This is a genomic window from Burkholderia sp. KCJ3K979 (assembly GCF_016759955.1).
GTDB lineage: Bacteria > Pseudomonadota > Gammaproteobacteria > Burkholderiales > Burkholderiaceae > Burkholderia > Burkholderia orbicola.
In genome coordinates, this window is record NZ_JACFYV010000003.1 from 1 (window position 1) to 57671 (window position 57671).

The 57671-nt window shown below is 61.9% G+C and carries 45 protein-coding genes and 4 pseudogenes (1 of these 49 running past the window's edge); 24 read left to right on the top strand and 25 right to left on the bottom strand.

Annotation, left to right across the window (positions count from 1 at the left end; genetic code table 11):
- Together H3O04_RS01375 and H3O04_RS01380 are read left to right on the top strand one after the other, a co-directional pair.
- On the top strand, positions 1-800 hold an 800-nt coding region (locus H3O04_RS01375; protein WP_202586957.1), incomplete at its 5' end, for an alpha/beta hydrolase.
- 88 nt (positions 801-888) lie between these two features.
- A pseudogene (locus tag H3O04_RS01380) lies at positions 889-1420 on the top strand (LysR family transcriptional regulator); the annotation flags it as partial.
- Between the two features lie 30 nt (positions 1421-1450).
- Here H3O04_RS01380 and H3O04_RS01385 read toward each other — a convergent pair.
- From H3O04_RS01385 to H3O04_RS01390, 3 genes are all read right to left on the bottom strand, one after another.
- Positions 1451-2047 (bottom strand): hypothetical protein, encoded by a 597-nt coding sequence (locus H3O04_RS01385; protein WP_237666145.1) that lies wholly within the window; start codon positions 2045-2047, stop codon positions 1451-1453.
- A gap of 42 nt (positions 2048-2089) precedes the next feature.
- Positions 2090-2287 carry a hypothetical protein gene (locus tag H3O04_RS35955; protein ID WP_237666133.1) on the bottom strand — a complete coding sequence of 66 codons (198 nt, stop codon included), beginning with the start codon at positions 2285-2287 and terminating at the stop codon, positions 2090-2092.
- Positions 2288-2782: 495 nt separating this feature from the next.
- Positions 2783-3541, bottom strand: coding sequence for a hypothetical protein (locus H3O04_RS01390; RefSeq protein ID WP_202586958.1), 759 nt, complete (start codon positions 3539-3541; stop codon positions 2783-2785).
- 138 nt (positions 3542-3679) lie between these two features.
- On the opposite strand from H3O04_RS01390, the pseudogene H3O04_RS01395 reads away from it, so the two are divergent.
- Positions 3680-6535, top strand: a pseudogene (locus H3O04_RS01395) (Tn3 family transposase); the annotation flags it as partial.
- 30 nt (positions 6536-6565) lie between these two features.
- Here H3O04_RS01395 and H3O04_RS01400 read toward each other — a convergent pair.
- Complete coding sequence (locus tag H3O04_RS01400; protein ID WP_202586959.1) at positions 6566-8104, bottom strand: IS3 family transposase; 1539 nt, start codon at positions 8102-8104, stop codon at positions 6566-6568.
- Positions 8105-8107: 3 nt separating this feature from the next.
- The gene (locus H3O04_RS01405; protein ID WP_202586960.1) at positions 8108-8599 is read right to left on the bottom strand and encodes a hypothetical protein; all 492 of its coding nucleotides are present in this window, start codon (positions 8597-8599) and stop codon (positions 8108-8110) included.
- 288 nt (positions 8600-8887) lie between these two features.
- On the opposite strand from H3O04_RS01405, the gene H3O04_RS01410 reads away from it, so the two are divergent.
- From H3O04_RS01410 to H3O04_RS01430, 5 genes are all read left to right on the top strand, one after another.
- Positions 8888-9076 carry a hypothetical protein gene (locus tag H3O04_RS01410; protein WP_202586961.1) on the top strand — a complete coding sequence of 63 codons (189 nt, stop codon included), beginning with the start codon at positions 8888-8890 and terminating at the stop codon, positions 9074-9076.
- A 666-nt stretch (positions 9077-9742) separates the two neighbouring features.
- A complete protein-coding gene (locus tag H3O04_RS01415; RefSeq protein WP_202586962.1) occupies positions 9743-10978 on the top strand; it encodes an acyl-CoA dehydrogenase family protein in 1236 nt (411 codons plus the stop codon).
- Positions 10979-10995: 17 nt separating this feature from the next.
- Positions 10996-11802, top strand: coding sequence for a hypothetical protein (locus H3O04_RS01420; RefSeq protein ID WP_202586963.1), 807 nt, complete (start codon positions 10996-10998; stop codon positions 11800-11802).
- Positions 11803-11901: 99 nt separating this feature from the next.
- Positions 11902-13371 (top strand): carotenoid oxygenase family protein, encoded by a 1470-nt coding sequence (locus tag H3O04_RS01425; protein WP_202586964.1) that lies wholly within the window; start codon positions 11902-11904, stop codon positions 13369-13371.
- 1 nt (position 13372) lies between these two features.
- Complete coding sequence (locus H3O04_RS01430) at positions 13373-14146, top strand: SDR family oxidoreductase (protein ID WP_202586965.1); 774 nt, start codon at positions 13373-13375, stop codon at positions 14144-14146.
- A 400-nt stretch (positions 14147-14546) separates the two neighbouring features.
- On the opposite strand, the gene H3O04_RS35960 is transcribed toward H3O04_RS01430, so the two are convergent.
- From H3O04_RS35960 to H3O04_RS01465, 7 genes are all read right to left on the bottom strand, one after another.
- Positions 14547-14831, bottom strand: coding sequence for a hypothetical protein (locus H3O04_RS35960; protein WP_237666134.1), 285 nt, complete (start codon positions 14829-14831; stop codon positions 14547-14549).
- Positions 14832-14857: 26 nt separating this feature from the next.
- Positions 14858-15244 carry a hypothetical protein gene (locus tag H3O04_RS01440; RefSeq protein WP_202586966.1) on the bottom strand — a complete coding sequence of 129 codons (387 nt, stop codon included), beginning with the start codon at positions 15242-15244 and terminating at the stop codon, positions 14858-14860.
- A 187-nt stretch (positions 15245-15431) separates the two neighbouring features.
- Positions 15432-16040, bottom strand: a complete 609-nt coding sequence (locus H3O04_RS01445) for a hypothetical protein (protein ID WP_202586967.1) — start codon at positions 16038-16040, stop codon at positions 15432-15434.
- The gene (locus H3O04_RS01450; RefSeq protein WP_202586968.1) at positions 16034-16423 is read right to left on the bottom strand and encodes a hypothetical protein; all 390 of its coding nucleotides are present in this window, start codon (positions 16421-16423) and stop codon (positions 16034-16036) included. The genes H3O04_RS01445 and H3O04_RS01450 overlap by 7 nt, the downstream gene beginning before the upstream one ends.
- Before the next feature lie 501 nt (positions 16424-16924).
- Positions 16925-18184: a GntR family transcriptional regulator gene (locus tag H3O04_RS01455; protein ID WP_202586969.1), complete on the bottom strand. Its 1260-nt coding sequence runs from the start codon at positions 18182-18184 to the stop codon at positions 16925-16927.
- A 74-nt stretch (positions 18185-18258) separates the two neighbouring features.
- Positions 18259-19530, bottom strand: coding sequence for an MFS transporter (locus tag H3O04_RS01460; RefSeq protein WP_202586970.1), 1272 nt, complete (start codon positions 19528-19530; stop codon positions 18259-18261).
- A 600-nt stretch (positions 19531-20130) separates the two neighbouring features.
- Positions 20131-21672: a carbohydrate porin gene (locus tag H3O04_RS01465; protein WP_202586971.1), complete on the bottom strand. Its 1542-nt coding sequence runs from the start codon at positions 21670-21672 to the stop codon at positions 20131-20133.
- A 1306-nt stretch (positions 21673-22978) separates the two neighbouring features.
- Between H3O04_RS01465 and H3O04_RS01470 the strand changes: the two genes are divergently transcribed.
- Positions 22979-24532 (top strand): aldehyde dehydrogenase family protein, encoded by a 1554-nt coding sequence (locus H3O04_RS01470; protein WP_202586972.1) that lies wholly within the window; start codon positions 22979-22981, stop codon positions 24530-24532.
- 628 nt (positions 24533-25160) lie between these two features.
- Here H3O04_RS01470 and H3O04_RS01475 read toward each other — a convergent pair.
- Both H3O04_RS01475 and H3O04_RS01480 read right to left on the bottom strand, forming a co-directional pair.
- On the bottom strand, positions 25161-26468 hold the full coding sequence (locus H3O04_RS01475; RefSeq protein WP_202586973.1) for an ATP-binding protein: 1308 nt from the start codon (positions 26466-26468) through the stop codon (positions 25161-25163).
- Entirely contained in the window at positions 26468-27187 is a 720-nt protein-coding gene (locus H3O04_RS01480) for a response regulator (RefSeq protein WP_202586974.1), read from the bottom strand. The genes H3O04_RS01475 and H3O04_RS01480 overlap by 1 nt, the downstream gene beginning before the upstream one ends.
- Before the next feature lie 270 nt (positions 27188-27457).
- Between H3O04_RS01480 and H3O04_RS01485 the strand changes: the two are divergent.
- From H3O04_RS01485 to H3O04_RS01495, 3 genes and pseudogenes are all read left to right on the top strand, one after another.
- Positions 27458-28596, top strand: a pseudogene (locus H3O04_RS01485) (efflux RND transporter periplasmic adaptor subunit).
- 9 nt (positions 28597-28605) lie between these two features.
- A complete protein-coding gene (locus tag H3O04_RS01490) occupies positions 28606-31767 on the top strand; it encodes an efflux RND transporter permease subunit (protein ID WP_202586975.1) in 3162 nt (1053 codons plus the stop codon).
- Positions 31764-33230, top strand: coding sequence for an efflux transporter outer membrane subunit (locus H3O04_RS01495; protein ID WP_202586976.1), 1467 nt, complete (start codon positions 31764-31766; stop codon positions 33228-33230). The genes H3O04_RS01490 and H3O04_RS01495 overlap by 4 nt, the downstream gene beginning before the upstream one ends.
- A 22-nt stretch (positions 33231-33252) precedes the next feature.
- Here H3O04_RS01495 and H3O04_RS01500 read toward each other — a convergent pair whose 3' ends face one another.
- The 7 genes from H3O04_RS01500 to H3O04_RS01530 all read right to left on the bottom strand — a co-directional run bounded on the left by H3O04_RS01500 (position 33253) and on the right by H3O04_RS01530 (position 41628).
- Positions 33253-33399, bottom strand: coding sequence for a hypothetical protein (locus H3O04_RS01500; RefSeq protein ID WP_237666135.1), 147 nt, complete (start codon positions 33397-33399; stop codon positions 33253-33255).
- A 47-nt stretch (positions 33400-33446) separates the two neighbouring features.
- Positions 33447-34997: a carbohydrate porin gene (locus H3O04_RS01505; RefSeq protein WP_202586977.1), complete on the bottom strand. Its 1551-nt coding sequence runs from the start codon at positions 34995-34997 to the stop codon at positions 33447-33449.
- A 423-nt stretch (positions 34998-35420) separates the two neighbouring features.
- The gene (locus H3O04_RS01510; RefSeq protein WP_202586978.1) at positions 35421-36920 is read right to left on the bottom strand and encodes an aldehyde dehydrogenase family protein; all 1500 of its coding nucleotides are present in this window, start codon (positions 36918-36920) and stop codon (positions 35421-35423) included.
- A 1-nt stretch (position 36921) separates the two neighbouring features.
- Positions 36922-38409 (bottom strand): GntR family transcriptional regulator, encoded by a 1488-nt coding sequence (locus H3O04_RS01515; protein WP_202586979.1) that lies wholly within the window; start codon positions 38407-38409, stop codon positions 36922-36924.
- Complete coding sequence (locus tag H3O04_RS01520; protein WP_237666136.1) at positions 38406-39593, bottom strand: MFS transporter; 1188 nt, start codon at positions 39591-39593, stop codon at positions 38406-38408. The genes H3O04_RS01515 and H3O04_RS01520 overlap by 4 nt, the downstream gene beginning before the upstream one ends.
- 127 nt (positions 39594-39720) lie before the next feature.
- Positions 39721-40128: a nuclear transport factor 2 family protein gene (locus H3O04_RS01525; RefSeq protein WP_202586981.1), complete on the bottom strand. Its 408-nt coding sequence runs from the start codon at positions 40126-40128 to the stop codon at positions 39721-39723.
- A gap of 18 nt (positions 40129-40146) precedes the next feature.
- On the bottom strand, positions 40147-41628 hold the full coding sequence (locus H3O04_RS01530; protein ID WP_202586982.1) for a carotenoid oxygenase family protein: 1482 nt from the start codon (positions 41626-41628) through the stop codon (positions 40147-40149).
- A gap of 186 nt (positions 41629-41814) precedes the next feature.
- Here H3O04_RS01530 and H3O04_RS01535 point away from each other — a divergent pair, with 186 nt between their 5' ends.
- The 7 genes from H3O04_RS01535 (at position 41815) to H3O04_RS01565 (ending at position 49403) form a co-directional block, all read left to right on the top strand.
- Positions 41815-42636 carry a hypothetical protein gene (locus H3O04_RS01535; RefSeq protein ID WP_202586983.1) on the top strand — a complete coding sequence of 274 codons (822 nt, stop codon included), beginning with the start codon at positions 41815-41817 and terminating at the stop codon, positions 42634-42636.
- 91 nt (positions 42637-42727) lie between these two features.
- Positions 42728-44011: an acyl-CoA dehydrogenase family protein gene (locus tag H3O04_RS01540; protein ID WP_202586984.1), complete on the top strand. Its 1284-nt coding sequence runs from the start codon at positions 42728-42730 to the stop codon at positions 44009-44011.
- Positions 44012-44073: 62 nt separating this feature from the next.
- Positions 44074-44871, top strand: a complete 798-nt coding sequence (locus tag H3O04_RS01545; RefSeq protein ID WP_202586985.1) for an SDR family NAD(P)-dependent oxidoreductase — start codon at positions 44074-44076, stop codon at positions 44869-44871.
- A 57-nt stretch (positions 44872-44928) separates the two neighbouring features.
- Entirely contained in the window at positions 44929-45897 is a 969-nt protein-coding gene (locus H3O04_RS01550; RefSeq protein WP_202586986.1) for an SDR family NAD(P)-dependent oxidoreductase, read from the top strand.
- 451 nt (positions 45898-46348) lie between these two features.
- The gene (locus H3O04_RS01555) at positions 46349-46852 is read left to right on the top strand and encodes a flavin reductase family protein (protein WP_202586987.1); all 504 of its coding nucleotides are present in this window, start codon (positions 46349-46351) and stop codon (positions 46850-46852) included.
- Between the two features lie 340 nt (positions 46853-47192).
- On the top strand, positions 47193-48047 hold the full coding sequence (locus H3O04_RS01560; protein WP_202586988.1) for a fumarylacetoacetate hydrolase family protein: 855 nt from the start codon (positions 47193-47195) through the stop codon (positions 48045-48047).
- A gap of 516 nt (positions 48048-48563) precedes the next feature.
- Positions 48564-49403 (top strand): VOC family protein, encoded by an 840-nt coding sequence (locus H3O04_RS01565; RefSeq protein WP_202586989.1) that lies wholly within the window; start codon positions 48564-48566, stop codon positions 49401-49403.
- 204 nt (positions 49404-49607) lie between these two features.
- Here H3O04_RS01565 and H3O04_RS01570 read toward each other — a convergent pair whose 3' ends face one another.
- From H3O04_RS01570 to H3O04_RS01585, 4 genes are all read right to left on the bottom strand, one after another.
- Entirely contained in the window at positions 49608-50003 is a 396-nt protein-coding gene (locus tag H3O04_RS01570; RefSeq protein WP_202587022.1) for a nuclear transport factor 2 family protein, read from the bottom strand.
- A gap of 5 nt (positions 50004-50008) precedes the next feature.
- A complete protein-coding gene (mhpA, locus tag H3O04_RS01575) occupies positions 50009-51610 on the bottom strand; it encodes a bifunctional 3-(3-hydroxy-phenyl)propionate/3-hydroxycinnamic acid hydroxylase MhpA (protein ID WP_202586990.1) in 1602 nt (533 codons plus the stop codon).
- A 62-nt stretch (positions 51611-51672) separates the two neighbouring features.
- The gene (locus H3O04_RS01580; RefSeq protein WP_202586991.1) at positions 51673-52917 is read right to left on the bottom strand and encodes an MFS transporter; all 1245 of its coding nucleotides are present in this window, start codon (positions 52915-52917) and stop codon (positions 51673-51675) included.
- A gap of 144 nt (positions 52918-53061) precedes the next feature.
- Complete coding sequence (locus H3O04_RS01585) at positions 53062-53805, bottom strand: GntR family transcriptional regulator (RefSeq protein WP_202586992.1); 744 nt, start codon at positions 53803-53805, stop codon at positions 53062-53064.
- Between the two features lie 209 nt (positions 53806-54014).
- Here H3O04_RS01585 and H3O04_RS01590 point away from each other — a divergent pair, with 209 nt between their 5' ends.
- From H3O04_RS01590 to H3O04_RS01610, 5 genes and pseudogenes are all read left to right on the top strand, one after another.
- Positions 54015-54944: a VOC family protein gene (locus tag H3O04_RS01590; RefSeq protein ID WP_202586993.1), complete on the top strand. Its 930-nt coding sequence runs from the start codon at positions 54015-54017 to the stop codon at positions 54942-54944.
- A 36-nt stretch (positions 54945-54980) separates the two neighbouring features.
- Positions 54981-55844 (top strand): fumarylacetoacetate hydrolase family protein, encoded by an 864-nt coding sequence (locus tag H3O04_RS01595; RefSeq protein WP_202586994.1) that lies wholly within the window; start codon positions 54981-54983, stop codon positions 55842-55844.
- A 193-nt stretch (positions 55845-56037) separates the two neighbouring features.
- A pseudogene (locus H3O04_RS01600) lies at positions 56038-56211 on the top strand (aldehyde dehydrogenase family protein); the annotation flags it as partial.
- Positions 56212-56241: 30 nt separating this feature from the next.
- The gene (locus H3O04_RS01605; protein ID WP_202586995.1) at positions 56242-57135 is read left to right on the top strand and encodes an acetoacetate decarboxylase family protein; all 894 of its coding nucleotides are present in this window, start codon (positions 56242-56244) and stop codon (positions 57133-57135) included.
- Positions 57136-57258: 123 nt separating this feature from the next.
- Positions 57259-57671, top strand: partial view of a SphA family protein gene (locus H3O04_RS01610; protein WP_202586996.1) — the 5' portion only. Its footprint extends 601 nt past the window's final position; the window shows 413 of its 1014 coding nt (coding positions 1-413); it begins with the start codon at positions 57259-57261; its stop codon lies off the right edge, out of view.

The window sequence follows — 57671 nt, forward strand, 5'->3', positions numbered from 1 at the left end:
CGGCGACCGTCGTGCTGCCCGACGCCTACGTGCGCGGCGAGCGCGGCGGCGGCCGCAGCGGGACCCGCGCCGAACGCTTCCCCGCCGTCTACGTGCTGCACGGCTCGGGCGGCGACCGTACCGACTGGACCGCCAACACGCACCTCGGCGAGCTGGCCGACCGCTACCGCGTGATCCTCGTGATGCCTGACGGCGGCCACGAAAGCTGGTACATCGTCAGCCGGTTCGAATCGGGCAGCCGCTACGAGACCTTCGTCGGCAAGGAAGTCGTGTCCTACGTCGACTCGCATTTCCGCACCATCGCCACGAAACGCGCGCGCGCGATCACCGGGCTCAGCATGGGCGGCTTCGGCGCGCTGCGCATTGCGCTCGACCGGCCGGACGCGTTCGGCGCGGCCGGCAGCATCAGCGGCGCGGTCGATCCGCGCGCATGCGACGACGAGCCGCGCATCGACCACGTGTTCGGCGATCGTACGCGCCATCCGTCGTTCTGGAACCGCAACGCAATGGTCGAGAACGCGCGTGCGTTCGCGCATGCGCACATGGACCTGACGATCGATTGCGGGACCGACGATACGCTGGTCGGCTCGAACCGCACGCTGCACGAACGGCTCGTCGCGGTCGGCGTGCCGCACGACTACGCGGAGCGGCCCGGCGGCCACACGTGGGACTACTGGGTGAACGCGATCCGCTATCAGGTGCTGTTCTTCGCGTCGTCGTTCCAGCGCAGCGGCTACGCGCTGCGCAAACGCACCGACGACGTCGCGGGCCGCACGGGCGCCGCGCCGCACGCGGGCTGACGCCCGTCGTCGCGCCACGCGGCCGCCGGCCGCCGTATCGTGCAACCCCGTGATAGGATGCCCGTGCACTTATCCACCGGATCGACCCATGCCGCGCGACGACTTTGCCGACCTGCTCGCCTTCATCGCGGTCGCGCGCGAGCGCAGCTTCACGCGCGCGGCCGCGCAGCTCGGCGTGTCGCAATCCGCGGTGAGCTACACGATCGGAGCGCTCGAAACGCGGCTCGGCGTGCGTCTGCTGACCCGCACGACCCACAGCGTCGCGCCGACCGAAGCCGGCGAGCGCCTGCTGCAGAATCTCGCGCCGCGCTTCGGCGAGATCGAGGCCGAGCTGTCGGCCGTCGCCGAGCTACGCGACAAGCCGGCCGGCACCGTGCGCATCAACGCGACCGACTACGTGATCAGGACGCTGCCGTGACCGCGGGGCGCGCCGATGCTGCACGACCATCCGGACCGACGCAGCAGGACCTGACCGGCCACGACTGCATCAACCTGCGCCTGCCGACGCACGGCGCGCTGTACGCATGGGAGCTCGTGCGCGGCGACCAGGCGCTGCAGGTGCGGGCCGACGGGCAGGTGACGTCAACGGCACCTACGGGATGGTGGACGCGGCGCGCGCGTTCAAGGCAACGCCGGCGTTGAAGGCGGGATCAGTTGCGCCGGCGCACCGACAGCGGTTCGCGCGGAATCTCGAGCGGCTGCGAATGCACCCAGGCCCGCAGCCTGGCGTCGTTGTAGGACACCGAATAGCGCAGCGGCGTCGTGCTCTTGCCGTCGCGGCCGACCAGCACGAGCCCGATGCGCTTCTCGAATTCGGCCGGATCGACCGGGTAGTTGAACTGCAGCGCGAGGATCGCCTGCTTCTGCGCGGGGTTGTCCGGGTCCTGGCAGAACTCGTTTTCGCCGAACTGCGCGGTGAACGGCACGACGTCGAACGCGAAGCGGTCGTCGGCCATTGTCACCTGCGGCGCGAACGCCTGGTGCACCGCGAACCGCCCTTCGACGTGCGCGCCGACCGGCCAGTCGGTCAGCGGCGTGAAGCGCAGCGTCTTGTCGTCGACCCATAGCCAGCCGCACTTCAGCGCGGGCGCGAGCTCGATGCCGTGCTCTACCGCCTTGCCGACGCGGTCGAGCGGCGCGGCCGAACGCGAGAACACGATGTCGAGCGGATGGATCGTGACTTTCGGGCGGCCGTTCTCGTCGGTGTCGTAGGTCGTCACGGCCGGCGGCTTCACGGTGAAGCTCACCGTCTCGGGCTCGGGCGGGTTCGGGCGGTGCTGGTACCCGTGCTAGGCGCCGGCGAGCGCGGCGCCGAGCACGACCGCGCCGGCCGCATGCCACGGGCGGCGGCGCACCGTCGCGACCGCGAAGCCGGCCCATGCCGGAGCGGTACACGACACGTTGCCGACGAGCGGCCGCAGCACGCGGCCGAGCAGGCGCCCGACGAAGCGGATCCGCAGGAGCAGCAGGAAGCGCAGCAAATCCATCTTTGTTATTTCCTTATCAAGGACGTGCTGCCGGCTGCGGCGACGTTCCCCGGAAGTGTTGTCTGACGGCGCGGCCCGGTTGCGCCGTGGATGCTTTTCGTAGGTCCGACATGCTGTTCGCCTCGGAGCGGGCCGGGTTCGATCGAACTTCGGCGTGCTCAGCAGGCGAGACGACGAATTATCGCGGAACGATCGCGGATTGCGCCAGATGGCGACGGGCGAGTGTTGTTTGCCGGCCCGTCGGGAGGGGGGATGAAGGCGGATGATTGCCGGCCTCGGTGCGCGGGAATCGTCAGCGGCCGGGAATGCCGGCCGGCGCGAGAACCGTGTCATTGAGTGTGCATGGCGGTCCGGCTGCTGCCGGCGGTGCGCCTGTCGCGGGCGCGGCGGCGTCGCCGCGCCATGCCGCCGGACGACTTCACCGTCACATGCAGCCCCGGCCTTGCCGCGCGCACATCCTGCGTCTTTCCTCGAAAAACGTCCCGCTCCGCGCGCCTATGCGGCGGGCGGCACCGACACCGTCTGCCGCAGCGTGTTCGTGCAGCGCTGCGCATCGTCGAGGAAGCGGCCGAACGCGTCGCTGTTCAGGTCGTCGTGACTCAACCAGCGCGCCTTCTGCACCACGCGCTGACGGTACGCGACGCCGTTCCCGCCCGCTTGCGGCGTCACGTCGACGTCGAACCACGGCGAATGCGCGGCGCAGGCGGTGAGCGGCCGGGCCGCCTCGACGCCGTCGATCCGCACGTCGATGCGCGTTTCCTCCTGGTCGCCCACGTACAGGTCGCCGACGTCGCCGTCGCTCCGGTAGGTCGCGAGCTGCTCCCACTTGTCGCGCCAGCTGGCGCCGCCGTTGTACACGTAGCCGCTCGACGTGCGGTCGAGCGCGCGTCGGTCGACGCCCTGCGCGCGGATCCGGTAGCCGCCGGCCCACGCGTCGCTCGTGCCCGGCCGGTCGATGCGGCATTCGACCGGCTCGTTGAGCCACCCGTTGCACAGGTGCTGGTCGACGGCGGTCGCGCCCTGCGCGTAGTCGGCGTTCATCAGCGACCACAGCAGGTTCCCGTTCTGGATGACGCTCACGTCGACGCGCGCGCTGCCGTCGGCCCGCACGCGCGCATGGTACGTGCCGTCGAAGGTCGCCAGCGGCGCTTCGGCCGGGATGCGATCCTCGCCGACCTTGCCGTCGCGCTCGAACACGAATGCCCAGCGGTCCTGCAGATCCGACGGCGTGGGGTAATCGTCCTTTTCGTGCAAAATCTGGCGGTTTCGCCGCAAAGCCTTCTGTAGCAAGGCCTTGCGGTCGATTCCGGCTACCGTCGGCAGTCCCGGCCGCGATCTGCGGTAAGCTACGTGCCCGCAATTTTTAATTGCGACCGTGACGGGAGGCAGCAGATGCCAGGCCTGGAATTTCGGTATGTGGGGCAAGATCGCTTACCCGCGCGACTGTCGGAGTTCGACGTCGAGCGCTACTTCGCGCTGATCGACAGCGACGTAGCTGCGATCAACGAACGTTTCCGGCGCGATCGTCGCGCGGGCGCCGCCGTTCAACTGGTCTTTCTGCGGGCCAGCGGCCACACGCTGGACCACGTTGGCACCCTTCCACGGCAACTGTTGCGCTATGTCGGCGAGCGACTCGGTCTGCCGACGCCGTCGATCGCATCGCTGCGCACGCTCTACCAACGCTACAAGACTCAATACGAGCACCAGGTGTGGGCGTGTGAATACCTCGGCCTGACGTCGATCGGCGCCGACCAGTGGGCCGGCCTCGGAACATGGATGCGTCAGGATGCGGCCGAATCGCTGACGCTCGACGAACTCGTCCAGCATGCGCATTACTGGCTGTACGAGCGGCGACTGTTGATTCCTGCCGAGCGAACGCTGCGGGATTTGGGGCGAGCGATCTGGGCGGAGGCCGAACGCGGTCTGCTCGCCACGATTCAGACGACCGTCAGCGACGCCGAACTGATGCGCGCCGATGCGATCTTGTCCACGCAACACGGCACGTCAGGGATGACCGTGCTCGAATGGCTGAAGACGCCACCGGCACGGCACAGCCCGTCTACCATTACCGAAACACTTTCGCAGGTCCGTTTCCTCAAGTCACTCGGCACTCATACGTGGAACCTGGACGCGGTGCCGATCGAGAAGCAGCGTGCCTATGCACAGCGCATACAGGCCCGGCGTCCCGCCAAGGTTCGTGAGCTCAAGGCGTCGACGCGCACGATCGAGCTGATCTTCTTCTTGCACTTCACGCTGCTGGAGTTGACCGACGCGCTGCTCTACCAAACGGGTCGCCGCGTGTCTGATCTCGTCCGGCACGCCTACGATCGGACGACGGTCAAGCAAGCCCGGTCCGCTGTCGAGTACCGCCAGCAGCTGATGTCGATCAAGGCGCTCGTCAACGATACAAGCCGCTCCGCAGAAGGACGGCTCGACGACATTGGCAAGTTGCTCGAGGATCTGTCAGACAAGCCGCCGACGAGTCACGCAGCCAGCGTTCGCGAAACGCTGACCGACGATCATCATCGCATCCGCAACCTGCTGGTGCCGTTACGCGAACTGGAGCTGTCCGGCAGGGAGGCTGAGCCGAGCCTGCGACAGCTCGAACTCGTCAGCTCGCTGCACGACCGCGCCGTGACCGAACTCCCCTCCGACTGCGAGGTGCCAGTAAGCGCAAGCTGGCGGGACCTCGTCGAGGGGGAGGACCGGGTACGTGCGATGCGGGCGCTGGAGGCTTCGGCGATCACGGGGTTGCGCAGGGGTTTGCGACGCGGATCGGTCTGGACCAGCCATAGCCTGTCGTTCCGCGCCCGTGATCAGCTGCTGATTCCGCCGGCGCGGTGGGAGTGCGAGCGTGATCGGCATCTGTCATCGCTCGGCTTGTCCCACACGGCGGAACCCTTCTTGGAACGGCTATTGAGCCACCTTAAGGCGGGGCTGGCGGCACTCGAAGAAGCGCTGGTGGCCGGACGGGTCATTGTCGGGACGGACGGTGCATTGCACCTGTCAGCGATTGAAGCGTTGCCCACCGATGGCCTCCCGAGACGGATGCGCGACTTGATGTTCAAGGAAATCGGCACAACGCAGTTAGCCGATCTGCTCATCGAGATGGATGCTCACAGCGGTTTCAGCGAAACGCTGCTGGCGCGTCGCGCGCGCGATGCGAACGAACTGGTCTCGTTATACGCGGGGCTGATCGCACACGGAACGGATCTCGACGCGAAAAGCGTCGTGGCGATGGTCCCACAACTCGATCTGGCGCCCATCGCGACGGCGATGCGGGCGCTCGAGATGCCTGGCCGACTGTCGCGCGCGAACGAGCGCGTGGTTGAATTCCAGCGCACGCATCCGATTACCGAATTGTGGGGAACGGGGCGACACGCATCCAGCGATTCCATGAGTCTGGATACTTCGCCGCACCTCTTTTATGCCCGCATCGATCCGCGGCGCCGAACCCACGCAGTCGGGATTTATACGCACGTGCTGGATCAGCATGGCATTGTCTATAACCAACCGATCGTGCTGAACGAGCGGCAGGCGGGCGTGGCCATCGAAGGCGTACTGCGGCATAACGAAAACCGAGACGATGGCGGACTGATGCGACTCTCCGTCGACACGCACGGGTACACGAGCGTTGGGATGGCCGTCTCGAAGCTACTGGGATTCGACCTGTGTCCGCGCCTGCGCAATTTGGCCGAGCGCAAGTTGTATGTGCCGCGCGGATTTGCCGTCTCCGAAGGACTGGTGCCGGTCGTGGCCCACGACGTTTCGCTAAAGGCAATTCGCGACGGCTGGGACGAACTGCTGCGGCTCGTCGCCTCGATTCAGTCTGGCCGCGTCAGCGCGGTGGTCGCGCTGCAGCGGTTCGGCAGCGCCGCACAAGGCGACCCGGTGCATCGGGCCGCCGATCAACTCGGCAAGTTGCTGCGCACGCTTTTCCTGTGCGATTACTTCAGCAACGTGGCGTTCCGCCGAGAGCTGCATACGTTGCTGAATCGCGGCGAGTCGGTCCACCAGCTCCAGCGCGCGATCTACACTGGCAGAGTGGCCTCCGAGCGCGGTCGACGTCGTGATGAAATGGTCGCCATCTCGGGTTCGTTGACACTGTTGACGAACCTTGTGATCGCCTGGAACACGCAGCGTATGCAGGCGACGGTCGACGGCTGGCGACGTAAAGGACGACCGGTCGACGACGAGTGGTTGCGCCGGATGGGGCCTGCGCATTTTGCGCACGTGAACTTCAGGGGCACGGGGGTGCGGCGGAATTCTTGGACTGGTTTATGTGGTCAGCCCGAGGCTTGCTCGGTATTCGATCGGACTGCGTGCACCAAGCGAGATCTTGATCCGTTTCTCGTTGTACCAGCGAATGTACGAGTCAATGACCTCAATGAATTGGTCGGTGCTGACGGTCTGCCAGTCTCGAGGGTAAAACAGTTCCGTCTTCAGCCGTCCAAAGAAACCTTCGCACGCCGCGTTATCGGGCGAGCACCCCTTGCGCGACATTGAGCGCGTCAGATTGGCCTCGCGTATCCGAGTAAGCCAGCCTGGCCAGCGATAGTGCGCGCCGCGATCTGAATGGACCACAGGCCGGCTGTTGCTACTTCCAATTGCTTCGATGGCGGCATCGAGCATCGTATTTACAAGCTCGGCGTCGGGGCGCGTACCGATCGACCAGCTGATCACCAGTCCATCGAAGCAATCAATGACCGGAGACAGATAGACTTTACCGGCAGGAATCTGGAACTCCGTGATGTCTGTGAGCCACTTTTCATTCGGTGCCGCGGCCCGGAAATCCCGATTGATCAGGTTTTCTGGAGCCGGACCTATTTCCCCGGCGTAGGATCCGTATCGACGTCGCCTCGTTGTGGCTGCGCTTAGCTGCTCCTGCTTCATCAACCGCCGAACGACCTTCTCCGAGATGAAGACCTTCTGCCTGCCCAGTGCAGCGCGGACTCGACGATATCCGTAGCAGCGGTGATTCAGCTCAAAGATGTCTGCGATGGCACAGCGTACGCCAGCATACTTGTCGGCAGTTTGTATCCGTGCCCGGTGGTAGAAGTAGGAGCTGCGTGCGAGTCCCAATTCGGCAAAAAGCTCCGATAGCGTGTAGGTCTGTTTCAGGGCATCAACCAGCGCTGTCTTCTCCCGATTCGTCAGGAGTTGCGGGTTGATGCCCAGGCCTTTTTTTAATATTTCGTTGGCCTTCTTCAGGATGTCGTGTTCGATCTGGAGCTTTCGGATGTCTCGTCGGAGTGATTCGACCTGCTGCTCCAGCGTCGCCTTCTCGGAGCTCTGAGGCGGATCGTTGCGGCGTGTCATGGTTGAAACAGCCTCCTGACCGAGTAACCGAGTTCTCCAGTTGTACAGCGTTGGGCGGCTCACGCCAATCTTTTTGGCAACTTCGTCTGCGCTTCCTCGTCGAGTGCACAGATCGATGACCGCTGTTTGCCTGAGCTCTGGTGTATGCCGAATACCCGAAGCTTTACCGAGGACGCGTTTCTTTCGCTCAGGATGCAGCTCATCAAGCCATGTGACGAGCGTCCCGCGTCCCGGATACCCCAAGGCCTTCGTCGTTGCTGCCAGACACTGGCCATGGGTCATAAAGTGGTCCGTGGCCGCCTGCTTTTGTTCCGCCGAATAGCGCGGCCTCAGGCAGATACGTTCCTTCGGCAAGTCCAGACATCGCTCGTACATCTGATACCAGCGTTCGAGCGATTTCGTTGTTGGATAGCCTAGTTGACGAACGGTCGCGGTAAGGCGCTTTCCAAGCTTCAAGTACAGCTTGACTGCTCGGATGCGTTCTTCGTATGAGTACATGGACTAGCTCCTGATAGTCCAAGAATTCCGCCGCACCCCCCACATTGAGCTTTCCCATCGACCAATACAGCGACGTCCTGCTGGAAGCCGCGCCCTGGCAGCGAGGCACGGGATCATGAGGCCTGCCGGATAGAGACGGACGGCGTATGGGTACGGTTGGCGGATTGGCGTCCATCCGATGAAGTCGACGAGCGCGATCAGCGCCAATACCGGTCTGCGATAGGATCGCACGATGCGCTGGAACCCTACCGGGGCGCCAGTCACGAGCAGCGCGAACAGGAAGCGCGCCGGCACGAGACGCAGGTCCAGCAACTGCGGACCGAACTGTGCCATGCCAATCAGACGGCTATCTTGACGCAAAACGAAATCACCCGACTGAACAAGGACAACGCGCGGCTGGTCGACGAGTCCGGCGCGGCGAGTACAAGTCTGCGAGAAGCGCGGGCACACGGTGAGCAGATACGGGAGGCGCTTGACCGCATACGTGTCGATCACGTCCGTTTCGAGACCGAACGCGATGCCCTACGTGCGACGGTCGGCTCACAGTCGGGGAACTGGAAAGCGCACGTACGTCGCTCGGCGTAGCGACGGCGGAGCGGACAAAGCTGGCGGCGCAGGTCGACGCCCAGCTGTGTCTGCTGGCTGCCTATCGGACACGGTTAGGTCTGGGCGGTGCTGAGGGTTGAAGCGCCAGATTTTGCATCCGGAGGACACGGTTTCGCCAAATCGGTCTCCTGATAAGCTCATGATTTTTCGTGGAATTTCGAACGAAACCGCCAGATTTTGCACGAAAAGGACGATTACCCCATTCTGAGCGCCGACTACTTCCTGTCCAAGCGCACCGACGTTTATCTCGTCGGAACGCTGGCACACGATCATGGGTTCGGCACGCAGGCCGAGGCCGGGTTGGGTGCGTCGTCGAACACGAATGTGCAGACTGCCGTACGCATCGCGATTCGGCACAAGTTCTGAGCGTGGAAGGCTGAAATGGGTGCGCGGCCCTGCAGCAAGCGCCAAGTGTCCAGTGACGGCGTGCTTGTTCATGGTTCACGAAGCCATACAGGCCGCCGATAAAGCGGAGAAGGTGTAGGCGTTCATTACTCCAATTATCGTGAAGATAGTAACGGGGCAAGCGCCTTTGCCGACGTGCCTTTTCCGCGACGTTTGGTCTGCCGGCTATAAGCCACTCCGATTCTCGCCACTCGTTTGTTTGGCGATGTGCACTTATATTAATCGCGGATGCTGAAACGACTTGTCGTCGCGAACGGATCAACTTCGTGTGTGGTGAAAACGATGCGTGCGGTTTGGTAGCGCTGGAGGCAGTGCCGGACAGGGCGGTTGCGTCTAATGCGTCCATTGCTGATCGTATCGGCGAACTTACAAGTCTTTGGGATTTGGGTCTGGGATTGGCCGGCCGCGGCGAGTTCACGCCCTTGCCCTCATCTCGCACTGGTGCCCCGCCTCGAACTGGGGGCACATTTTGCCGACATCCTTGCGGCCTGTCCGGCCGCCCTGGGAGGTTGATCCGGGGCGGCAAATGCTTAAAAAGTCCGGGCCCTGCGCAGACAGTGGCGGGCAAGCGTGCCATCGAAGCGTTCGGGCGAGCGCCAATCCTATACGTCAATCGATGGAAAAGAAATGAAATCAGTAACGTTCGTGAAACACGATATCGAGACCATCACGCCGCCGGAGCCTGACCTGACGCCGGAGGAAATGATCCGCCGGGCGGATGCCATGCGCGACGTCCTCCGATGTGCCCAGGCAGCGGCCGAGGCCACAGGCAACATTTCGGCGGAAACGAACCAGGCAATGGTGGACGCCGGTTTTTTTCGCGTGATTCAACCTCGGGTCTTCGGTGGCTATGGCTTCGATCTGCCGACCTATGTGAAGCTCGTCACGGCCGTTGCGCGCGGATGCCCCGAGACCGCATGGGTGCTGTCACTTGTCCTTGGCCACGTTCACCAACTTGCAACCTATCCGCTGGAGGCGCAGTGCGAAGCCTATGGCACAACTGGAGAATTTCGGGCGCCCGAGGTAGCAGCGCCGCAAGGCCGTGGCGTTGCGGTCCCCGGCGGCTATCGCGTCAGCGGCGCATGGGATTATGCGTCGGGCTGCGCGCACGCCACGCACATCCTGCTCACCTTCACGGTCGATGACGTCGAATCTGGCGGCGCTCCGATGCGGATGGGCCTGTTCGATCGCGACGACTACGAGAGCGTTCGCAACTGGGACGTGATCGGCATGCAGGGAACCGGATCCGATCGGGTAGTCATGCAGGATGTGTTCGTCCCCGCGCATCGGACCAAGGCATATCCGCCAATCAAGGCGGTGTTGCCCGCCGGAGTCTATGATGACAGCCCGCTCTTTCATGGCCCGGCCCGGCCATTCATTATCACCGAATCCGCATCGGTGATTGTTGGCGCCGCCGAAGGCGCGCTGGACCTCTACGAGGAGAGCTTCCGCACCCGCAAGGCGACCGGACCCACCGGCGCTCCGCGGCAGGAACTTGCGGAGTATCAGCTCAACTTCGGCCGTTGTCGCGCGTTGGTCGATACTGCGCGAGCCGCTCTGCTCCAGACGGCCAGCGATTATATGGAGATTGCGCGGCGGACCTGCGCGACGGGCGAGTCGTGTTCGGACGACCAGGCGCGGCGCCTGACGCTCGTGGTCCTGCAGAGCATCCACCTTGCCCACGAAGCGGTCGACATCATCTTCCGCACTGTTGGTACCTCGGCAGCGAAGAAGGATTCGATGCTCGGCCGTTATTGGCGCAATGTCGGGGTTCTGCGCGGCCATCTCGCTCATCAGTCCGACAGTGCCGCGGTCAATTATGGGCGAGCATATTTCGTCCAGCCGACTGTGGGCATTGCATGATAAACGGGCCGACACTCATGGACGAAATGGGCATCTACCTCGCGGCGATGTCCGTCGGCGATCCGTCGGGGTTGCGCTTCGCGCCGAACTTCCGTCTGACGGAAAATGGTAGAGCGCTCGGTATCGGCGAAGGACTGTGGGGTTACAAACCGCGCTTCTCTGGCATCCAGTCGTTCGCGGACGCGCTTACCCGCCAGGTCGTTTGCGTGGGCGTTGCCTATGTTGCGGATCAGCCACGTCCTTTCGCGCAGCGCCTTCGAATCGTTGAGGGTGGATTGGCAGAAGCGGAGACGATTATCAGCACGGACTCGAAGGGCCATTTTGCTGATGTCGAGCAGTTGCTGAAGCCCGATATCCTGTATCAGGCGACGGTCCCTTCGCATCGCCGTGTCGACCGTGACGGGTTGCGTGAAGCAGCCGATCGGTATTGGGAGGGACTGGAGCAGAGCGACGGCCTGATACCGCGCTTCAACTATCGCTGTGATAAATACGATAACGGCGCCAAGACGACGAACACACTGCGCACGCTGCTCTCGGCCGATGGCAAGGTGCATAGCTGCGCCTCTGCGCTGAATGATACGCGCGCCGCGCGGCCCAAGGCGCGCGAACGGCGCTTTCCAGTACTCGATGTGGAACTCGGCGTCGCGGCCAGCTTTGTGGTGGTGGATTTCCATCCCATACCTGAACACCCGCGACCTGATGCCGGCGCCATGTATATGCTCGGATTGTTCAAGATTGTAGACGGAGAGATCCGGATCATTGACGAGATACGAGAATTTTTGCCTTTGGGCACGTCTGCTGGATGGTGCGAACCACCGTCCTAGAGCGGAAAAGTGACACATGGTTAGCCAGAAGCACTGGCGTCAAAATACGTGGAAGAAAACCGCGATAGCGTTTCCTTTGCTGACAGAGGTCATACAACGATGAATATCCGATTTTCAAACAACGATTTCACAAGTTTCGAGGCGCCGATGCGCGCAGAGATCGAACTGACGGGGCTTGAAGTTGTGCAGGGAGAAGTGCCGAAGAACCTCGATGGCGGCTTCTTTCGCCTGATCGGAGATCGGAAATGGCCTGCCTTTGTCGAGAATGATGTCTTTATGCTCAACGAAGACGGCATGGCCTCCTGTTTCTATTTCAAGGACGGCAAGGTCGATTTCCGTATGCGCTACGTCCGCACGCCCCGCTTCGTGGCGGAGGAAAAGGCCGGCCGTGCGCTGTTCGGCCACTATCGCAATCCTTTCTCGGACGATCCCTCGGTTGTCGGGCTTAGCCGCGGCACCGCGAACGTAACGATGCTGATGCACGGCGGCAAGCTACTCGCATTGAAGGAGGACAGCCCTGCTATCGAATTGAACCCTTTCACGCTCGAGACCATCGGGGAATATGATTGGAACGGTAAGGTGACCGCCAAGGCGATCACCGCACATCCGAAGATCGATGCAAGAACGGGCGAGCTCGTATTCTTCGGATATTGCGCGGCTGGTCCTGCCACTACCGATATCGCCTATTATGAAGCCGACAGCGAAGGGCGCGTTACTCACGAGACGTGGTTCCACGCGCCCTACACCTGCATGGTCCATGACATCATGGTCACGCAGAATTATGTCGTTTTCCCGATCACCCCGCTCCGTCACGAGCTGGAGTGGATCCAGCGGAATGAGCCTGCCTTCAAATGGGATCCGGCCGAGAGTGTCTATCTTGGCGTGCTGCCGCGCAAGGGGCGTGGCGACCGGATTCGATGGTTCAAGGGCCCCAACCAGTGCCACGGCCATACCGTCGGTGCCTATGATGATGGGCGATATATCTATGCCGACAACACTTTCAGCAAGCGGTCTTTTTTCCACTTTTTCCCGAACGTTGACGGCTCGCAGTTCAAGCCGGCCGACGCCATGCCTTATATGAAGCGCGTGGTGATTGACATGGAAAGCAGAGAAGGCAGTTTTCTCGAACAGCCGCTTTTCGAATACCCTTGCGAGCTTCCTCGGATCGACACCCGTTTCGAAACCTTGCCATACAGCTTCGCCACAATGAACCTTTTGGACGTGCCTGGTCAAGAGCGCGTCGGGAGCGGGTTCCAGTGGCTCGCCACCATGGATGTAAACGGCACGAAGCCGTCCAAAATCCTCTACGCAGGAGACAATTGCTCGATCGGCGAGCCTCAGTTCGTTCCCGCTCACGACAACGCGGCAGAAGGCGAGGGCTACATTATGACCGTCGTCGGCCGGCACGAGCAAATGCGCAGCGAACTCCTCGTCCTTGATGCGAGCGACATCAACGCGCCACCTGTTGCAACGGTGGCCCTGCCGTTCCGTCTCCGTAGCACTGGCCACGGATATTGGTACGGTGGCCGACAGCTGCGTGGCGAAACCAATTTTCCGGGAGCTTGGTAAGATGGCCGACCTCAAAGGGAAAGTCGCATTCGTCACGGGCGCGAGCCGTGGCATCGGTCGAGAGATTGCCACGCGGCTTGCCGCCAACGGCGCGACCGTGGCGATCCACTACGGAGCTAATCTGCAGGCCGCGCAAGAGACGCTGGCGATAATTGAGCAGGCAGGCGGGCGGGCGTTTGTCATCCAGGCGGATCTCCACGCGTCGGACGGCTCGTTTACGGCGATGTTCGAGGAGTTCGATCGCGGCTTGTCGACATGTTCTGGCCAAGCCGGGCTCGACATCCTCGTCAACAATGCTGGGCAGATCATGTTCGGCTCCGTTGAAGTGCTGAGTTCCGCGGAATTTGACAAGGCATTTGCCGTGGACGTGAAGGCCCCCTTCTTTCTCACGCAGGCCGCATTGCCGCGCCTCCGCGATGGTGGGCGGATCATCAACATCTCCTCTGGAACCTCGCGCATCGTAAATCCGGATGTCGTGTCCTACGCGATGGCCAAGGGCGCACTCGAGGTGTTCAGTAAGACCGCTGCTCTGCAGCTTGGTGCTCGCGGCATTACGGTGAACGCCGTGGCACCGGGTCCGACCGCGACCGCCGAATTCCTGCGCATGGCCGAGGGCAATCCAGCCTTCATCGAGCACGCCAAGGCGCAATCCGCGCTGCGACGTCTGGGCACGCCGGCAGACATCGCCAACATTGTCGCGTTCCTCGCGAGCGATGAAGGGGGATGGATCACAGGGCAGTTGATTGACGCGACCGGAGGAACGCTGCTGGGCTGACAGGATTCGCCGCTGGTTCAGGATCAGTCCGTTGAGACGTTCGACCTTGGCTGCCTGGGCGGGGCGGTTACATCGCGTTCGAGGAGCGCCGCGAGGACCTTCAGCGTTTCAGCTTGATAAACGATGTTCAGTTGCTCAGGCGCTGCGCATCCTTCCGTCGCGCAAGGTCCTCGTGAGTCGCCTCCGCGGCGGCGATCGAAATGGCCTCTGCGCCCAAGAGCTTGAAAAGACTCATTGCATCGCTCGGCGTGACGCGGGGTTGCTGTGAAGTAGCAGTTTATAAGCCGGCACAAGGTGACGGGTTCAGGCGCGCGTGTATCAGTCCCTTGCCACGTCTGGCGACTGATTCAGCGATTCCGGCGATCGCGAAAAGCTGTCGACGGCCGGCGGCCCGTGCCAATTAGCGACTACCAGGACGCTTCGCCAGTTGGATCTCTACAGTCTCGTTGCGGCTCTTTACGTCGCCCACCGCCGCGGCGATCGCGCTCTTGTCCACTGCGCGTCGATCGACGATTGACGGATCTACTCCGAGGCGGATAAGGGCGTCGCTCACCGCTGCAGTGCGAAGCGCGGCGATCTTCGAGGTTTCAACCATGGTCGAGCCATCGCTAAGGCGTGAGCGGCCGGCGTGCCCGGTTATAACCGCGCGCTCCACCTGAGAATCCATGATAGTGCGCGCGATCATTTCGACGTTTGCCTGATCAACCAAATTCAGGATGGCTCGGTCGAAATCGAAGACGACGATGAAAGTGGTGTTGGCATGCAGAGGGGGGCAAGCACGCCGGCACCGTTACGCGCCAAGGCGGCCGCCGGTAGATCGAAGATCGACCCTTCGCGCGGCCCGGTGCCGTTATCAGGCAGGACCGTGTCGCAACTCGCGTCTATCTCGGGCAGAGGAGAGATATGGATAGGATCGGTATTGATCGCGCCGCAGCTCATCTCGTCGTCATGAGCGACACCCTCCACCAGCACACAGTGCAGCCGTTGCGGTGGGGTCGCGATACCGAACCCACCAATGTAGTAAATCTTGCCGCGGGATTCGGCCATCCAACATTGGCGGGCAGTGTCGCGGAACTCAGGACAGGCGAGAAAGCTCACCGGTCGTCCCGGACGATCGCGCTGCGAGGTAGGGACCTGGGCAAAGGCGGCCGCCCCGCCAATTGCCAGTCCTAGGGCAACTACCCATTTCCAACCGTCGTTACAGCGCCTTCATAAAGCTCATTAGGTCCGCGATGTGTTCCGAAGGCAAGCTCAATGAGCATTGCCGGCTTCGTATATGCTGCCATCATAGTGCGCCTGGGAAGTGAGCGAGGTCGTCGGTATCCTGCTCGGTGTAGCCGATATGAAAACGATCATCGTAATATTTGACCACCGCGCAGAGGTCCGGGGCCGATCCCCCGGCGAAATAGGGCGCGCGCGCGGAAAGCCCGCGCATTTGCTGGATAACGATCTTCCCCACATCATCACAGCGTCCGGTTATCAAGGCCCGTCCCGGATCGGTCGTGTAAATCTGCCGCCCGAGATAGGGGTGAGGAGCGGCATCCTTATGGCAACCGATCCGAAATAAGGGGAGGTCGGGGGCGGGGATGGCCGTCGGATAGTTGGTCGTGCCAAGGTCTAAATAACCTGGCGCGACATCCATGCCCGTTTGAGCCATATTGTGGCAGGACGCACACGTCTGCTTGACGGGATTGCCGATGAAGCCGTTAAGATCGTCAACGTTACGGATCAGGAACTGCCGGTACTCGAAGGACAGATAGCCGCGCGCGACGGAATCGCGATAGGCCCGTTGCTGCGGTGTCTCGCTCGCCTCGCCCGGCCGCATAGCCGGATACTTTGGCAGCTTAACTAGGGGCTGCCATTTGATCGACGAGGCAACACCACTGGTTACCACCCTTCGATTTCCGGGAATATGGGCCAAGCCGAGTAGGCCTGCACCATCGCGGGCTTGCCGTCGCGAAGAGCACGCGGGCCGAGAAATGCACCGCCGCTCTGTAACGAACCGCCAGTGCGGTCAACTACCTGTGCCACGTATACCTGTTGTTCGAAGGAGCGTATCGCATCTCGTTGGCCAGGCGACAGGGCAGTCGTCATCTGCATATGAGCAATCGAGGCTTCGATCAACTGCGCGCGTAACGTGGCGTCGCGGCTATCACTCATTATATTGGCGCCGAGACGATGGCCAGTTTCTCGATCGACTGGACGAACCTCGCCGGTGCGGATTTCCCAAAGGCCGAACGGAGTATCCGGCTCTACATATTTCAGATTGGCAGCCATACGAGGTCGGCGAAATACGGATATGTGTGAATTCTTCGAAGTCAGTCCGTAGGTGGGACTGCTATTACAGCCGGTCGGATCGCTGATCAACGTGATGTCGAATTCCGGCCTGATCGCGTGACCCATGGCATCATGAGGAGGCCACGGCAACTAGATACGAAATAGACCTTTGTTCAGCAGAAGCGAGTGCGAAGCGCGTTCGCCAAAGGGTAGGTTCGGACAGTTGGCGCCATCCACTGCAGCGAACAAGGGATCCTTCCATCCGCCTGTCGACCAGCGTCGATCTATGCTGCGCACGGACAGGCTCATCGCATCGGCGGGCTGATGGCACGTTACGCATGCGCGCCGCGGCCGCCGAAATGCTGCGCATCGCCGAGGGCAATCCGCCCTGCGACGCCCGGGCACGGCGGCTGACATCGCCAACACTGTCGCGTTCCTCGCGAGCGACGAAGGCGAGTGGGTTTTACGGAGCAGTTGCTTGACGCGACCGGAGGAATTCTGCTATCCCGACAGGACTCGCTGCTGGTTCAGGACCAGTCGGTTAAGACGTTCGACCTTGGCTGCCTGGGCGGCGGCGGCGGCGGATACATCGCGTTTGATGAGCGCCGAGATGACCTTGAGCGTTTCAGCTCGATAAATGATGTCCAGTTGCTCGCTTTGGGGATTGCGGATCGAAGACCACCAGGTCGAGTAGCTCTTGGTGCAGCGCAGGAGGATATCGACGAGTGGCTCGTCGATGATGCCGAACTGGCTTTCCTCCGCTTCTTGCATCACTTTTGCAGTCACGCGCACATCGGCCGCATGCAGCCGCCGCTGTGCATCCTTGAGGCGCGCAAGGTCCTCGTCGGTCGCCTCCTCGGCGGCGATCGAAATGGCCTCTACGCTCAAGAGCTTGAAAAGACTCATTGCATCGCTCGGCGTGACGCGGGCTGCAATGAAGTAGCAGTTTATAAGCCGGCACAAGGCGGCGGGCTCTGGCGTGCGTGTCATCAGTCCCTTGCCACGTCCGGCGACCGATTCAGCTATTCCCTCGAATTCCAGAACACGCACCGCCTGGCGTAGCACATCACGGTCGGCACCATAGCGGTCGCAGAGATCCAACTCCGATCCCAGACGGCGATCGATCTCGTGATTGCGGCTCAGATCCTTCATGAGTAGGCGGAATATATGCTGGGCCCGCGAACGGGCGCTTTCAGCGGCGGCTCCCAGCGGAATGCGACCTGAAGGTCCTAGCCGCGCATATTGGTCGACCGCCGAGATCAACCCTTCCAGGAAGTCGACCAGTCCTGGACCGACACAGATCTTTGGTTCCTGGCCAATCAACCGCGCGTGAACTGCGTGCAGGATCGTCCTGCCCCCGCTTCCCTGATGGAGTTCACGGCAATGCGATGTGACGTACCGATCAATCGCTTCCAGCACTATCGGCATGGACGGCGCCAGCACCAGCAGGCCGCCATTCGGACCTCGCCGCATCCGCGCCGCCCCGCGGCTCTCCAGAATCCGAACAGCTTCGCGTACGACGACACGGCAAACACCGAACTTAGTCTCCAAATGCGCCTCGGACCCGTAGATTGTCCCGGTGGGCCAACTGCGACCGATCAAATCTCCCTCGATTTGCGCCGCGATGAGGCAGGCGGCTTTGGTATTCGCGGAGCCAGTTCCTACAATCGCATCGAACAGCGGATTCGCGGTTTTCAAGTGAGAAACTATCGTGCTCTGATCGGCGTGTGACTGCGCCGACGTGGGTTGCGCCATGGTCATGATCTGTCTCCTACAACGGCGGGTCCCTTAGTTTTCTAGCTCGGACTCGACATTATGCGTGTTCTCTTTGAACGTCAACGACGGGGATAACGCGGCAAGGTCAACGCGAGTATGACGGCCAGAGACAGCGCGCCCGCGACCACTGGAGACGCCGGAGTGTATGCGCCCCATTTATCGCGTAGGACGCCCAGAACGACCGGCCCGACGCCCAGAGACAGTGTGGTGAGCCCAACCGCTACGCCGAAAATCGTCGAGGCGTTGGTCAGCCCGAAATATCGGCTTGTGAAGAAAGGCAAAAGGCCGGCCACCGCGGCAAAGCCGGCGCCCATTAGCGCAAGTCCGACCACGACTGCCCATTCCCGCGAGGTCAGCATCGCGAGCAAACCTAGCAGCGGCAGAGCGAAGACAATGGCGAGCATCCCCGGGCGCGGCAGCCGATCCGCGGCTCCTCCGGCGATCAACGAACTGAATGGCCCGACAAGAGAATAAAGAGTCAGTGCAAACGTGGCTGTGGCAGAGGAGACACCGCGTTCCCCTCCCCACGGAAGGAAGTGACTGCTCAAGCCGCTGCACGAAGCGCAAACGAGGGTCGATGCAAGGATCACCGTCCAGAAGGCGCGACTCGTGAATGCAGCCATGGGCTTTACGTCCATGTCCAGCGGACCTGGCTTTCCCTCCATCAAGGGCGGGCTCGATTGCGGCGCTTCCTTCAAGAAGAAGTAAGAAACGGGCAGGGCGATGAGGATTATCAGGCCCGCGAGCGCGAGATAGGTGCCCCGCCAACCGATATCAGGCATAAGAACACGCGCGAGCACCAGCATCAGGGAAGTGAAGAGCGCGACCGACCCACCGAGGACGGCGGTGAGCGCAATGCCGCGGCTTCGGTCGAACCAGCTCGACACGACCTTGGACAGCGCGACCGGCCCGCATGTTGCAGCCAGCGGTCCCATCAAGGCCGAAACGACGTAAAGCACGACAATGCTGCCATTGAGGAGGGACATTGCTGCCAACGTTGCCGCCCAAGCCAGCAGCCCGGGGAGCAATACCTTTCGGACGCCCATCGTATCGATCAGCCGGCCAACCAGAGGCCCGGAAAGAGCGCCTGTCAGGCCTGAAATCAACATCGCTTGCGGGAAGATTGCAGCGCTCCACTGGAATTGCCGAGACACAGGTTGAAGGAACAGGGGAAACGTCCCCATGAAGACAGGCGCGAAGCTTAGCCCCATGCAGATCGAACAGGCGATCGCGACGACAATCGCCTCTTTTCTTATCTCAGTACGTGCCGACCGTTCGCTGGCCAAAGGCGGACCTTCGGCCGTAGGAATCGGGACTCCTGTGTGTTTCATCAAGTGCTCCTCCAAGACTGGTGTCATTGTTGTTTGCTGTGTATTCGCGGCCCGTCGGCGGTACCTTGCCCTAGCCTCACGACCGCTGGCCCTCGATCCGAGTGATGCGACGGCGACACATGACGCTGGCGGTGCGCTCGCCGGGTTTCGCCGCGCGACTAAACGAGAGCCGATCGCAGACAGCCGCGGCTCTCTGTCTGCCAGCGGCGACCTCGAGAGACAATTGGCATTGGACAGCTCGATACGCTGCCAACCCTCGCTACATGTTACGTTTTAACCCCTCGCGACGCTCTTAAACCAGTAGCGTGAATTCCGCCCGGGCCGGTTGATGGGACCACGATGATCTATGGCAAACAGCGGGCGTGTCGTGCGGAACGGCTTAGACCGGTTTGCCGGAGAAAACTGCCGCCGTTGATCTTCTGGTGACGCCGGTGCGGACGCCGAACCGGAAGGGACGAGTGCGGTCGGCTTTCGGGCCGGGCGCGGACTGGCCGCCGAAGTTGCGGGCAGCCCCGATGGAATGACCGGTGCTGGAGCGCTAGGCGAGGCGACCCATGTCCCGCGTCGATCAGATATCCGGCGGAGTCACGGCATCGGTGCTTAAGGGCTTGTCAGCCCCGTCACACGCCCAAGATCGATAAGAAGGGACAAACCGATCATCCAACCGCTGCGGGTTGAACCGGTGGCGGCCAATGGGTGCATTCTGTTCGGGTGCAGAAAGTATTGAGCGAAACCATTGACGAGTATGCCGGGAGCGAGCCCGTACTGTGCGTGTACATCGAAAGAGAATGTATTGCGGTGAACACCGTCACTGCTCCAGCCGCTCACCGTACTGAGTTGCTGCTCATAAAGCGCGCGCCCCCTGCTCAACTGGATATAACGAATAACCGATCCCACGAGCGCCGCCGGATTGTTTCTGAGAAAGCCGCCGTACTCCGCTCCACCATACGCTTCGACCGGGAAGGACTGGCCAGGGCCTGGTGTGATAAACGCCCCGCCGTACATCGCGACATTGGGGGGAACAGGGCCTTCTGATCCCGGAGCGGTCCAGACGACTTTTCTTGCCTGACCGTAGAACCCCCAGGTGCCGTTGCCGTGTTTGAGTACAGTGCCCGAAGGACGGAGCACCTGACTCGACCCATCCACGTTGTGCAGATCGTCCGTGTAAGGACTCGTATTGTGATATACCCCGGCTTCAGCATTGAGGGGATGCCGGGTGTCGGAGAAATCAGTCGTGTACATGACATTTGCGATACCTATAACCCCCGTCCTAGTCCGGGTACTCCAGTTCCAGCCAGTAGAGTTCATGAAAAGAGTGGAGTTGTCTTCGACCGCGCCGAACCCTAGGCGGGTATGGCGCGAGAGTAAGTACGCGACCCGTGCCCCCCACAACGATTTCGTGATGCCTGGCACGTTGAGTGTGATAGCAGGAGTCGACACTACACATCCTGCGCACATCGATGACACAAAGAAATCGTCCGTCAGGTTCATGCGCCCGTACTCGATGTGGAGCCGCTTTTCAAACAGGTCATGCGACAGTGTGAACTTGATCAAGTCATTGGTGGTGGTTTGCTGAACAAGCGGTGTAAAGGCGGATCCGGTCTGAGTTGTGAAGCTTACTGTGTTGTGAGAAGGCGGCTCCCAGGCCTCAGTAATATGGAACTGCGTATCAGGAATCCCCACAAGCTTCTCCAGGTCGACGTCTGCCCCCATAAAGAGGGTGAAGTAGTCGGTCGATTTTCCCGTCGAGATGCCAGTTGAAGGGTTTGCGGCAGAGAGGTTTGTCAAAAGCAGGCGAAGATTAATTCCGCGGGCTTCAAGTGCATCGCCGATGCCGCTAAGCGGCCCTTTTCTGGGTGGGTGCCCCGCGCCGGGCGGGGCCGCACTTACGCTGGTGACTGTGGGTGGATTTTGGCCGGTTTCCGTCTGCGCCTGCAGGAGACTTTGAGCGACAGACGCCGAGACGTTTGGGGGACGGGGGATGTTATCGCCCGTGAGCGGCGTGCTCGCTGCTCCGCTTGCTGCGTTGGCTGCCCCGGCAGCCTGCTGGTCGGTGCCTGATGCTATTGCGGGAAGCGATGAGCATCCTAGAGTCACGATCGCTATTGTGATAACGCGCGTCAGCTTATTGAGCAGTTTCATGTCTCCTCCTTGTAGTCGCCATAGTTCGGCTGATGTTTCGCTCGATCGATCTCTTGTCCAAAATCGAGTCATTCTGGCAAGGTGGATCTTATGTTATTTATTTAGTAATACATATTAATTAAAGCTCGTTTATTGGCACGGCCGCTGCATATGAAGAAAGAGGCGGCACGCGCTCGCAGCCCGTCGTCTCGCACGCTGCCCCGGCTGGACAGCGCCATGGCCCCGACAGGCGGCACGCCGTGGACCTTGGACAACCGGTGACTCAACGCGAACGGGCGTGGCTAAATCACTCGTTGATCGATAGCGCAAAACTGCCCGTCCGAGCGCATCATCTGATTTCTTCCTCGCGGAGCCGTCCCATTGCACCTCGTCACGCAACGGAAAACAAGGAGGATAAATTGCTCGTTGCAATACTTCGGTGCTATCGAGCGGAGTGGCTCCGCGGCACCTTGCCTGGTCTGTGGATTTGCCTGTCCGTCACGTTGAACAAGCCAGTTCGTGGAAGGCGTAGCGCGATCCGGCCTGTTCACAAAGGACCCGGGTGGCGTTTAGCGAGCGCCCTGAATCAAGCGCTCTAATCTGGCCTCTGGTTTAAGGATGGAGGAGGCGTAGCCTTCTGAAGAGGGGCTGTGCGGGAGCGGCAAACGTAAGTTTGAGTGACGAGCTTGACAATGGCGAAAGCGTTTACTCGAGATATATCGAGGTGTCGATTTTTCGCGCCGTTCGAGGGCGCGGTTTGGCGTCTGGAAATCGTGCGGAGGGCAATGCCGTGGAGATTAACGAACCTCTAGGTCAGGCGATTAGCGGCTAGATTTCTCCGCCGCGTGAGTTTCTACATCCGATGCCGGTTGCAGTAGGCGACGGGCGGTGAGGCTGCGGTCGGAGCAACGGCCGATTGATGGATTGAGTCACGTCTGCAACGCGGCCGGAAACAGCGGGTGCAAGGAAATCTCATCGGCAGAGCGTTGATCTCGCGAAAGTGTCTGCGTAGGCCAAGTGCATTCTCCCTCAGACCCTGCGTCAGCCATGTCGAGCTTCGAGCGTTTTCAGAAGTAGACGGCTAACGGTCCTCGGTGTGACTTATCTACTGGCGAGATAAAGGCATTCCGTTAGGCAGGGCATGGGAGAGCACTTCAGGGCGCCTACAACCGAGATCAAAGCGCACCGGACGCATGCGGCTCGGGCGATCAGTGCTTTATGTGCGCATGACGAAGCCATGGCGATGGCGTCTTGGGGAGCATGGCTAAGGTCGCTAGGCCACTGCAAGAAGTTTGGTGCAATGCACTTTGATGAAAGGAGTAACGTGATGAACGACAGAAAAACCATTGACCAGCCTTTGCATGCCAACGGAATATTTTCGCCTGGTATATGGACGGGGCGTGTTTTTCAAGGACGATGGGTACCATCCGAGGGAGAATTGATAGAGGTTCGCGAGCCTGCAACTGGCCTCCCGCTTGGCACGATCGGCGGCAGCACGCCGAGATCCGTCCTTGACACAGTCGATCGCGCAAAGCGCGCTCAACTCACCTGGCAGACCGAGAGCCCGGAGGCTCGGGCGCGCGTATTGCGACGCGCGGCCGAGCTTCTGGAGGACAGTCACGACACGATGATCGAATGGATCATTCGTGAAACTGGCGGCCTGCGCGCGAAAGCGGAAACGGAACTCCAAGGCACGATCGGTGAATTATTCTATTCTGCAGCGCTTTTCATCGAACCGGAGGGACAGGTCCTGCACTCCGCCAATCCCGGACGTCTGAGTATTGCGCGCCGCGTGCCGCTCGGCGTAGTGGGTGTCATCACGCCGTGGAACTTTCCCCTGCTTCTGGCAATGCGATCGGTCGCTCCAGCGCTAGCGGTCGGCAATGCGGTCGTGCTGAAGCCCGACCCGCAGACGCCGATTACCGGAGGGGTGGTTTTGGCACAGATTTTCGCCGAGGCTGGACTACCGGAGGGCGTCTTTCAGATCGTCAACGGGGCGGCCGACGTTGGAGAGGCGCTGGTATGTGCGCCGGCAGTGCGGCTTGTCACGTTCACGGGTTCGACGCGGGTAGGCCGGCGCGTAGGCGAACTGGCGGGCCAACACGTCAAAAAGGTGGCACTGGAGTTGGGTGGGAAAAGCCCATTCATCGTGCTGGATGATGCAGATATCGACGCAGCAGCTTCGGCAGGTGCGTGGGCCTCGTTCCTGCACCAAGGACAGATCTGCATGGCTTCCGGTCGACATATCGTGCTGCGGAGCGTTGCAAAAGCTTATCTTGAATCACTGCGCGATCACGCCGAGCGATTGGCCGTGGGCAACCCTTTCCAAGAGGATGTCGCGATCGGCCCAATCATCAACCGGCGACAGATTGAGCGCATTCATGATCTGGTGACGTCAAGTGTCGCAGGCGGTGCGCTAATCGTAACCGGCGGCACGTACGAGCATCCTTACTACCGTCCGACGGTCTTGTCCGACGTAACGCCGGGAATGGCCGCTTATGAGCAGGAAATCTTTGGTCCGGTGGCGCCCGTCGTCATCGCAGAGAACGAAGAGCACGCAATTCAGTTGGCTAACGATACGGAATATGGCCTTGCGGCCGCCGTACAAACGGCGTCGCTCGAGCGCGGGCTGCGCGTGGCGCGGGGCATACGAGCAGGGATGATCCATATCAACGATCAAACCATTTCTGATTTGCCCGGCATCCCGATGGGCGGGATGGGCCAATCGGGCAACGGTTCGCGGTTTGGCAGTACCACGAACGTCGACGAGTTTACTGAATGGCAGTGGATGACAATAGGCGCGACTCCCGCTCGTTACCCGTTCCGAGTAGTCCAAGCGGTGGCCATGGCGCAGCGCGACGAATCCAGTCGGTCGGTGTAGTGCAACTGTGCGTTGGGCGCCGCCGCGAGAATTTCCGAGGGTTGAACGGTTCAGTCGCAACGACAGGAGCGGCGGAAAAAAGTGCTTGACTCAGGGCTGTATGTCGAAAGAACATGCGCAAGCGCGAAAAGAAGGCCATTCCTTCATGGCCGACTTCAAGCGCGGCATCCTTATACGGCCCGTCGGCCAGCGATGTATGGAAGACATCGAAAACACGGAGCCCGTCCAGTTCGTGCGGCGATAGTCGTCCGCGACTCCATCGATTGCGCCGGGTGCCCGGATCGGAAGCGATCGAATTGACCATGCATTGCAGCAGCGTCGCTAGCGGGGATGAATGGCCGCTTTGTAGAAGAACAAATGTCTCCTTGGGGGCGTTCAGAGTCGTTCGCGTCGCCGCAATCACCATTCGCTGTCGCGTATAGGTCCTGATGTCGGGATGAATGTGCACGGAGGATAGACGATCTTATTTTCATCTACGGCGAGCGAGTGGCCGAAACGGCTATTCGTCGAGTGACCAACACTCGGTCTATGTCGAGGTGCGCATGGCTTTCGGGGAAAAGCGGGTGCGAGATTGTGCGGTAACCGACCGGAATCGGCATACGCGCAATCTTCCCTGTCGCCAATGCGCCTAGCCTCGCGGCCACGGAAGCACGATTCGCGCGATGAGCCCGGTCGGTTTTCGGTTCACGAGCGCGAACGTGCCGCCGTGAGCGTGAACGATTTCTCGAACGATCGACAAACCGAGCCCGACGCCCCCCGGGCGATCGCAGCGAGCCGGATCGAGACGCACGAACGGCTCGATCACGTCTCGCAGTCGATCCTTGGGAATGCCTGGCCCGTCGTCGACCACATCGATATGCACGCTCTGACCGTGGATCGATGCGGCCACCGCGACGCCGCTGCCGAAGTGCAGCGCATTCTCGATGAGGTTCGTCAGCACCCTATGCATCGCATCCGGGCGGCAAAAGAAGCGGATCCGATCCGGGCCGACATACCGCACCGCCGTGCCGGCCTCCTCGTATTCGTCGCACAGCGTGGAGATCAGTGCGCCGAGGTCGAGCCATTCCTTCTCTTCGCGGTCCACGCCGGTGCTGAGGAAGGCCAGCGTGGACGTGACCATCGACTGCATCAGCTCGATGTTCCGTATCAGCTTGTCGCGCACGTATTCGCTCTGTTCCATTTCCAGTTGCAGCCGCATACGCGTCAGCGGCGTACGCAAGTCGTGGCTGATCGCAGCGAGCATGCGCGTACGGTTCTGGACCGACAGCGCGATGCGTTCCTGCATCAGGTTGAATGCATGTGCCGCCGATCGAATTTCGAGCGGGCCTTCTTCCGCGATCGGAGATACCGACATCTGCTGGCCGAACGCGTCGGCGTGTTCGGACAACCGTCGCAACGGACGGATCACGCGCGAGATGGCCCACGCCGACATCGCGGCCACGCCCACGCACATGAAGATCAACGCGCCGTAGAACGGAAAGGAATAGCGTGGCGGTTCGACCGCATTGCGGACGGTCTGAACCTCAAGCGTCTGGTTGCCGAGCGGCACTCGTACCTGGATCGGCGCATCGCCGGTATGTTCGCCCGCGCAAGCGCGTACGGACAGGGCCGCCGCGCCCGTCCGCTCCGATTTCAGCACGGACTCGAGGTTTCGCGTGTCCCGAGTTTCTGCGGAGCAGCCCGACGCAGCCTGCGACAGCCGGAACGACAGCCCCGGCTGCCGCATCGTCGCGACCACGGCGCTGCGCTCGGCGTCGGGCATCGCGCGCAGACTCTCGACCGCGCTGGCGATGCGATAGGCGCTCTGCCATGGCCACGGTGGAGCCGGCGCGGTGTGGTGCGACAGCAGAACGATGAAGAGCACGGCCGTCGCGCTCGACGAGCACGTCAGGATCAGCAGGATCTGCCCGAGCGTGGTGGAAATGATCCGGCGCATCAGACGAAGACCGCGTCGGGCTGAAACACGTAGCCGTCGGTGCGTACCGTACGGATCGTTTCCTCGAGCGGATCGTTGCCGGCGAGCTTGCGCCGTAACCGGCTCACGAGCAAATCGATCGAGCGCCCCGAGATCGGGAAGTTGGTTCCGCGCGTGAGATTGATGAGCTCTTCGCGCGAGAGCACCTTGCGGACGTGCTGGCAGAGCACGAGCAGCAGGTCGGTTTCCGCGCCCGTCAGTGGCACGCGCAGGCCTGCCGGCGAGCGTACGAAACGCCGGTACGGATAGAACGTGAAGCCGGAAAACTGCGGGACCAGTTCGGTGATCGGTTTGCGTTCGTCGTCCTCGGCGGCGACGGGGCGGCGCAACACGGCGCGGATGCGCGCCAGCAACTCGCGCGGATCGAACGGCTTGGGTACGTAGTCGTCTGCACCGAGCTCAAGACCGACCACCTTGTCCGTCGGATCGTCGAGTGCCGTCAGCATGATGATGCGCGGCCTGCCCTCCGCATGCAGGCGACGACAGAGGTCGAGCCCGCCCTTGCCCGGCAGCATCACGTCGAGCAGGACCAGGTCGACGTCGTCCGTCGCGAGCAGCGCGTCGGCGGCTTCGACGCTGTCCGCGACGTGCGTGACGTAGCCCTTGCCGGACAGAAAGGCGGCCAGCGGGACGCTGATGTCTGCGTCGTCTTCGACGACCAGGATGGAATTGCCGGTCAATGGAGTTCCCGTCGTTACGTGCGTGTCGTATGCGGCGCGCGGCCGCGGTGCGTTCGCCGACAAATGTACTCCGGTGCGCACGATCGGTCTGTGTTAATCACGACACATTATTTAAATGCACATAAAAATCAATAACGTAGGAGTGGTTTAACGTATCGTGCACCGCATCTTGGAAGGATGGTCGGCGTACATATGAACAAGCAGTTGGAATGTTGCCGGTTGTGTTTGCCGGCGTTGTCCGGCCCTGCATCGCCGACGCGCTGGCCGGTCATGCTGGCGTTGTTCGCGTCGCTCGCGCTCTCGGGCTGCGGCGATCATGGCGCAGCCCCCGCCCCCGCCTCCGCCCCGGGCGTGGCCGGGGCGGCCGTCGAGGTCGGCATCCGGACCCTCGCGCCGCAGCGGATCGTCGAGCGCACGGTGCTGTCGGGCCGCCTGTCGGCGCTGCAGGTGTCCGACGTGCGGCCGCAGATCGGCGGGATCGTGCGCAAGCGGCTCTTTACCGAAGGTGCCGACGTCAAGGCCGGACAGGTGCTGTACCAGATCGATCCGGCCGCATACCAGGCGACCTACGACCAGGCGCGCGGCACGCTGGCGAAGGCCCGAGCGACGCTCGCGTCGGCGAAGACGAAGGCCGCGCGCTACGCGCAGCTCGCGAAGATCGGCGCGGTCAGCGCGCAGGACAACGACGACGCGGCCGCGGCGGTGCGCGAAGACGAGGCCGACGTGCTGGCCGATCGCGCGTCGCTCGAATCCGCGTGCGTCAATCTCGGCTACACGCGGATCACCGCGCCGATCGCCGGGCGCATCGGCGCGTCGTCGGTGACCGAAGGAGCGCTGGTGACAGCCGACCAGACCACCGCGCTCGCGACCATCTAGGCATACGACCGGATGTATCTCGACGTCACCCGCTCGAGCGCCGAATGGCTGCGGTTGCGCAAGGCGTATCATCGGGTCGCCTGCAGCGCGCCGGTGACGGCGCCGTCGTGCGGCTCACGATGGAAGACGGCACGCCGTATCCGCATGACGGCATGCTGCAGTTCTCCGGCATCACCGTCGACCAGACGACCGGATCCGTCACCCTGCGGATCATTTTCCCGAACCCCGACGGCGAACTGCTGCCGGGGATGTTCGTGCGTGCGGAACTCGACGAGGGTGTCGATGCGAATGCGCTGCTGGTGCCGCAGCTCGCCGTCACGCATGCGTCGGACGGCAGCGCGAGCGTGTGGGTCGTCGATGCGACCAGCCACGCGAAGCAGGTGGCCGTGCGCGCCGACACCACCTATGGCGACCGGTGGATCGTGTCGAGCGGATTGAAGGCGGGCGATCGCGTGATCGTCGACGGCTTGCAGAAGGTGCAGGCCGGCGCGGCGGTGCATGTGACGGCCGATGCGTCGGCCGCGAAGTCGTAAGGAGCGCGCATGGCAGGATTTTTCATACTGCACCCGGTCCTCGCATGGGTGATCGCGATCGTGATCATGCTGATCGGTGGCGCCGCGAGCACGACGCTGCCGGTCGAACAGTATCCGACCATCGCGCCGCCTTCGGTGCGCGTGAGCGCGACCTATCCGGGCGCATCCGCCGACACGGTGGCCAAGACCGTCACGCAGGTGATCGAGCAGAAGCTGTCCGGCATCGACAACCTGATGTACATGTCGTCGACGAGCAGCAACGCGGGGCAGGCGACGATCAACCTGACGTTCGAACCCGGCACCAACGCCGACATCGCGCAGGTGCAGGTGCAGAACAAGGTGACGCAGGCGTCGGCGTCACTGCCCGAAACCGTGCAGGAACAGGGGGTGCAGGTCGCGCAGGCGTCCAGCAACTTCCTGATGATCGTCGCGCTGTCGTCGCCCGGCGGCACGCTGAACTCGATCGAGCTCGGCAACGTGATCGCGACGCAGATCGAGGATTCACTCACGCAACTGACCGGCGTCGGCGACGTCACGCTGTTCGGCGCCGAGCACGCGATGCGGATCTGGCTGAACCCGGTCAGGCTGAAGAGCGTCGGGCTCACCGCGTCGGACGTGACGACCGCCATCACCAATCAGAACGCGCAGTTGTCGGTCGGCGAATTGGGCGGAGCGCCCGCGACGGATGCGCAGGCGATCAACGCGATCATCGCATCGTCGAGCCTGCTGACGACGCCCGGGCAGTTCGGCAACATCCTGCTGCGCGTCAATGCCGACGGCTCAAAGGTACTGCTCAAGGACGTCGCGCGCATCGAGGTCGGCGGCGATTCGTACGACACCTCGTCGCGAAGCGACGGCAAGCCGGCAGCCGCGCTCGCGATCAAGCTGTCGACCGGCGCGAACGCGATGTCGACGGCGAAGAAGGTTCGCGCGAAGCTCGCCGAGCTGCAGCCGCAGTTGCCGAAGGACGTCGCGATCAGCTATCCGTACAATTCGACGCCGTTCGTGAAGATCTCGATCGAGGAAGTCGTGAAGACGCTCTTCGAGGCCGTGATCCTGGTGTTTCTCGTGATGTACCTGTTCCTGCAGAACCTGCGCGCGACGCTGATCCCGACCATCGTCGTGCCGGTCGCGCTGCTGGGCACGCTGGGCGTGATGTCGGCGATCGGGTTCTCGATCAACGTGCTGTCGATGTTCGCGATGGTGCTCGCGATCGGGCTGCTGGTCGACGATGCGATCGTCGTCGTCGAAAGCGTCGAGCGGATCATGGCCGATGAGAAGCTCACGCCGAAGGCCGCGACGAAGAAGGCGATGGGGCAGATCACCGGCGCGCTGGTCGGGGTGACGACCGTGCTGACGGCCGTGTTCATCCCGATGGCGTTCTTCTCTGGCTCGACGGGCGCGATCTACCGGCAGTTCTCGGTGACGATCGTGTCCGCGATGGTGTTGTCCGTGCTGCTCGCACTGACATTGACGCCCGCGCTGTGCGCGACGCTGCTCAAGCCCGCGTCGGCCGAGCAGCACGCGCGCCGCGGGTTCCTCGGCGCGTTCAACCGGATGTTCGAGAAAAGCAACGCGCGATACAGTGCGACGCTCGCGCGCGTCGTCGCGAAGCCCGCGCGCTGGATGATCGCCTATGCGCTGATCGCCGACATCGTCGCGCTGCTGTTCGTGACGCTGCCGTCGTCGTATCTGCCGGAAGAGGACCAGGGCTCGATCATGGTGTCCGTTTCCGCGCCGGTCGGCACGCCGGCATCGAGCACGCTGAAGACGGTCCAGGCTGTCGAGCAGTACTTCCTGAAGCAGCCGGCCGTCGCGCACATCATGACGGTCAACGGCTTCAGCTTCAACGGCCAGGGGCAGAACAACGCGCTCGCCTTCGTGCAGCTCAAGGACTGGGGCCGGCGCGGCGCGAACGACAGTGCGCAGGCGGTGATCAATCGCGCGAACGCCGCGTTCGCGAAGCGTCGCGATGCGCAGATCTTCGTGATGAACCAGCCCGCGATCCAGGAGCTCGGCACGCAAAGCGGCCTCGACTTCGAGATCGAGGACCGTTCGGGCCAGGGGCACGACAAGCTGTTGAGCGCGCGCAACCGCTTCATGGCGCTGGCCGCGAAGGAACCGTCGCTCGCAATGACGCGCCCGGCAGGCCTCGAGGACACGCCGCAGCTTTATGTCGACATCGTCCGCGAGAAGGCCAGTGCGCTCGGGCTGTCGATCTCGGATATCGACACGACGCTGTCGACCGCGTTCGGCTCGTCGTACGTGAACAACTACATCGATACCGGCCGGATCCAGAAGGTCTACGTGAAGGCCGACGCGCCTTACCGGATGATGCCGTCGGACATCGGGCAGTGGTATGTGCGCGCGGATTCATCGTCTTCATCCTCCTCTTCGTCCTCCGGCTCGTCGTCGAGCACGTCGACGTCCTACGACGGGCGGATGGTGCCGTTCTCGGTGTTCTCCAGGACGCGCTGGACTTTCGGCCCACCGCAGATCGAGCGCTACAACCGCGAGCTGGCGATGGAGATGAGCGCACAGACAGCGCCCGGCGTCAGTACCGGCCAGGCGATGCAGGCGGTCGAGAAGATCGCGCAGCAGTTGCCAAGCGGCTTCGGCATCGAATGGACAGGCCAGTCGTATCAGGAAGTGCTGGCCGGCTCGCAGGCCACCTACCTGTACGCGATCTCGCTGATCGTCGTATTCCTGTGCCTGGCCGGACTGTACGAAAGCTGGACGGTGCCGTTCGCCGTGATCCTGATGGTGCCGATCGGCGTGCTCGGCGCGCTGCTGGGCGCGCATCTGCGCGGGCTGTCGAACGACGTCTACTTCAAGGTGGGCCTGCTGACCACCATCGGGCTATCGACCAAGAATGCGGTTCTAATCGTCGAATTCGCGAAGAATCTGCAGGTGCAGGGCAAGAGCGTCGCGGAAGCGGTGCTCGAAGCCGCGGATCTGCGGCTGCGGCCGATCCTGATGACCTCGCTGGCGTTCGTGTTCGGCGTGTTCCCGCTCGTGATCAGCACCGGCGTGGCCGGCGGCATGATCGCGGCCACCGTGCTCGCCATTTTCTTCGTGCCGGTGTTTTTCGTCGTGGTGCGCAAGCTGTTCGGCGCATCGCGCCGCGACCGCGAAGGCGACGCCGCCGGCTCGGCCAGGGATCAAGTATGAAACTGAAACTCGTCTCGTTGCTGTGCGCGCTGGCGCTCGGCGCCTGTTCGCTTGACCCGGCCTATCAGCGGCCGACCGCGCCGATGGCCGGTACCTGGCCCACGGGGGCCGCTTATTCGACGGGGGCTTCGGCTACGTCGCCTGCCTCGGCGGCTTCCACAGCCTCGACGGCATCGTCTGCCTCAGCCACCGTCAGCGCCACGACTTCCGCACCGCTCGCCGCCGACGTCGGCTGGCGCACGTTCTTTCGCGACGCGCGCCTGCAAACGCTGATCGGCCTCGCGCTCGACCACAACCGCGACCTGCGCGTGGCCGCCCTGCAGGTGGCGCAATACGAAGCACAGTACCGGATCACGCGCGCCGCGCTGGCGCCGACGATCGACGCCGGCGGCTCGTTGACGAGCGCACGCAGCTCGGGCGTGGTCAGTCGCTCGAGCAGCGTGTCGGTGGGCACCACCTCGTGGGAAATCGATTTTTTCGGTCGCCTGGGCAGCCTCAAGCGACAGGAGCTGGAAACCTACCTGGCGACCGACGCGTCGCGCACCAGCACGCAGCTTTCGCTGGTGGCGACGGTGGCCACCGATTTCCTGCAACTGCTGTCCGATCAGGCGATGCTGAAGATCGCGACGGAAACGGCCGAGGCCGACCGCCAGACCTACGAGCTGGCCGTCAGCATGATGAAGATCGGCAGCGCGTCGCTGCAGGACGTGCGCGAGGCGCAAACTTCACTGGCCAGCGCGCGCGCCAGCGCGGCGTCTTACACGCGCGCCGTGGCGCAGGATCGCAACAACCTCGCGGCCGAAATCGGCTGCCCGCTGCCGGCTGACTTCGACGGCGGTCCCGGCCTGCTCGACAGCGATGCGATGCTGGCCGACGTCGGCGCGGGCCTGCCGTCGGATCTGCTCGAGCGCCGGCCGGACATCGTGCAGGCCGAGCACACGCTGAAGGCGGCCAATGCGAACATCGGCGCGGCACGGGCGGCGTTCTTCCCGAAGATCGAGCTGACCGCCAACGCCGGCACCGCCAGCAGCGGCCTCTCGACGCTATTCAAGGCCGGCACCGGCGCGTGGACGTTCGCGCCGTCGATCTCCGTGCCGATTTTCGATTACAGCAGCAACCGAGCGTCGCTCGACGTCGCGAAGATCGAGAAGGACATCGACGTGGCCGACTACGAAAAGGCGATCCAGACCGCGTTCAAGGAAGTGGCGAACGCGCTGGCCGGCCGCGAAACCTACGTGGCGCTACTGGCGGCCGATCGGGACTACGTGAGCGCCGCGCAGAGTTACTACGATCTCGCGCTGGCCCGCTACCGCACCGGCAGCGACAGCTTCCTGACGCTGCTGACCGCGCAGCGCACGCTGTTCACGGCGCAGCAGCAGCTGGTCACGGATCAGCTCGCGAAGCTGTCGAACCTCGTCACGCTCTACAAGACGCTCGGCGGCGGCTGGTCCGAAACAGGGTAGGGACAGCCGGCCACGATGGCCGTCAGAACAGGTCCTCGTGCCGGCAGTTGATCGGCCGTTCGGCGATGCTGGCCTGGTTCGGCAGCGCGATCGTGTTCGCGACGAGCCGCGCGATGTCCTCGCGCTGGATCCATCGCCTCGGCGGGCAGGTCGGCGAGGCCGGCCGCATCGATGAAGACAGGCCTGTAATGGAACGAATCTATTGACGTAACAAGATCAAGGTTTTGTGAGACCACTGAGACGACCTATGTCGATAACTACATTCACGCCCACCAACAAACCGCTGCGCGAAGGGCCGCTGGCGGCCAATGTGTGCGTCCTGTTGGGATGAAGAAAATACTGAGCGAAACCATTGATCAGCATGCCCGGTGCAAGCCCGTACTGCGCGTGAACATCGAAAGCGAATGTATTTTGGTGGACACTGCTGCTGCCCCACCCGTTTATCGTGCTGAGCTGCTGCTCGTAAAGCGCACGCCCTCTGCTCAAGCGGATATAGCGTACCGTGGAGCCTATCAGTGCCGCAGGGTTGTCCCTGAGAAAACCGCCGTACTCGGCGCCACCATAGGCCTCGACGGGGTATGACTGACCCGCACCGGGTGTGATGAAGGCACCTCCGTACAATGCGATGTTAGGACGCACAGAGCCCTCCGAACCCGTTGCAGTCCAGACCACTTGTCTCGCCTGTCCGTAAAAGCCCCATGTGCCGTTCCGATGCGTGAGCGCAGTTCGCTGAGGATTGAGCGCCTGACTCGATCCGTCCACGTTATGGAGGTCGTCCGTATATGGGCTCGTGCTGTGATAAACACCAGCTTCGGCGTTGAGGGGATATGGCACATCGGAAAAATCCGTGGTGTACAACATGTTTGCGACACCTAGGAGGCCCGTCCTCGTTCGCGTACGCCAATCCCATCCGTCTGAGCTTGTGAAAAGAGCAGGGTCGTCTTCGATTACTCCGAGCCCCAGCCGGGTATGGGGCGACAGCTGGTACGCAATTCGCCCTCCCAAGACCGATTTCGCGAACCCCGGCACGTTTAGCGTTATCGCCGGGGTCGATGCGAGGCATCCAGTACACATCGTCGAAACCATGAAGTCGTCGACGAGGTTCATTCGACCGTATTCGATATGTAGTCGCTTCTCGAACAGGTCATGTGAAAGTGTAAATTTGACGAGATCGGAGGTAGTGGTCTGGACAGGGAAGGGCGTGAAGGCCGAGCCGGCCTGAAATGCGTAAGAATGGGTATTGTGAGAAGGGGGTTCCCACGCTTCGGTAATATGGAAATGTGTATTAGGAATCCCGATCAGTTTGCTCAGGTTTACGTCGGCGGACATGAAGAGTGCGAAATAGTCTACCGAATGGCCTGCCGAAATACCTGTTGTCGGGTTGGTGAAATACGAGTTTGCCAAGATCAGGCCGAGGGTGATCCCGCGCTCTTCCAGGGCATCCCCGATCTTGCTCATGGGGCCCTTTCTCTGACCCGGCGGTTCGCTGGTCTGAGGCTGTACGCTGACGCTCAGGATTCCTGGTGGATTCTGGCCGGTTTCCGTGCTCGCGTGGAGAGTTGGATTAGTGACGCTCGCCCCTATGGCGATAGCGGCCGGGCTGGCAACGCTTGCGGCGGTACCTCCATCCTCTCGGCTCTTTCCAGTGCCAGCCAGTAAGGTACCAGGTTCCAGCTCCGTACTTGCGGCCGTCGCGGCAATCGGCGAGAGCGCAAGTGCGATGGTCAGCGCCATACCAGCGTGTACGAAGCTGGTGAATTTTTGCATGTCTCCTCCGCTATAGTGATTTTGAGCGAGGTGGCTCTTTAGCCGTTTTTCGCCATGGTTGAGACATCCCTCGTGTACCTCACGAAGAATGTCGGTTCAGAAATTTGGATGTTTTCGTTGGAATATTTTTTTAGTAAAGCTAATTAAATAGACTAATAGTCTCGTATCGATACTCGATTCAGAAGATCAGGTCATAACCGCTTTTCGGGCCGGTTGAGAGGGACTGGCGGTCTTGACTTCCTGCCCGACACACCATTGCCGAAGGGTCAGTCTGGTGTATCGATTCCTCCGGAAAATCGGTGGCGGCGCGTGAACCGCTGCTGGACCTTTAAGTGCCTGGATGTCGTCACCTTGATCGTGCTCGGACCTCCTCTCATTGCAAGTTGATACGTTGCAATGAGAGGAACACAACGCCGTTTGCGATCAGAAGGGATAACGAGCTGGCGCACCGCCCAAGGTCATCCACTGCCATTCGGTAAATTCGTCAACGTTGGTGGTGCTACCGAAGCGGGAGCCGTTACCTGACTGCCCCATACCGCCCATGGGGATGCCGGGCAGATCGGAAATGGTCTGGTCGTTGATGTGCACCATTCCCGCCCGGATGCGTCGCGCTAGACGCAGACCCCGCTCGAGCGATGCCGTTTGTATTGCGGCTGAAAGCCCGTACTCGGTATCGTTGGCCAATTGAATCGCATGCTCTTCGTCTTCAGCGATGCTGACGGGCGCAACAGGCCCGAAGATTTCATGAATATAAGCCCTCATTCCCGGCCGCACGCCTGCAAGAACAGTTGGCTGGTAGTAGGGCGTCTCGTACGTTCCGCCTGTGAGCAACTCGGCGCCTTCCGCGACGCTTGACGTGACGAGTTCATGAATACGTCCGATCTGCCGTTGGTTGATAATCGGGCCGATTGCGACGTCTTCGCGGAACGGGTCGCCTACCGTTAGCCTCTGCGCGCGCTGTCGAAGCGCGTCGAGATAGGCGTCTGCCACGCTGCGCAGAACGATATGCCGGCCCGCAGCCATACAGATCTGACCTTGATGCAGAAAAGAGCCCCAGGCACCGGCTGAGGCCGCGGCTTCAATGTCTGCGTCGTCAAGAACGATGAATGGACTTTTTCCGCCCAGTTCCAGCGAGACTTTCTTTACGTGCTCGCCCGCCAGCTGACCGACACGCCGTCCTACCCGGGTGGAACCTGTGAACGTGACGAGTCGGACTGCCGGCGCGCAGACCAGCGCCTCACCGACGTCTGCTCCACCATTGACGATCTGCAATACCCCCTCTGGCAGCCCAGCCTCGGCGAAAATCTGCGCCAGGACGACGCCGCCGGTTATCGGCGTTTGCGGATCAGGCTTCAGGACAACCGCATTCCCCAGCGCCAACGCTGGGGCCACTGAGCGCATTGCCAGCAGAAGAGGGAAGTTCCACGGTGAGATCACACCCACCACACCAAGCGGTACGCGACGAGCGATGCTCAAGCGGCCGGGATCGGCCGAATGCAGCACGTGTCCTTCCGGTTCAACGAAAAGTGCCGCCGAGTGCAACAACTCGCCGATCGTGCCGTTCAGCTCCGTTTCTGCTTTTCCGCGCACGCCGCCGGTTTCGCGGACGATCCAGTCAAGAACCGTGGCGCGGTTGTTCTCCAGAGCGGTTGCCGCGAGTTGCATCACGCGGGCTCTGGCTTCCGGTGCGGTGGCTTGCCACTGTGCTTGCGCCCGCGCCGCGCGCTCGACTGCCTCGAGAACGGTCTTCGGCGTGCTGCCTCCCACTGTAGCCAGCGTGTGTCCCGTGGCAGGTTCACGGACTTCGATGACCTCGCCTTCCGACGAAGTCCATCGGCCTTGAAAGACGCGCCCATCCCAGATGGATGGGGAGAGGATACCGTCGGTGTGCAATCGGTGGTCGATGGTCGGGATGTCATTCATTCTATTTCGCCTTTTCGTCGAGATGGACAGGGTCGTTTTGCCTTCGGTGTAAGTAAAGCGCTTCCAGTTTCACCTGCTCCGCGAACATTGCAGTACGGCGGTCATGCGCGCATATGGCCGTAATGACGCGTTCGGTATGGACTTTGTATTCTTTAACGATCGAAGGGGACGCAATGAGACAACTACCGATGCGCCATGAGAGGAAGGCCTTTATTGCGTCGATGCAGACATTCAGCAGTGGATTGTGTGCAGCGTGCTGCTGAAATCGCTCGAAGCTCTGCAGGGCGGCGATAGGAACGGGGGCCGATAGCTGCCTCAAATCGGTACAAAGTCCAAGAAGCGCCATGCGGTCTTCCGCGCTGGCGTGCTCCGCAGCCCACCCTGCACACTCGATGCTCAGGGCGCGAAAGACACGCTCGCCATCCAATTCGTCGACTGCATGGGCAAGGAAGAACGCGGAAATAAGCCTGCTTAACGGCGCAGTGCTCGGCAGTCGCGTCACGAGCCCGCGTCCTCGGCCGGGCAATGCGGTTGCCGTTTCCGCGTCCTCCATCAGGCGGATTGCCTGACGAATGATGCTTTTATCGACCCGATACTCGCCGGTCAGATCGAATTCGTTGCCGATCAGATGACCGCGCGACCATCTGCTTGGCTCGGTTGCCGACATCAATTCATGCACGACCTGCATTGCTTGGTTCTTGAAGTAATCTCCTTGGGGCAATTGGGGCGGCGAGAACTCATGTTCGCCTGGACGTACCTCAAGACGCGCGATGGCTGATGGAAGGAGATCGTTTCTCAACCAATCCACGAGAAGCGCTTCCGCGTCATGTGACGCCGCGATTTCTCGGAGTCGCTGCATGGCCGGCTTGTCGAGAAGATCAGCCGCATGCTGCGGAAGAAGAGACTCTACACATGTCCCGAGAAGCGTCAGGACGGTGCTCTGCGTGGCCGCTATCAGGGCTCTCCCAAGGTCACGCATGCTGAGGTTGGGCTGGTCGCACCATTGCGCAAGCCGGGCCCCTAGATCCGTGCTGGTCCGCGCGTTGGCTCCGAGCATCAGCTGTATTGCAACAGAGCCCAGGATGGTCCACATCTCCAGCACACGGACGCGCTGGAGACTCGTCACGTAGGCATAACCGGCCAGGCGACCGAGGAGGTCTTCGAGGCGGGGGCGCACAACCTCGAGGCCGCCATGAGGACCGCGGCGCATCTTGGCGTGATCGCGCCCTTCGAGCAGTCGCACGACCTCGCGAAGGACGTCACGACCAACACCGTAACGTTCCGCCAGTGCGGCCTCTCCGCCGAAATTTCGGCCAGTCGGCCAGCCCTCACGCAGAAACTCTTCCTCCAGATCGTTGGCAATGAGCAGCGGGCGTTTATTGAGCGGCTCGCTTCCGGTCACGCTCCTCACCAATTTTGCGAGTTGTGCCTCATAACCGACGGAAGGCGCTTGCTCATCCTGTCTTGTCTCAAGCAGGTCGGGTTTCATTGATGGCTCCCTGACGGCAGGGTCCGTGCCGGCGCTTGATCGTCCTGCTTTGCCGTCGCAACGCGCAATCGATCAAGCAGACCGATGCAAAAGGTGGCGACGACGACTGCTCCAGCGACGAAGAACAACGGAATCGTGTATCCGCCAGTCCGGTCGATGCCGAGTCCAATCAAAACCGGCGCAAGGCCGATGGCTATCATGGTCAGCCCGAGGAGAATGCCGAAAATTTCTGCGGAACCCTTCAAGCCGAAATATCTCGTGAGAAGAAAAGGCGTGAGTGCCGACGTCGCGCTCATTCCTGCACCGAGGAGACTCGCACCCAGCAGGATCACGGGCAGCGAGGTCGTGGCCGCCATGATGGCGAGGCCTACAAGGGGGATCGCGAAAAACAGTTGGACAATACGCAGGCTACTGGTTTTGTCGACGAATGAAGCGGAGAGCAGGGCGCCGGCCACACCGGATAGAAACAACACTGACATGACGGCCGACGCGCTTTCGGGTGAAATCGAGCGGCTCGTCAGCCAACCGACGACGTGCACGCTGAACCCGATCAGGGAAGCCGACAAGAGGCAATTGGCGGTGACAAGTAACCAGAAGGTGCTGGTCGTGGCGGCATGGGCGGAGGATCGCTTCGTGACGGCTGGAAGCGGCCTCATGGCAATGCCTGACGGATTCGGGCGCAGCGAAGTCAGACTGGCGGCAAGCCCGACGACGAGAACGGTCCCGGCCAAGAGCTGATATGTCTCGCGCCAACCGAAGCCCACGATCAACTTCTGCACGACAGGGGCAACGATTGCCTGGGCGCACATCGGGGTCACAGAAAGAACGACGCTCAAGGCGAGTGCGCGATGGTGATCGTACCAGGACGACACCAAGGCCACGAAAGAAGGGGGGCCGGCCAACGAAGCACCCATCCCCAGGCTGAGCGCGGCAGTCCAGAAGAAAGTATCGGTTCCCCGCATGAACGACAGCAGCACCATGCTGAGTCCGATCAACGTCAAGCCGATTGCCACAGGCCAGCGGACGCCAATCCGATCGATGAGACGGCCGGCAAACGGCATCAGAAGCGCCGCGCAAACGGAGGAGATCGTGATCACCTGCGAAAAAACAGCGTGCCCCCAGCCCATCTCTCGAGAAACCGGCCCCAAGAACACGGGAAACGAGCCCATGAAGATTGCTGACATGTCCAGTGCCATACATAGCACAGCAGCGACCGTAACTTGCAACCGATTAGGACCGGTCATTTGTCTCCTCCTTCGGGCCTCAAGGCCATTCTTTGAAAGTGATGCGAAGCTACTGCTCGGCGGGGCGCTATTCCTTCAGCGCGCCGTCCCAATGCTCGGCCAGTTTCCCATCTTCAATGCGCCACATATCGAACCAATAGGTGCGGTAGGTTTGGGACGGGTTCGACGGATCGGGAAGGTCGCGAGGCAGCACCATCACGATGCGATCGCCTTCGACGACGAACATCGGGGGCTCGGTAGCGGGCCGCATGGACTTGCGAGCACGTTCCGCTTCTTCCGAGCGGGTAAATTCGATGATCGCGTCCGCGCCGGACGGGATGTTGGGGTTGTGCTGGATGTAGCTTTCCGTCAGATAGCGGCGCGCCTGCTCCGACATGTCGGGGTCGAGCAGCAGCTCCATGACTTTCAGCACCAGCTGACAGGCCGCGTCGTGATCAAGCGTTGTGGTGGTTTGCACAGTTTCGATTCCTTTCATGAGGGTTTAAATGTTTTCTCAGGACCAGGCAGGTACAGACGCACCATCGATCCACGCCGAGTGGATACCAAGTCGCATGCGAAGCGGTAGTTTGATCCGGGCTATGGGGCCTGCCTCGAGTGACAGGCTGTTCAGCACCACCAGTTCACTTCGCCGCTCGAGGGGGTAATTCAAGATGGCGATCAGGAATCCATCCCCTTCGGCGGCGTCGGCAGACCGAGGCACGAAGACTGGATCCTGGAACGTGGCTGCGGGGCCCGGATAATAGGATTCGCGTGTCCCGGTTTCGAGGTCGAAACGGCTCAACTGATTGAACATCACGGGCATCGGTCGACCGTTTTTGTCAGTCGTGAGCTTGCTGCGATCCAGCGTTGGCACGAAGACGTGGCGCTGTCGCTTCATTTCCCATCGGGGGTCAATGTGCGGGCCTTCCCCATTGACGCTCGCGAGCACGGTCCCGTGTCCCAGTTCTTCGGTCGAAGCGTGATAGTCAATCTCCCACCGCACGATCGAGGTGCCGGCACTTCCAGGGGGGGCGGTATTGCCTTGCCGGTCCGAAATCACCGGCGCGAAGCCATTGCCGTCCGCCTCGAGCACGTCGAAAATGATCCGTCCATCTTCCTCGAAGGCGTTGACGGTATGGCCGGTGAAACCCGGCGGAGCGCGAAACCAGCGCACATCGCTTGCGGAGCCGCGTCTCGGAAGAACGCCAAAGATCTGGGGCATATCGGGCTCGTAGACAAAATGAGGCCCCCCTTCCTTCAAACGCCCAAGGTCGCTCGTCACGGGCATGATGGGCAGGACCGTGTAATTTGGCGTAATGGCACAATCGTGAATCATCGCTGCGACGGGGGCTTCGAACCATGCTTCGTGTTCGACGCTGCCATCCTTGCGGAGAACGTAATATGCGATGTCGCGGGTAGTTTCGCCTCTTGCGGCATACCCGTATCCAATCAGTTCGCCGGTTTGCGGATCGATCTTGGGATGGGCGGTGAACGTCCGGCTGGTAATGGAGCCGCCCGCTGTGCACACGCCTCGCGTGTCGAGGGTGACGGGATCGATTTCGTGTGGCAAGCCGTCCTCCTTCGCGGCAAAAAGCTTGCCGGCGTGGAAGAACAAGGCGGTGTTGGCTGTGGTCCGGCTTTTGCCTTCCACCGAAGGATCGTCCGAAAACGGGTCGCGATAGTTGCCGAACAACGACCGCCTCGCCTTGCGTTCCAGCAAGAAGCGCTCGGTACGAACAAAGCGGGTGCGATAGTCGACGTGTCCGTCCTTGAATCGGAACGCGCGGACGGTACCGTCGCCGCCCGCGGCGGCCGTCATCGGATGTAGGTTCTCGACTTCCGGCGGGAAGACCTGATCTGGCACGGCCTGCACCATGAGACCGTCGAGGTCGGGCGGGATGGCGCCCTCCACGATTTCAAGGTCGTAAACTTCGCCCTCAAAGCGACAAGGCTCATCCATCCCTTCGGTCATGACCGGGGGAAAGGCTTTTGTCATGCTAACGCTCCTCCATTTAGTGAAGCTCGGAAATGCACGTCTGGCATAAAGATATCCCCGCAGTATCTTTAAACTAGACGGCGAATCAACGAACGTCGAACCAGGGAGGGCTATCCGTCGTCTGGTTTTCGCTACCCGACTCCCCCATTCTGCCGGCAACGAGAAGCAGTCAAAGGGGGGAGGATCTTGCACTCGATCGATTTGGCAAGCGGAAGTTCGCGACCGCTCAGGGCGGCGGCGCTTCAATATCTGCACGACCGCCTGGGGCCGCGGGGCGACGAAGCATGCCGGTTGGCCCGCTACTCAGAAAATAACCGGATAGCGGATTCTGGCCCCATCACGCTGATTGACGACTTTCCGTCACTGCAGCTGTTTGACGATCCATTGCAGTCGCAGGTGGTCGCGTTCGGCGTGGCGGAGGCGGGGGGGCAGATAAGGCCGTACGCGCTTCGTCTGAAGGTCAGTGCCGGTCGCATCTCCGAGGTCGAGGAGATCATCAGCACCGCTTGCGCGGGGCATTTCGCGGACGCCGTGCAACTGCTCAAGCCCGACGTGCTGTACGAGGCGCCCGTTCCTCCACACCGCGCCGCTGAGCGCGATCAGTTGGAGTCGGTGGCGGACAGCTACTGGTCGGCGTTGCAGGAAAGTGACGGGAGCCTGGCACGGTTCGCCTATCGTTGCGATCGATACGACAACGGCAAGAAGATCACCAACAACCTTTCGATTCTGTTGTCCGCCGATGCTGCGGTGCATACGCCTGCAAGCTGCGTCTACGCGACACGGCCGGCGCGGCCAATCGCACGGAACCGGCGCTTCCCCGTCGTGGATCGTCGGTTGGGCATTGTCGTCAGCTTCGTTCTTGTCGACTTTCATCCTGCGCCGCATCTGGATCGACCTGATTGCGGGACGTTCTATATGGCCGGAGTTTTCAAGGTAACAGACGGCGAGATCCGTAGTCTCGACGAAATACGGGAAATACTTCCGCTGGGTGCGGCGGAAATATGGTGAAAGAGATTAAGCCGTCTTGTTTCTCGATTCCCTGTAAGGCGAAATGAGATTAACTGTCGAGTGACAGTCAAATTATTCAGGTGAGGCTGTGATGCAGAAAGTCGATAATACATCCATACATGAGTCAGCATTTTCTTCGCCGCAGGGACGGAAGATTCGAGATGCTATCCGTGGCCTGGTGCCGTTCATTCGCGAAAACGCACCTGAAGGCGAGAAATTGGGGTGTCTGCCGCCGTCTACGCTCGAAGCGTTGGATAAAACTGGCGCATTTAAGGTGTCCTTGCCGGAAAAGTTTGGCGGCTATGCACTGGGCGCGCGCGATCTTGCGGAAATCATTTCGGAGATTGCACGAGGTGATGGCTCTGCGGGCTGGATTTCCATGATTGCGTCCGGTTTCGCGCGCGTCATGCTGACTTTCCCGGACCGTACCGTCGAGGAGGTCTATCGGCACGCGCGCGACTGGCAAGGCCCGGTGGTCGCCAGTGCTTCTCTTTTCTCGGATCGGATTCAGCGCGCTCGCCGTGTCGAGGGCGGCTATGTCGTCGAGGGCGGCGGGAAATGGGGGTTTGCAAGTGGCTGCAAGCATGTTGCGTTCGTGGTCGTGGGAGCTCAGGTCGGCGACCTTCGAGGCATGATCATTCTGGAGCGCGGCCAGTATGAGATCGTGGACGATTGGCAGGTGATGGGCCTTTGCGGCTCGTCCAGCAATAGTATCGTAGTGAAAGAAGATGTGTTCGTACCGGAACATCGTTTCGCTGACCTCGCGAATTTGCCGACCAATCTGGACAATCTACGCAACCGTTTCACGGGGCTGGGTTATCAGCTCGATGGACTCGGCCTCATGCTGATTGTCGCGATGGAGACGATGTCGATCACGCTCGGGATGGCACGTGGTGCTTACGAGTGTTTTGTAGAGCAGTGTGCTTCCAAAAAGCCGTTCAATCTGCCCTATGACACATTGGCCGCGACGCCCTCCATCCAGGTTGTCGCCGGCAAGACAAAAGCGATGATCAATGCTGCCGAGGCGCTGATCTTCTCCCGCGCTGATTATATTGACCGCAAGGCGATGGCTTCCTCCGCCTTCATGCCGGCCGAAGAAGCCGAGATCATGATGGATTTGGTGCACGCAGGGAATGTGTGTGGAGCGGCGGTCGACATGATCCAGATTGCCCTTGGTTCATTCACGGTGAGCTTGAAAAATCCGATTCAACGCTATGTACGCGACATACGCGTCGCTTTGACTCACGGTTCTACGCGACTGGATCCCGCATCGGAAATCAGTGGACGCCAGCTCATGGGCCTTCCCCCGTTGGCCGCGTTCGCCGCGGCTGTCCCTGGCGTTGACAAGGCCAAGCGGACATCGCGTGCTGCCTGAAAAGAACCGGACAATTTTTAATTTTTAGACAACAAAGGCCTTACAAGGCCAAGAGGATTTTTATGCAACTCGACCTTCAAGGCAAGCGCTGCCTTGTCACTGGAAGCAGTTCGGGCATCGGGAGAAGCGTAGCACTCGAGCTGGCAAAGGAAGGTGCGGAAATCATCGTTCATGGCCGGGATGCGGCACGCACGCGTCAGACCGCGATGGAGATTCGGTCTGCGGGCGGCACCGCCTTCGAAGTACTCGGCGATCTGATGAACGAGGCGCAGGCTCAGTGCGTCGCGGACGATGTTCGTGCCCTCGGTGGTGTGGACATCCTCGTGAATAATGCCGGGGGACGGCATGAGGGATGGGCCCAGCTAGGTTGGCTCGGCAACAAGGGTTCAAACTGGATCGAAACCTACAAGCAAAACGTCGTCTCGACCGTCACGCTGATCAACGCGTTGGCGCCGGTCATGGTCGAACGTGGTTGGGGGCGCATCATCCAGATCGCCAGCGCCATCGCGCTGCACCAACCGCCCAACTTCCCGGATTATCAGGCGGCCAAGGCGGCGGAAATCAACCTTTCCCGTTCTCTTTCGCGCGGCATGGCCGGCACCGGCGTGACGTCGAATGCGATCAGCGCCGGTATCATCCACACGCCCGGTTCTGACGCGGAACTTGTCAATATCGCCCGCAGCGCAGGTTTTGGCGAAGCGTGGTCCGCGCACGAGCGCGAGCTCGCCCTTGGCGTTTTTCGCCAGAGTACGGGCCGTGTGGGCCGCCCCGAGGACATCGCTGCAGCGGTTTGCTTCCTTGCTAGTGCACGCGCGGATTTCATCACGGGAATCAACATGGTTGTCGATGGCGGGATCTAGCCGCCGGGCTTGGCGCCATGTCGGGAAGGTGGGGCACAGGACACGGGGAGAGTGAGGATGGTTCAAGTGCTGACTTCGATGCGGGAAGTCGATGGCAAGGTCGCGTTTATCACCGGCGGCAGCAGTGGCATAGGTCTGGGCATTGTGCGGGCGTTCGTCAACGCGGGTATGAAAGTCGCATTTTCCTACCGGACGCAGCCACACCTGGACCGGGCAATGGGCTTTTTCCGCGGTAAGGAAGACAACGTGCATGCCATCAATGTCGACGTGACCGATCGACCCGGCATGGCACGGGCCGCCGAGGAGACTGTTCGCCGGTTCGGCAAGGTTCACGTCCTGGTCAACAATGCTGCCGTGGGAATGATCACCGGTTTGGTGGATGCCACATTCGATGACTGGGACTGGGTGACGAGCGTGAATATCGACGGCGTTTTCAACGGGATTCGGGCTTTTCTTCCTTTGATCCTTGCCCATGGCGAAGGCGGCCACGTCGTTAGCACGTCATCCATGGGCGGGCTCGTTGTTGCAAAAGGGAGCGTTTATTCAGCAACGAAATTTGCCGTGGTCGGGATGATGGAAGGCCTGCGAGCCGAACTCTACGACACCAACGTCGGCGCGTCGGTTTATTGCCCGGGCGGCGTGAACAGCAATATCCGCCACTCCGAGCGCAACCGCCCTGAACACCTGTCGGCGAGTGGCGTCGCGCCCGGGTCGGAGGAGCGCGCATTTCCGGACGGCCTGAGCGAGCGATGCCCTGACCCCGCAAGCGACGGTCCGTGCATGGATTCCCTGGAGGCTGGCGAATGGGTGCTTCACGGGATACGCAATAACGTCATGTATATCCTGTCGCACCCCGAATTCGAGCCGGCTGTTCGAGATCGTGCGGAGGCGTTGCTCGCGTCGTTCCCCAACGGGGGGCGAGCCGTGCCGCAGTCGAGGCTCGACGATGAACGGGAGATCCTGCGTCCCCAAATGTATGTCATCGAACGTGAGCGCGCGCTTCGGAGCAGTTTGTGTTCTGACTGAGCGCGGAGCACGATGTTGCGCCTGTGCAGGTCGACTGAAAATGATCGCTTCCTCGCATGCGTGCGCGGTGGATAAGCGGTTTTTCGAGAAATACGAATAGACTCCTTCCCCGGGAAATCTATCCGCAATAGATCATCGAGGTAGGGTTTGTGGACCGGTCAGGCATTCGGTTTCCATTTCTGACGTCTGGTTTAGATGGATTATGTGCTCTATAAATAGCGATAAAGCGGCTTGCTTGGCCTGCCTTGCGTGGCTTATTCGAAAGAGGGGCGCTATCGCCTGCCGCAATTCTGCGTTGAGGCACGTGAATGCCTGTGTCTACGGCGTATTCCATGTTGCAAACAGGAAATGAGGTAATTCGTCTGGCAGGAAATCATATGTCGGCCTTCTTTCTTCACGCCCAGTCATCCAGATTGAAGCGGATGGCCTGGATGGACCTAATGCGATTATCATGACCCAAGCTCCTTTTGATTCCCGGGATTTTCGCCGTGCCCTCGGCCGCTTCACGACCGGTGTAACTGTTGTGACTGCTGGCGGCGACGGGTCGGCGCCGATCGGCATTACATGTAACAGCTTCACTTCCTTGTCCTTGGATCCACCGCTGGTCCAGTGGTCGATCGCGAACAATTCCCGCAACTATCCGGCAATGTGCGTCGTGACTCATTTCGCGGTTCATGTGCTCGAAGCTGGCCAGGGCGAACTGTGTCATCAGTTTTCTGCTAGGGACATCGATCGATTTGCGAATGTCCCGCTCGAAACGGGCCTGCATGGTCTTCCGCTGTTGCGGGATTACCATGCGCGCTTCGAATGCGAAGTGTATGCACGCCACGAGGCAGGCGACCACACCATTATCGTGGGTCGAGTGCTTCGGCTATCCCACAACGAAGGCGAGCCGCTTATCTTTTATTGCGGCACGTTGCTGCACGCGGTGTCCCTTGAGCCGACAGGCATCTGAGGGCCGATGCTGTGGTTTGAAGCAAATACGATCCAGCAAAAATACGGAATATGGATGGTTGTTAGGGTGCCTGAATCGTCCGATCATGCCTTGATTGGAACCGGAAGCCGTATTCCCGCCCGCCTTCTTGTTGGCGACATAAATTGAATGCCAGACTGAGCATAAGCGCGCTGGTCGGCTGGAACTCGAAAAGTTTCGGCAATGTGTGTGATGCAGCGGAGTGGATCCGTGGCAGAGCTTGGTCAACGTGCCGCGCGCCGCACGCGACATGCCCGTCGCTTATTTTCGAATGGCTGTCGTCTTGTGCTCACGGCCTTCCCGAGTTTGACAGGAGATTGAGATGAAACTCGTGAGCATCCGTCACGCAGACAGGATTTCATTTGGCGTCGCGCTCGATGGGGGAGTCATCGACCTTGCGCCGTTCGCTTCGGATGTCGGATCGACGCTGAAAGAAGCCCTCGCGCGCAACAGCCTGAGTGCGATCGAAGCGGTTGTGCGTGAGACGCAGGTTATCTTTCCGTGGAGCGAGGTCGAACTGCTTCCCGTCGTGCCCGACCCCGACAAAATTCTTTGCGTGGGCATCAACTACATGACACACGTGAAGGAAACGGGCCGCGACATTCCAACGAAGCCTATGTTCTTCACACGCTTTGCAGATTCGCAGACGGCTCACGATGCACCCATCGTCCGTCCGCTGGCTTCGCACAAGCTGGACTTCGAAGGCGAATTGGCCGTCGTGATCGGACGCACGGCGCGCCACGTGAAAGCCGCCAGCGCGTTCGACTACGTCGCGGGCTATTCCTGCTACAACGACGGCAGCGTGCGCGATTGGCAGCGCCATACGATCCAGTTCACACCCGGCAAGAATTTCCCGTCGACGGGAAGTTTCGGGCCCTGGCTCGTCACGGCCGATGAAGTCGGCGATCCGTCCCAGCTCTCGCTCGTGACGCGTCTGAATGGCGAAGTCGTCCAGCAGGCGCCGCTGAACGATCTGATCTTTGATATCCCGACCTTGATTGAATATTGCAGCACGTTCACGGTGCTCCGGCCCGGCGACGTAATCATCACGGGAACGACGGGCGGTGTCGGCGCGTTCCGCGAGCCGCCGCTGTGGATGAAGCCTGGCGACATCGTCGAAGTTGAAATCTCGAAGATCGGTGCGTTGCGCAACACGATTGCCGACGAACGCCCCTGACCGGACGTCATTGAAAATAAAACGGGAAGGAGACGCTCCACCGAGCGCCGAAACTATCGGCTCCTTCCGAAGGGCCGGTCGTCCGAACCCGTCGCCGCCGTGTTGCAGGGCGTCGCATGTCGTCAGCCACGGCGCCCTGGTTCGGCTGGGAGACGGCCAGAGCCTTGCCCCGCATAGGCGCTTTCCGGTTCGGTGCGATGGCGGTGAGGAAATCCGCCGCCGAGCGTGAAAGGGTTCTGGCGCGGGCTCGGCCGTCGTCGTGAATATCGCAGCGTCGAAGGTCGTTGATCGCGTCCCATGCGCGGATCTGCGAGGTGAATGGCCGGGCGCAGACGTGGACGGCCGGTGCGTCACGCTGCGTTGCCCCACATGCCTGACACGGAGACGGCAATCGCGTCCACCGATCAATATGCAGCAACGCCGGGGATGGCCGTTCGCGCGTCTGGATCACGGACACGCCGCGTCGAAAATGCGCCCACGGCTTCCATGGCACAAGCCTAATCCGGAGTAATCGGTATGAACAGTCTTCAGCAAGCTACGCCCGCATGTCTGCATCATCTGCGCATCGTCAGCGCGCATCCCGACAAGCTGGTGAAATTCTACGAACGGATGCTGGACCTGACGGCCGTTCCATGTGCCAAGTCGGACGATGTGGTGATGACCGGCCCGTCGCGCGCGATCATCGTCAGTCCGCAACGAGGCAATAACGCGCCTTACTATGCGTATTCCGTTTCCGACGCGCCGGCGCTCGGTCGACTGGCAGAACGTTTGACTGCGAGCGCCGTGGCGTTCGAGCCGATCGACGACCCGTTGTTCTCAGGCGGCGCAATCGTCTTCAGCGATCCACAAGGCCGGCGCTTTGTGTTCGGCGTGGGGGCTCGCACCGAAGGGCAGGGCGGGCCCGCACGTCTCCAGCACACCGTCTTCCAGACTACTGAGCTCGAGCGTGTGACGCGTTTCTTCGTCGACAAGATCGGCTTTACGATTTCCGATGAAGTGGTCGATGCCGAAGGCAACGTGACGGTCGTCTTCCTGCGCTCGGATGACGAGCACCACACGCTCGCGTTTTTCCGTGGCAGCAGGAACGAATGGGATCACCATTGCTACGAGACGAACGACTGGAATGACATCCGTGACTGGGGCGACCGCTTCGCAGCGGCAGAGGTCCCGATTTTCTTTGGGCCTGGCCGGCATGGCCCGGGCAACAACCTGTTCTTCATGGTCAACGATCCCGACGGCAACTGTCTCGAGTTCTCAGCCGAGCTTCTGCAGGTGGAGGCTGATGCGGAACCCGGCGTGTGGCCTCAGTGCGAACGGACGCTCAATTCCTGGGGCCGCGCGTGGATTCGCTCGTAACCGGCCCGTCATTGCTGCCTGTTGAAATACCCCCAACGATACCTGGGATACCTCTCCAAAGGATCGCCGCGCCGGTGCGTGCAGAAGCGCCGGTGCGCAAGGCGTCGGCCTTGCGGGCCGTGGCGAGGTCAGGGAGCCGGTGGCCAGCACGCCTCGCACGCAAAAGGCGCGGCTCCGCAGCGAACGTGCAGGCCTTCCGTCGAATCAAAGCTGCGCGACTTCCTTGCTGACCGCCGTGGACTGAAAGTGCCGCAGACGCCAGTCGTCGCCGCACCGGCACCACGTTTCACTCACGTAGCTGCAGGTGCTTAGCTCGCGCGGCGGCTCCATTTGCAACTGCGCGTGCATGCGCTGGAACAGGCCGACGCATAGCATGTCACTGCATTGCGCGAAGCACACGATACGGGTGTCGATGTCGAGCACGTGCAGCGTCTGTGTGAAGAAGCCGATCAGCTCGGTTTTGCCCTGTACCAGACCCGTCGAGTGCACATAGATCAGTTCGTCGTCCAACAGGTCGGCGAGGCCGGCAAGGTCGCCGGCAGCCAGCCGCCGGGCACGCTCGCCGGACAGTTCGAGCACGGCATGCGGGGGGGCCGCCATCGGCTTCACGCGGCCTCCACGGTGAATGCCGACACGTCGCGCTTCCAGGTGGCCATGAGGTCGCTGACGAGCGCTGGCGCGTCGCCGCTGCCGAATACATAGAAGTCCGGTCTCACAAGCACTGCAGGGGCGCCCAGTTGCTCGAACCAGCGTGCGTAAGTTCCGTCGACGTCTCGCGCCGCGCACGGTCCGCCGATGCCGATGGTCGTCGCGCGGATGCGGGCAAGAAACTGACGCTGCTCGGCGGTGAGCGTGTCCGACGGATCTTGTCCGTGCCCGATCAGCACGAAGCCCGAACCGATCAGGTCGTCGAGCCGGCCCGTCCGTTCGCCAAGCTGTACACGCCCTTGCACGCCGAGCCATCCGGCTCCCGCGTCGTCTTCGCGCACGAGCGGCGAGCGGCCGAGGCGCGGCGTGGGCCACTTCTGTTCGCCGCGTTCGGCGTCGTTGCGCAGTTGCCGGTCGCGCTCTTCCGCCTTCGCCGGGTCCAGCACGCAGATGATCTTGCCAAGCATCACGGCGAACTCGATGAGCGCGGTGGCGTGTGCCTGTCGTTCCAGCCCGTAGCTGTCGAGCAGCGTCTCTTCTGCTTCGCCGCGCAATACGGCATCGAGCCGCCAGGCGAGCGCAATCACGTCGCGCAGGCCGGCGCAGAGTCCCTGCGCGGCGAAGGGCGGCGTGAGGTGGGCAGCGTCGCCGGCGATCATCAGCCGCTCGCGCCGCCACTGGTTGGCCACGGCTGCGCGGAACGTGTAGACCGCGTGGCGTTCCAGGATCGCGTTGGCTGGCGTCCAGCCCCACCGTTCCAGCCGGGCCCAGGCGGCCTGCGGGTTGTTCTGCTCGTCCTTGTGTTCGCCCTCGAGCATCATGAATTCGAAGCGGCGGCGGCCGGGGCCGCCGGGCACCATCGTCGTCGGGCCTTGCGGGTCGCACACCTGAATGACGTCCGCGCTCCACTGCGAAGGGTCGCGTGGCTGCACGTCCACCACGAGCCAGTCCGCGACGAAGCCCAGATCCACCAGCGAGGCGCGCATTGCGCTCCGCACAAAGCTGCCGGCGCCATCGCATCCCACCACGTAGCGCGCGGAGAAAGAGCGGAGCTCGCCCTCGCCCTCTCCGGTAGGCCGGGTTTCGAGCACGATCTTGTCGGGATGCTCGGTGGCGCCCACCACGGTGAGGTTGCGATGCACCGTGACGCGATCTGCGTACGCGCGGCTGATGCGCTCGTCGAGCAGACGTTCGAGCGCGGGCTGGCTGAACCCGAATTGCCTCGGCCAGCCGGACTCCGCCGTTTCGTCGAGGCCGGGAAAGGCGACCAGCACTTCGCCGTTGCCGTTGCGCCATTCGTAGACGTGGCTCAGGCACGTGTGGGCTTCGAACTCGTCGATGATGCCGAGCGACTGCAGGATGCGCATCGCCTCGTGATCGAGTCCAACCGCGCGCGGCAGGCCGTACAGCTGTGGCCAGCGTTCGATCACGACGACGCGGTGCCCGCTCTGCGCGAGCTTCAAGGCCAGCGCCTGGCCGACCGGGCCGTAGCCGACGATCGCCACGTCGGCGAGGTTTTCCGACGAGCCGTCGTCAGGGTGCTGCGATATGGATGTCACTTCGTGTCTCCAATGGAAGGTCGTGAAGGGCGTTGCGGCGGTGTCTCGCCGCCGCCGCTGCTTCAGGGCAGTGTGTTGACCGGATGCTCCTCGATGCGCGCGGACGGGCCGGGCTCGCGCACGCCGAACGCCACGATGGCGGCGCCCGCGGCGGTGGCGACGAGCGCGATGACCGGAATCACGGCGATGCCCATGACGTGAGCCAGCGCGCCCGCGGCAGCGGGCGCGAGCGCGCCGCCTACGATTTCACCGACGCCCACCACGAGGCCTGTGGCCGATGCGGCGAGGCGGGCTGGAACCGCGGCGCTGGTGAGCGGCCCCACCGTGATCGCGATTGCACCCGAATTCATGAACGTGATGACGAACAAGGCCGCGAACAGTTTGACCGGCTCGGCGCCGATGGTGCGCAATACGCAGAGCGCCGCGAGTTGGGCGAGCAGTGCCGCGATCAGCATCGGCTTGCGCCCGAACCGGTCGGACAGCGCGGGAATGATTACCATGCCGACCAGGCTGCCCACGCCTTGGCCCGTCAGCACGAGGCCCATCTGATCCAGATTCAGCCGGAGGTAGTCGGTGAGATAACTGGGCATGAATGCGGAAAGCGTAATCACGCACGTGAGATAGCAAAGCATGGCCGCCATGTTCACGCGCACGGCGCCGTGCAGGGCGACGCCCCGCCACTCGTGCGGCTCGTTGCGCGGCGTTTCGGCGACGCGGACCGGGTCGCGCAGCACTTTCGCCATCACGGCGGCCAGCAGCAGGCCGGGCACCGCGACCGCGGCGAACACGAAATGCCAGCTGGGCAGCACCTTGAGCAGCCCGATGGCCACGATGGGCCCCAGGCCCAGCCCCACCAGTGGCTGCGCCATCTGTTGCAGGCCGATGTTGAGCCCGACGCGCGAGGGCTTCGAAGCGTTCACGGTCGCCACGATGCTGGCCGGCACGTAGGCGCCTTCGGCGAAGCCCATGACCGAGCGGATCACGAGCAGGCTGCAGAGACCCGACGCAAAGCCGGTGGTCGCCACGAGCAGCGAAAATATGGCCATCGCGGCGATCAACACTCGGCGGGGACCCACGCGGTCCGCAAGGCGTCCGCTGACGATCGATGCCACGCCCCACGTCAGCGCCAGCGCGGCCGAAATCAGGCCGAGGTCCTGGTAGCCGAGCCCGAGTTCCTTCTGCATCACAGGGAACAGCGGATTGATGATGAAGCGGTCGAGCCCGACCATCCCGAGGCCCAGGGCCAGCAGACTGACGGCCTTGAACTCGGATGCCCGGTCGCGGACCGGCGGGGTGTGAGGTCGCATTGCGTTGTCTCCTTTTGTTCGCGAGCGGTTTGCTACGGCAAAGTCCACCCGTGCCGCGTCGTGCGCAGCATCTGCATCATCATCTGGAAAGGCAGCGGGCAGCGCCCGCCGCGTCAGCGGGGCGGGCTCATGCGCGACGCACCGTCATGTTTCATCGCGACCGCTGCGCGGTTTGCGGCCGGGGCTTCGTGTGGACGCGCGGGAGGTTGCGTCGTCGTTGAATACGGCCTTCAAAATGATGCCGCTGGTCTCCCAGAAGTGCCCCGCAAGCAACTGGACCGCGAGATCGGCGTCGCGCGCCATGGCGGCTTCCATCAACTCGCGATGTTCCTTCGCTGCGTCGCGGTTCTTCTCCGACGTGTACTTCTCGGCCAGGTTGCGATAGCGCTCCGACTGGTCGTACAGCAGCCTGCACAGCCGCAGCATCCACGGCGATGCGCATCCCGCAATGAGGGCCTCGTGGAACTGCCGGTGCACTGCCGCCCACGCGTCGTGCAACTCGGGAGAGCTGGGCACAGGTGTGCGTTGCAGCCGGTGAAATGCCGACAGCACGTTGGACTCCCAGTCGATGTCGCCGTGCTTGAGCGCAAGCCGCAACGCGCTGCCTTCCACTTCCACGCGCGTTTGCGTGAGGTCCGTCAGGTCGTCACGCGAAACCGGCGTGACGCAGAAGCCGCGCTGGTCTTCCGAATCCACGAGGCCGTCGGTCACAAGGCGCGACAGCGCTTCCCGGATGGCTGTGGCGCCGATGCCATACCGCTCGCTGAGCGCCTGGATGCGCAGCCGTTCGGCGGGGCGCAGCTGCCCGGCAAGGATGTCGCCGCGCAGGCGTTCCACCGCGAGCGACGTCAGGCTCTTCGCGCCTGGAGAGATGAGGGTCGTATCCATTCGAGCAAGCATTCGTACATGTGGGAGCTTGCTGCGATTCTCGCTTCCGCCATCCACGTTCGTCAAGATTATGGAATTCCCTACGTTTTATCGATTTTTTTGAGGTTAATCTGTTATCGTCAAATTTAAAGATTTTGTGCGTTACGATGCCATGCTCGCCTGCGACGACTCGCGTAACGACTGGCACAACACAAGGAGACGCTTTCGTGATGACAGTGCAAGACATTGCCTTCGTGCGGTATCAGGTCACCGACCTCGACCGCATGGAGAACTTTCTGCTCGACTTCGGCCTGCACCGCGCGGCCCGCAGCGAACACGCGTTGTACATGCGGGCCACGGACACCGCCCACCACGTGCATGTAAGCGAACTCGGTCCCGACAATTCCACCGTGGGGCTCGGCTTTCAGGCGGCCAGCGAGGCGGATCTCGAGCGGCTCGCCGCGCATCTCGGCGTTCAGGTGGAAGACAACCCGGAGCCGGGGGGCGGGCGGCGTGTGCGCTTTCGCGACCCGGACGACTTTCTTGTCGACGTTCTGCACGGCGCCGCGCGGCACGCGCCGTTGCCGCTGCGCGACGCGGTCGCCATGAACTGCGGCGGCGCGCGCCGACGTCTGGGCACGGCAGTGCGCCTGCAGCCGCGGCCGAGCAGCGTGCTGCGGCTGGGCCACGTCGCGCTCCAGGTCCGCAACTTCTCCGCCATGCTGGCCTTCTACCGCGACGTATTGGGCTTTCGCGTATCGGACACGTACTGGGCCGGCAGTGAGCAGAACACCATTGCCGCCTTCCTGCACTGCGGGCTGGGAGAGCAGTGGACCGACCATCACACGGTGGCCTTGATCGCGGCGCAGGACGGCCGCTCGCGCTTCGAGCACACCGCGTTCGAAGTGCTGGACCTCGACGACGTCATGCTGGGCGGCGAGTACCTGAAGTCGCAAGGCTACGAGCACTCGTGGGGCGTTGGTCGCCACGTGCAGGGTAGCCAGATCTTCGACTACTGGCGCGACCCGTTCGGCAACAAGATCGAACACTGGACCGACGGCGATCTGGTCAACGACAGCACGCCGGTGCGACACGCCCCCATGTCGCCCGACGAACTGCGCCAATGGGCGCCGCCGCTGACACCCGAATTCTTCGCCTGAACCCGCCTTCCTTTTTTCTGCGCAGGAGCGCTCTGTATGAAACTTGCCCGCTACACCTACGACGGTGTGACTACCATCGGCGCCGTTGACGGCGATCGCGTCGTCGCCCTGAAGGCGCTCGACTCTTCCGCACCCGCGTCGATCCGCGACGTGCTGGCGGCCGGTCCCGCGTTGCTGAGCCGTCTCGAACAGGCGCTTCGCGACGCGAAAGACGGTGTGCCGCTCGCACGCGTCAAGCTCGAAGCCCCCATTCCCGATGCGCAGAAATACCTCGCCATCGGCATGAACTATCAGGACCATGCCGACGAAGCGGCGCGCGCCGGCATCACCGTTCCAGCCCACCAACTGTGGTTCAACAAGCAGGTGAGCTGCATCACGGGGCCGTTCGATCCAATCCTGAAGCCGCGCGTCTCGGACAAGATGGACTACGAGGCCGAAATGGGCGTGGTGATCGGCAAGCGTTGCCGCTACGTCAGCGTTGAGAATGCGCCGTCCGTGGTGGGCGGCTACTTCGTCGCGAACGACGTGACCGCGCGTGACTGGCAGTTCAAAAGTCCCACCTTCACGCTAGGCAAGTCGTTTGACACGCACGGGCCCATCGGCCCGTGGATCACCACGGCCGACGAAATCGCGGATCCTCACGCGCTGCAAATGAAGCTGTGGGTGAACGGCGAACTGCGTCAGAGCGCGAGCACGGGTGGAATGATCTACAGCATCTGGGAGCAGATCCACGAGCTTTCGCAGGTCATGACGCTCGAACCCGGTGACCTGGTAGCGACCGGCACGTGCGCGAACGTCGGCATTGCGCTCGGCAAATTCCTCCAGCCGGGCGACGTGGTGAAGGTGGAGATCGAGTCCCTTGGCCACATCGAGAACACCGTCGCGGCCGAACCGGTTTGAGCGCGGCACGCACGGCACCGTTCGCAGCAAACAGGACGCCTATTTATATGGCTTATGAAGTCAACCTGCTCGTAGGCGGAAACGACGTGCCGGCCTCGTCCGGCGCGACCTTTGAGCGGCGCGATCCGCTTTCGGGCACGGCGGTCTCGCATGCCGCCGCGGTTACCGCGAGCGATGCCCATGTCGCGTTCGCGATTCCGGCATTTGCCACATCAACGGTCCCACCGTCCACGATGAACCGCAGATGCCGTTTGGCGGCGTCAAGGCGAGTGGACTGGGCCGATTCGGCCGCCGCGCGGGCGTGCGCGAATTCACCGAACTGCGCTGGCTCACGGTACAGACCACGCCGCGCCACTACCCCTTCTGAACCCTTCAACCCACCTAGGAACATTCGATCATGACCGTCGAATTTAAACCGGGCGTGCGCTACCGCATGCCTGCCGTGTTTGGACCCGCGCCGGGTCCGCGTCAAAAAGCCGATGGGACGCTGTGGACACCCGAGGAAGCGGGCACCATGAACGCCTCCTGGATGACCGTCAAATACCGCACGCGCCGCGAGCAACTGGAGCGCATCCTGCCGCCCGGCTTTGAGTTGAGAGGCGAGCCGGAGGTGCACGCTTCGCTCGCGTTCTTCAACGATCTGTACTGGCTGGCTGGCCGTGGCTATGGGATCGTCATGATCGAGATTGCCGCGACCTACCGCGGCAGGACGGAAACCATCGACGGCTCGTTTTGCCCCGTGCTCTGGGAAGGCGTGCCCGATGCGATCATGACGGGTCGCGAAGAACTCGGATTTCCGAAGCTGTTCGCGGACATTCCGGCGCTCGATATCGATCATGCGCGTGGCACGGCGGGCGGATCGGCCTCATGGTTCGACTTCAGGTTCTTCGAGATCGCGCTTCACGGTCTGGTTGAAGTGCACGAGGAGCCGAAGCTGCCGGGGCCGGGCGGCGCGGCGCTCTTCTACAAGTACATACCGCGCACGGGCAGCTTCGGCAGCGGTGGCTGCGATGTGGCCTACGCCACGACTTCGCAGCCCCAACCGGGCGCGGCGGGCGACACGTCGCCCATCAAGTTCGGCGGCGCGAACTTCAGGAAGTGGAAAGCCGCTGGCGGCTCGGTGAACTGGCATCGCGCCACGTTCGAGCAGCTGCCCACCACGTTCCATGTCGTCAACGGAGTGGCGGACCTCGACATCGTCGAATACCTGGGCGCTGAACTGGTCGAGTTTTCCGCGCCGGGCCAGGCAGTGTCCGCTAACGTCATTCGCCCGGTCGAACCCATGCTGTAGCGCAAGCCAGATCGACGCGGCGGCGGGCGCAGAGCAACGGCCCGCTGCGGTACAACAACGCGGCATCCACGAGTCGTTCATTACAACAACAGCCGGCATCGGTACGAATATTTGGAGACAAACATGATGATTGGCATCACTAATCTTATCGTGAGATCCGGGCGGCAGCTATTGTTGGTGGCATGCCTCGCGAACGCTGCTTCGGCATCCGCGCAGACTACAGTGGGACGTGCGCCGACGGTTTCGGAGCCGCAGGGCATCAATCTCGGTTCCACCAGTTTCTTCGACGGATTTTCAGGACCGCCCGGCTGGTCGTATCTCGGCGAACTACGCTATTCGACGGCGGATTCGATCAAGAACGCGGACGGCAACACGAATGGCGCGTTTCGTCATCCGCGGATCGATTCGTTCACGTGGGTCAATCATCTGGCGTATGCCTCTCCTTGGCACCTGGCGGGCGGCACGTTGGGCTTCAACGTGATTGTGCCGCTCACCTGGCTGCATGGCAGTTTCGATCAACCTGGGGCGAGCTTGTC

Bases quoted from the DNA above. Each gene is read 5' to 3' on its own strand.
- H3O04_RS35955 (WP_237666133.1), bottom strand. From the start codon at position 2,287: ATGGATTTGCTGCGCTTCCTGCTGCTCCTGCGGATCCGCTTCGTCGGG.
- H3O04_RS01560 (WP_202586988.1), top strand. From the start codon at position 47,193: ATGAAACTCGTGAGCATCCGTCACGCAGACAGGATTTCATTTGGCGTC.
- H3O04_RS01545 (WP_202586985.1), top strand. From the start codon at position 44,074: ATGCAACTCGACCTTCAAGGCAAGCGCTGCCTTGTCACTGGAAGCAGT.
- H3O04_RS01470 (WP_202586972.1), top strand. From the start codon at position 22,979: ATGAACGACAGAAAAACCATTGACCAGCCTTTGCATGCCAACGGAATA.
- H3O04_RS01465 (WP_202586971.1), bottom strand. From the start codon at position 21,672: ATGAAACTGCTCAATAAGCTGACGCGCGTTATCACAATAGCGATCGTG.
- H3O04_RS01550 (WP_202586986.1), top strand. From the start codon at position 44,929: ATGGTTCAAGTGCTGACTTCGATGCGGGAAGTCGATGGCAAGGTCGCG.
- H3O04_RS35960 (WP_237666134.1), bottom strand. From the start codon at position 14,831: ATGATCGCGCGCACTATCATGGATTCTCAGGTGGAGCGCGCGGTTATA.
- H3O04_RS01475 (WP_202586973.1), bottom strand. From the start codon at position 26,468: ATGCGCCGGATCATTTCCACCACGCTCGGGCAGATCCTGCTGATCCTG.
- H3O04_RS01420 (WP_202586963.1), top strand. From the start codon at position 10,996: ATGGACGAAATGGGCATCTACCTCGCGGCGATGTCCGTCGGCGATCCG.
- H3O04_RS01580 (WP_202586991.1), bottom strand. From the start codon at position 52,917: ATGCGACCTCACACCCCGCCGGTCCGCGACCGGGCATCCGAGTTCAAG.
- H3O04_RS01595 (WP_202586994.1), top strand. From the start codon at position 54,981: ATGAAACTTGCCCGCTACACCTACGACGGTGTGACTACCATCGGCGCC.
- H3O04_RS01495 (WP_202586976.1), top strand. From the start codon at position 31,764: ATGAAACTGAAACTCGTCTCGTTGCTGTGCGCGCTGGCGCTCGGCGCC.
- H3O04_RS01490 (WP_202586975.1), top strand. From the start codon at position 28,606: ATGGCAGGATTTTTCATACTGCACCCGGTCCTCGCATGGGTGATCGCG.
- H3O04_RS01565 (WP_202586989.1), top strand. From the start codon at position 48,564: ATGAACAGTCTTCAGCAAGCTACGCCCGCATGTCTGCATCATCTGCGC.
- H3O04_RS01605 (WP_202586995.1), top strand. From the start codon at position 56,242: ATGACCGTCGAATTTAAACCGGGCGTGCGCTACCGCATGCCTGCCGTG.
- H3O04_RS01530 (WP_202586982.1), bottom strand. From the start codon at position 41,628: ATGACAAAAGCCTTTCCCCCGGTCATGACCGAAGGGATGGATGAGCCT.
- H3O04_RS01425 (WP_202586964.1), top strand. From the start codon at position 11,902: ATGAATATCCGATTTTCAAACAACGATTTCACAAGTTTCGAGGCGCCG.
- H3O04_RS01515 (WP_202586979.1), bottom strand. From the start codon at position 38,409: ATGAAACCCGACCTGCTTGAGACAAGACAGGATGAGCAAGCGCCTTCC.
- H3O04_RS01590 (WP_202586993.1), top strand. From the start codon at position 54,015: ATGACAGTGCAAGACATTGCCTTCGTGCGGTATCAGGTCACCGACCTC.
- H3O04_RS01430 (WP_202586965.1), top strand. From the start codon at position 13,373: ATGGCCGACCTCAAAGGGAAAGTCGCATTCGTCACGGGCGCGAGCCGT.
- H3O04_RS01555 (WP_202586987.1), top strand. From the start codon at position 46,349: ATGACCCAAGCTCCTTTTGATTCCCGGGATTTTCGCCGTGCCCTCGGC.
- H3O04_RS01455 (WP_202586969.1), bottom strand. From the start codon at position 18,184: ATGACCATGGCGCAACCCACGTCGGCGCAGTCACACGCCGATCAGAGC.
- H3O04_RS01540 (WP_202586984.1), top strand. From the start codon at position 42,728: ATGCAGAAAGTCGATAATACATCCATACATGAGTCAGCATTTTCTTCG.
- H3O04_RS01585 (WP_202586992.1), bottom strand. From the start codon at position 53,805: ATGGATACGACCCTCATCTCTCCAGGCGCGAAGAGCCTGACGTCGCTC.
- H3O04_RS01400 (WP_202586959.1), bottom strand. From the start codon at position 8,104: ATGTACTCATACGAAGAACGCATCCGAGCAGTCAAGCTGTACTTGAAG.
- H3O04_RS01570 (WP_202587022.1), bottom strand. From the start codon at position 50,003: ATGGCGGCCCCCCCGCATGCCGTGCTCGAACTGTCCGGCGAGCGTGCC.
- H3O04_RS01520 (WP_237666136.1), bottom strand. From the start codon at position 39,593: ATGTCAGCAATCTTCATGGGCTCGTTTCCCGTGTTCTTGGGGCCGGTT.
- H3O04_RS01450 (WP_202586968.1), bottom strand. From the start codon at position 16,423: ATGGCTGCCAATCTGAAATATGTAGAGCCGGATACTCCGTTCGGCCTT.
- H3O04_RS01460 (WP_202586970.1), bottom strand. From the start codon at position 19,530: ATGAAACACACAGGAGTCCCGATTCCTACGGCCGAAGGTCCGCCTTTG.
- H3O04_RS01415 (WP_202586962.1), top strand. From the start codon at position 9,743: ATGAAATCAGTAACGTTCGTGAAACACGATATCGAGACCATCACGCCG.
- H3O04_RS01510 (WP_202586978.1), bottom strand. From the start codon at position 36,920: ATGAATGACATCCCGACCATCGACCACCGATTGCACACCGACGGTATC.
- H3O04_RS01525 (WP_202586981.1), bottom strand. From the start codon at position 40,128: ATGAAAGGAATCGAAACTGTGCAAACCACCACAACGCTTGATCACGAC.
- H3O04_RS01505 (WP_202586977.1), bottom strand. From the start codon at position 34,997: ATGCAAAAATTCACCAGCTTCGTACACGCTGGTATGGCGCTGACCATC.
- H3O04_RS01500 (WP_237666135.1), bottom strand. From the start codon at position 33,399: ATGCGGCCGGCCTCGCCGACCTGCCCGCCGAGGCGATGGATCCAGCGC.